The following is a 45,324-nucleotide window of genomic DNA, read 5'->3' on the forward strand; positions in this document are numbered from 1 at the left end:
GAGTGATTATTACAAGCTTCATAAGATAGATGCCAAAAACGCGTATTTTGTAGTCGGCTCAAATGTCTTTGGCCCTATGGGTGATGAGTTAATCCCATTTGCAAGTCAAAACGAGGCCATAAATTTTGCAAAAGATCATGCAGGCAAGCAGATCTTAAAATTTGAAGATATAACGGAAGAAATGTTAAAAGGGTTATGAAATTTTTAGGTATTTTAACTGTAGTTTTTAGTGTTGTTTATGCTTTTATCGGATTGCATTATATAAATTTTGATGATAAAACTAGAAGTGATGAGCTGGAAAATATCTCTAAAAAAGTCAAAGACGTAAGAGCTTCGATAGTTTTTAAAAGTCCAAAATACAAGGAATTTGTCTATGGTAAGTAAAAATTTTATCGACTACGCCATAAAACTACTTTATAAAGATAGAGCCGATCATGCTTTTAGCTTTATTATTTTTACCTTTATAGTTTTTATTTTAAGTTCGGTTTTGTTTATATCAAGTTCTATTCAAAACGACCTAAGTCTTAGTATACAAAACTCTCCAAGTGTTGTCGTGGAGGCAGTAAGAGCCGGTAAAAAGGACACCATGCATGACGGTTATATCTATGACATAAAGCGCATAAACGGCGTAAGTGATGCGTGGGGCGTTGTGGATGGGTATTACTACTTTGGACAAAAAAGAATTTGGTTTCATATAATTGGCTTAGATGAGCTTGATGAAAACGAGATGATAATAGGCGAGGGTGTAAAAAGGGAGATGGCAGAGCTTTACTATGAAGATGTATTTAACTTTTTAACAGAACACGCTTTAATTCCTATCAAGATAAACAAAACCGCTTCGCATAGTAGTAATATCATCACAAACGATGTCATCTATCTAAATCCCACAACCGCACGAGCGGTGTTGAGCCTGGAAGAGGGCGAATACACAAAAATTTATGTCGATGTTCCAAACGAGAACGAGATAAGTCAAGTAGCACTTAGTATCTCAAATTTATACCCAAACACACAAGCACTTAGCATGGAGGATAGAATTTCTGATATAAGACATCTTTATTATTATAAGGGTGGAATTTTTATGGTGATTTATTCGGCGGCTATGATCTCGTTTTTCATACTACTTAAAAACCAAATTTCATTAGCATACGGCTCAAAAAAGCGAGAGATCGCCATCTTGCGAAGTATCGGATATGCGATCAAAGACATAATTGCATTAAAATTTATACAAAATTTTACAGTGGCAACGAGTGCCTTTTTGCTAGGTGTGGCACTTGCTTATATTTATATTTTTATCTTTAACGCTCCATTATTGCGTAATGTTTTTTTGGGACTTGAGATTGAAAATTCAGTTACGTTTACGCCTATTGTTGACTTTAATATGCTGTTTCTTATATTTTTGTTTAGTGTGATACCGTTTTTAGCATTTGTTATCATACCATCGTGGCGTATAGCTATAGCAGATATGAGTGAGGCAGTAAAATGAACGCAGTAGAAGTATCTAATCTAAATAAAATTTACCACGAGGGTGAAACAAATGAATTTTATGCTTTAAAAAATATAAATTTAAGCATAAAGAGCGGTGATCTGGTGATATTAAAAGGAGTGAGCGGAAGTGGTAAAAGCACGTTGCTTTCACTTATTGGGGGGCTATCAAAGCCAAGTAGCGGCGAAATTTTAATAAACAGACAAAATGTTTCAAAGCTTCCTGATATCATGGCTTCAAATATCCGTCATACACAGATAGGATTTGTCTTTCAAAGTTTTAATTTACTTGAGGGACTAAGTGTTAAAGATAACGTAAAAGCCCCGCTAAGTATATTAAGTCTTAGCAAGTCACAAACTGAAGAGATGGTGCAAAAAGCTATGCAAATAGCAAATATAGCTCACAAAAAAGATCAAAATATATCAAGCCTAAGCGGAGGCGAAAAGCAAAGATGCGCTATAGCAAGAGCACTTGTTATGGAGCCAAGCATTATACTAGCCGATGAGCCGACCGCAAATTTGGATAAACAAAATTCTCTTGTTTTTATCCAGATGCTTAAGAAATTTAAAGAGTTAAAAAAGACGGTTATAGTAGCAACTCATGATATTTTATTTGATGATTTGGACTTTGTAGATGAGATCGTTGATGTTAAAAACGGTGAAATTTTATGAGTGTATTTTTATCAAATGATGTAATTGCGTTTTTGTTTGCCGAGCTTATAGTTATCGTTTTGATGGCTATCTCACAGTTTTATATCGTGCGCATTTTACGCTACTGGGACTTTAATGCAACTACAAATTTACAATACACTCTTGAAAAGCATAATTATCTTGTAAATACGATCTTGTTTTTTACTATATTTTGCAAGATTATCTTGTTTGTTTTCTTTGCTCTTTCGTTAAATAAACTCTCTTCCGTAGTGCCTGGCGCTATGTGCTCGGCAGGAGTTATCGGCTCAAACGAATACGGCAATATACTGTTTTTACTAAAACTCTTGCTTATATTTGGACTTGGACTTTGGCTTGTTGTAAACTATCTTGACTTAAAAGCGATAAATTTTCCGTTTTTAAAGCGAAAATACATCATCTTTAGCATACTGTTTTGTGCTATTTTGGGTGAATTTGTGCTTGAAATTTTGTTTTTTACAAACATACCTTTAAGTGTTCCTGTTTTTTGTTGTTCTGTTGTTTTTCAAGCTCCTAAACTACCTTTTGGCTACACTCAAGCGATGTTAGCGATGTTTTTTTATGTTATATTTGCCTCTATCGCGGTTTTAAATTTTTTAAAGCAGTCAATGGCTAGTTTTGCCTTAAATTTATTGTTTTTATTTATCGCTTATTATGCTATAACTTACTTTTTTGGGCTTTATGTCTATGAACAGCCTAATCACAAATGCCCGTATTGTATGTTAATGGGCGAGTATTATTACATTGGTTATCTTATCTGGGGTTCGCTGTTTTTGGGAATTTTTTACGGTATTACTCCTTTTTTGGTCGAGCTTATCACGGGATATGACTACACTCATTTACTTCGCCTTTCGTCGTTTTGGCTACTTATAAATGTGGCTATATGCTCGTTTTATGTTGCAAAATACTACTTTACGATCGGAGTGTTGCTATGATAAAGAAAATTTTTGCGCTCACTCTTCTTTTTTGTGTTTTTACCTTGCTTTATGTTAGTATTGACGTAAAGGAGGGTAGTGTTGTAGTCAGGCATGGAAATCTTGAGAAAAAACCACTTGAGATCGAGCTTGGAAAATACCTTTGCACAGAAAGCAAGACGCTTATCGCCGATCTTTATAATACGGCTCAAGCTGTAATGCCAAACGGTGATACTTACTTTTTTAACGATATCGGCAATTCATTTATCTGGCTTATGCGTCAGAAAAATAAAGATGACATTATGCTTTGGGTTTATTCGCAAGATAGCGAGAAGTATATCGATGCAAGAAGGGCTTGGTATTCTAGGGTTGAGATGACGCCGATGATGTTTGGATTTGGTGCGTATGAATTTAGAAGCTATGGCACGAGTGATTATTTTTTTGAAGATGTTGTGTTGTGCGCCGCACGTGGCGAAACTACGATGAACCCACTCATCTACATTCTGCTTAAAGAAAATAAAATTTAACCCCGTAATAAACTAAATTCGCCCTAGCTTATATTACAGTATGGCAAATTTAAAAGAGCTAGACTTTAAATTTATTTAAGTCCATTTTAAAGCTTTGGGATATGGCGTCAAGTGAGTTTGCGACCTCTAAAAGGCGTTGTGCTGTGTGCTCGTTAAGTTCGGCTAATTGGACTGATTTTTTACTTTGAGCTAAAAGTTCGGTTATGTTTTCTTTACTGTGATCCGTTCTTTCTTCTATGCTTTTTGCCATCTCGATCGAGTTAGTATTTGCATTTTGAGCTTGTGCTGCGATTGCTCTTAGTTCGCTTGCATTGTTGCTTAATTTTTTAATACTTCTTGAATTCTCTTTTAAGGAGTCGTTTAGCTCATTTACTCTTGAGATAATACTTCTTGAATTTTTTGAGATGTCATCTATTTGCTGGTTTGTCTGCTCGGCAAGAGTTCGCACTTCTTCAGCAACTACAGCAAATCCTCTGCCATACTCTCCGGCTCTTGCGGCTTCGATAGCTGCGTTTAGCGCAAGAAGGTTTGTCCTGTCTGAAATTTCATTTATGATACCTAAAATTTGATCTATATTTTTACTTTCTGTAGCTACTTGCGTTGTTTTATCGGCTAGGATTTGCTCGTTTTTACTAGCGGCATTAATGTCGTCTACTACATGCTCTAGCAAATCTATAACAGTATCTAGCTTTTTATTAGAGTCGTTACTTAGCAAAACTGCGTTTTCGGTCATCTGCTTTGTTTGCACGAAATCATCATCTATGTCTTTTGTAAAGTTATGTGAACGCATAGCTTGCTCTCTTCCGTCTTGAGAGCTTTTATCAAGGTCTAGCGAGCTGTTTCTTAGTGTTAAGATTTGCGATTTTATCTCATCTGCACCATCTTGTATGCGTTTTACTATATCGGCTATTTGTTTGATAAAGATATTTATGTTGTTACTAACTTCACCTATCTCGTCGTTACTTGAGATGGGTATCCTGCTTTTTAGATCACCCTCTCCGTTTGTTAGATCTTTTGTTCTATAGGAAAGCAGCTTTAACGGGTTTATAACAACTTTTTTTATGATAAATAGCATAAAAAGTAGGGTAGCGATCAAAATAACGGTAAAAATACTTAAAAAGACCCATGTTTTATTTTGGATATATCCGTTAAATTCCTCCATCGAGTAAGACATATCAAGAACACCAAGGACATCATTTTCTTTTGAGGTAGCATGACAGGCAAGGCAGTCGTTAGTTGCTTTTAGAGGTCTTATAAGTCTTAGGTAGTGCTCATCTTTTGTTTGAACGTTTATATTTTTATCGTTTGGTGATGTAAACTGCTCGTTTATCTCCTTTTCGGTGCTAACTACTTTTTCAAGACCAAACATTTCACTAACTTCTTGTGCTCTAAAAACTCTTATATTTCTTATATTTTCTATTTTTGAGTTTGTTTCAAGAGCCTCTCTCATGGCGTCTCTATCGCCTGTGTTCATTGCTGAGCGTAATGAGAAAAACACCGATTCGCTAATCATCTTAAGGCTTTTTAGAGCCTGTTCCTGGGTGGTTTGTTTAAATTCTTGTATGATTATCGCCTGAAGAACAACAAAACTGACCACAAGAATGGCAAGAACGCTTAATGTTAGCTTTTTAGCTATACTTAAATTTCTCATTTTAACACCTTATAATTTAATATTTAAAAATAATTGTAACTAAATTAACTTAAAATAAAACATAAAACTCATTGAGTTTAATCAATGCTTAACAAAATAAATCAGAGTATAATTATCGTAAATTTAATAAGGAGCTAAGATGGATTATTTTAAGGATTGGCAAAAATTTTCACCTAAAGGTGCTACGGTGGATTTTTTTAAAACCCAAAAAGATGATGAAAAATATATAGGTTTTGATACACGTGCTTGCGTGCCGCCAGAGCCCATGTTAAACGCGATGTTGGCTTTAAAATTTGCAGATAAAAACACTAAAATCGTAATGATAAATCACAAATTTCCAGCAGGTCTTATACCAAAGATTGAGAAAAATTTTTATGTGATTAGTGAAAATTTAGAAGGAGAGCAAGTAAAGCTTACTTTTAGTTTAAAAGATGGAGCTTCGCTTGAGGGCTTTGATTTTAACCAAACATGCCATGGATAAGAGATGCTTTTAAATACATTTGCACCACCTTTTAAGCTAGTTGGTGGTTACTTTATCGTTGGAATTTTATTTTTGATCGTTAGTATCTTTGCTTTTTTGATGGCAAATTTTGATACGCCAACAGCTTTTACTACGGCTGGATTTGTGCATATTTATTTGGTAGGTTTTGTTATGAGCATAATTATCGGTTCACTTTATCAATTAACTTCCGTGATACTTGAAAAACCGTTTTTTACCATAAATGGAGCTATTTTAAATTTAACTATTTATGTCATAGCCACGCTTTGTTTTGGTTTTGGGCTAGTGTTTGATGAAAATTCGATCACATATGTTGGCGCTTTTTTGCTATTTGCCTCGCTTATGTTTTTTTGCGTGACTTATTTTTTAAGTTTTATAAAAAACCAAAAGCGAAATTTTGCCGCAACGGCACTTTTATGTTCGTCGGTATTTTTGTTTATGGGTATCTGTCTTGGTACATGTTTGTTTTTAAGTATGTTTGGGTTTTTGAATTTTGATTTCGAACTGCTACTTAGATATCATGTTTATTTTGTGCTTGGATTTATATTTTTTATAATAGTAGGCGTAGCAAGCGTGCTTTTACCTATGTTTGCGCTTGTGCATGATTTAAAATTTATACTAAGTAGGACTTCGTTGATATTTTACGTAATGAGTGGAGTGTTGCTTTGTTTTGATATGAAATTTGCGCTTTTGTCGTTTGTTGTTGCGGCACTTTGTTTTATACTAGAGGCTCTTTTGATACTTAAAAAGCGTGTAAGAAAGGCATTTGATTATTGGAATATTAATGTTTTTATATCGCTTGTAGCATTTGTGTTCTTTTGCGCTTTCATAAATTCTACGCGGATTGATATTGCGGTATTTTTTCTATTTTTTGGATTTTTGTATGCTTTTATAGTTGCGCATTTATATAAGATCGCTCCATTTTTGATCTGGTATCATTATATAGCACCGTTTGTCGGTAAAACAAAAGTCCCTTTATTGGACGATATGGTGGTTAAAAAACCTGCATATATTGCGATATTTTTTAATGTAGCAGCTTTGGTGGCATATGTGTTTGATATCAAATATATCGCACTTGTTTGTTTGCTAATTAGTACTACTTTGGTTGCGTTTAATGTAGTGCATATTTTTAAATTTATAAAATTTGGAGTAAACCATGAAAGATAAAATTTATAAAGAGCTTTCGACGATAGTTGATCCTGAGGTCGGGTTTAACATAGTTTCTTTGGGGTTGATATACGATGTTGTGGTGGATGAGGATAAAGCAAAAGTTATAATGACGCTTTCAACTCGCTCTTGTCCTCTTCATGAGCTTATACTTGGCTGGGTAAATGACGCAGTTCTTAGAGTAGATGGTATAAAAGAGTGCGACATAGATCTTGTATGGGAGCCCGTGTGGACGATACAGATGGCTAGCGACGAGGTCAAAAAGGCTTTAGGAGCTTAAGTTATTTACGAGTGTTTACTTCTATAGGCAAACAAGTTGGCAGTTGAAAATAAAATTAACTCCCAACTTTTCAATGCAAACCTTGTGTCTAGTTAGTATTTATTTTTATAAATTTCACTGATTTTGTATATTAATAAACTGCTTTGCGTGGTTGTCGAATATCTTAATAAATATAAGTTTAAATAAAACTAACCCTAGTTACTTGCTATAAGTTTTGGCTATAACTACAAACGATGATCTAAGCATAAAAACAATATAAAATAGAATGAAGCGATATAAAATGCGATTTTAAAAAATGGCGCTTGCTTGAGTGGGCTATATGAAATTTAAAAGGAGATAAACCCCTTTTAAATTTATTAAGAAGAATTTTATGTGTTTTTTAGTCCATTTGATGACGCATATATGATGGAACGTCAAGTTGCGCCATGTAGTCTTCGCTATTGTATCCGCCGCTTACTTTTTGAAGTCTTAGGATCCTCTCCTTTTTTATGGCTTCATTTAGGCTTTCGACTTCCTTTTTTTCTTCTATCTCTTCTTTGGCTGACTGAAAGCCTGTTGCAACTATTGTAACTTGGACTTTATTGTTTGCCGCATCTTCGTCAGTTGTAGTACCAAATACGATATCGGCATCTTCATCAGCCGCATCTTGTATGATAGCCATAGCTTCATGAATGTCGCTTAGAGGGCAAGTAGGATTGATCCTAAAGTGCACTAGAACACCCATGGCGCCGTTTATACTCATATTGTCAAGAAGAGGTGATTGGATAGCGTTTTTCATAGCCTCTTGAGCAGCATCTTCGCCCTCTGCCTCGCCTACGCCCATTAGCGCCATACCTCTATGGCTCATAACAGTTCTAACATCGGCAAAGTCAAGGTTGATATCGCTTTTGCCTGAGTCTAGGACTATGGTACTCATGCCACTAACGGCACGTGCTAACACGTTATCAACTATTTCAAAGCTTTCTTTTATGCCAGCTTTTTTATCTATCAAAGTTAGAAGTTTATCATTAGGTATAACAACTATCGAGTCGCTTTCTTTACGAAGTTCACTTAGTCCTATTTCGGCTAGTTTGCGACGCTTTTTGCCCTCAAACATAAAAGGTATAGTGACCACTGCTACCGTTAGAGCACCAACTTCTTTTGCGGCCTGTGCTACAATAGGAGCGGCTCCGGTTCCTGTACCGCCACCAAGACCAGAAGCAATAAAGACGATATCTGAAGTTTCAAGTGCGCTTTTTATCTCATCGTAGCTTTCTTGAGCGGCTTCTTTGCCAACCTCAGGTCTCATGCCGGCTCCTAGCCCTTTTGTTTTTTTCTCGCCAAGCTGGATTGTAGTGTGTGCAGGAGAATTTTCAAGTGCTTGAGCGTCCGTATTTGCCACTATCAAATCAATATTTAAAGCGCTATTTTCTCTTATCATATGATTTATCATATTTCCGCCGCCGCCGCCTACGCCTATAACTTTTATCTTAGCGCCATATATACTTTTATTTTCTTCTACTGTAAAGCTGCTCATTTTAGAAATTCTCCTTAAAATAATTGTGTAAGTCGTTGCCAAAATTTGGTAAAGATATTTGGCTGTTTATCTTGTTTGCTTATATCGGCAATATTAGCAAGTTCGTTTTTAACAACTCTTTGCTCCAAATCCTTTTGTTCATTGCCGATTATTTCCACACCTTCATCTTCAAACGGATTAAAAGTTTTATTTCTTAAATTTATATCTTCTTTTACGTTTTCTTCTTCAAAAATTTTATTAAAGCTATTTTTTGGTTTTGAGATAATTTCCCCGTGGTATCTCATGCGCTTTTCAGAGTCTATCTCGTATGATGTAAATTCGCCAGCTCCATACATACAAAGACCTATAGCGCAAGAGTTGGCAGGCTCTCTAAGTATCTCATAGAGTCCTTCAGTCTCTTTTGGTTTTGCTATGCGAACAGGCATTTTGTCAAATATAGCAGACGCAAGATCTCTTAATCCTTCAAGTTTTGTCATACCGCCGGTGATAACTACTCCAGCGCCTATAAGATCTTTATAGCCACTATCCTCTAAAATTTTAGCAAGTATCATAAGTGTTTCTTCGGCTCTTGCGTAAATTACGTTTGATATGATATCAAGTGAAACCTCGTGAGTTTTACTTTCATCTCCAAGAATGGGAAGCTCAATAAGATCTACGGATTTATTTATCAATGCACCGTAATTTATCTTTATCTCCTCGGCTTTTGGTAAAGGAGTATGTAGCGCCATAGATAGATCGTTTGTTATGTTTGCTGATCCTACACCTAAAAATTCATTATATCTAATAGAATTTCCAGAGTGGATAACCATGTTGCAAGTGGCACCGCCCATGTCGATAAGCACTACCCCGAGCTCTTTTTCATCTTCGGTAAGTGTTGCAATGGCTGAAGCGTATCCTGACAAGACGATATTATCTATTTGAATTCCTACAGAGCTGATCGCTTTTCTTAGGTTGCTTAGTGCTGATTTTTGCACGGTTACGATATGTGTTTGAACTTCAAGTCTAGTTCCGTTCATACCTATTGGGTCTTCAATATGCTCTTGTCCGTCTACTTTAAAATTATAAGGCAAGACATGGAGTTTTTCGTATTCACTAGGTATATTTGCCGTATGGTCAGCCATTTGCATGGATCTTTCTATCTCTCGTATGCCTATTTCATGATTTGGTACATTTACCACACCGCTACTATCTACGCTTTTAGTGTATGCACCAGATAGTGAAACTATAACTTTTTCATACTGTGTGCCGGCTACTCTTTGTGCTTCTTGAAGTGCATTTTTTATTGATTTTGATGCAAGTTCTATATTTGTAATGACGCCTTTTTTGATACCTTGTGTCTTTTCTGTGCCTATGCCTATAACCCGAATTCCGTTTTCATCATGCTGAGCTATAACAGCACATATCTGAAACGAGCCGACATCTATACCTAAAATTCTAGTACTCAAAACAATTACCTTTTGATGTATTCTTTAACTACATAACGCTTTTGCAGTTCGTTTGTCAAATCTTGCATAAGCTCACTATTTTTAAGATTCGCAATATTTTGTTCAACAAGCTGTTTGTAGTTGTTATTTATATTGTTAGTAAGCAACTTTTGTTCCAAAATCTCGTAAATAACAGCTTTATCATCTAATACAATGTAACCTTTTTTGTTTGGCGACTCTAACAGTTGACTAACAAAAGCTTGTGCTTCATGTATCTCTAAACCATCTATAGTTTGGTTTAAATCTCTGCTAATAAAGCCAATATCTTTGCCTTTGAAATTTGCTAATGCTGCTTTTGTTTTGCTCTCAAGTATCTCTTTTGATTTGTCAAATTTATAAATTTCTAGCACCTGCTCTCTAGCTGCTTCAAAGCTCATAGGCTGAGGAGGCGTGATGCTTTTGATCTTTGTTATAAGGTAGCCGTTTTGATAGATAAAAGGCTTGATTGTCTCGCCAAGATTTGCCTCTTTGATCTCTTGCATATCAAAAGTTGCGTTATTTTCAGTTATATATATCTCGCTGTCTGTTGAAATTTCACCTTTTTTTACGGCAATGTATTTTTCTAGCGCTTGTGTTTTGTTTTTTTCTAGGCTGTAGTCTTTCAAAACTTGCTCTTTTGCATTTTCAAAAGCGATGATTTTGTCGTCACTATCTTTGTATTTATCTTTGTTATCGTTATAGTAAGCTGTTAGTTCTGTTGCATTTACATCAATGTCATTTGACTCGATATATAGAGTTTGTAAGCCGTAAAGAGTGTCGGTCATATAGTTGTTTTTGTTATTTTCCCACAGTTGTTTTAGCTCATCTTCGTTGATTGTGATTTCATTTTTGTCAGATTTGATTATCTCAACGGCAACTCTGTCTTGCATAAAAAACGCTGCATTCATAAGTTCGATATCTTTTTGTGTTGCTGTTGTTTTTAGTATGAAATTTATCTTATCCATAAGTATTTGGCGTTTTAAATTCTTTTCATAGTCGTTTGGATTAATCCTTGCACGCCTTAATACATCGTAGTATAAATTTTTATTAAATGCTCCGTCTGTTTGAAAAGATGGATCAGCAACGATGTATTTTAAAACATCTTCATCACTAACGCTAAGACCAATATCATCGGCAAAATTTAGTAGCAAGTTATCTTGTATGACAGCTTGCATAGCTATATTTTCAAGACCTATCTCTTCGGCTTTTTCTTGAGTAAATTGACCGTCAAATATGTTGCTGTAATAGTCATAAATTTGATTATACTTTTGTTGAAGTTCTTGAACGCTAATGTTTCTATGACCAACGGTTGCCACTGATGTCGCTCTGTTGTTGTTTAGGTCGTAAGCACCCCATCCTACAAAGCCTGCTCCGACAAAAGCGATAACGCTTATCCATATTGTTACAACTAAATATTTTTTATTTTTTTGCATCCAAGTTATCATGAATTTTAATCCTTTTTAATCACTAACGAAAATTATGTGCTATTTTACTAAAAATAGTCTTAAGTAACCTTAAAAACGAGCTTTTAATGCGGTTTATATTGCCAAAAATTACTAACATTTTTCAAAGAGTGTTAGTATAATTCGTTTGAAAATTTTTCGTAATAATTTGACAAATATAAAAGTTTGCAACTATTTTCTAGTATCGCTATTTCCTTTGCTAGCTGCTGTGGTGTGCGACTAAAAGCGTAAATTCCATATCCTTTTATAACTACGATGTTTGTATTTTTTTCAAGCATGTAACGATAAATTTCGGTTTCTGCTCGTTCATACCAGTCTTCAAATTGCTTTGGCGCATAAACATGAATTTGATGAAATTTCATATACCCAAAATAGTCTTTTGGCTCGATTTTGTCATGTTTCATGGCATAGGCTGTTGTGTAAGGAGGCATGGCGTAGCATATAAATTTTGCTTCGTTTATGTTTTTGTATATGTTTAGGTGTATATATGCATCCATGCTTGCTTCATTCCAACGATAGTCCTTCTTTGAAAATAGTAGCGTCAAATCACTATCTTTAATGTCGTCAAATATTGCATTTTGTTTATTGATAAGAAATTGATTTCTCTCTACTCTTGCCGAGATAGAGCCATGAAAAACGCCTAGGAAATTTTTTCTAAACATCGAAAGTGAAATCTTTTTTAGCTCATTTATGGAGTGCTGGAGTTCCATTTTTATCCTTTTTTGGCTTAATTATAATAAAACTACATAAAATTTTACATAAAATTACTTTTTAAGTAAAGATTAGATAAATTTATAATTAAATTTAAAGGAAGAAAATATTTTGCAAAGCCCACATGTTAGCGTTTTACTAGAAGAAGTTTTGGATGTTTTTAAGGATACTAAAGGTAATTTTATAGATTGCACTTTAGGATATGGAGGACATTCGTCGGCACTACTAAAAGCAAATTCAAATTTAAACCTTATAGCTTGCGATAGAGATGATGAGGCGATAGAATTTTCCAAAAAAAAACTATCTGAATTTGGTGAGCGAGTTAGAATTTATAAGAGTAAATTTTCTGAATTAATTCAAATTCTTGATCAAAATGACAAAAAAAATGTTAAAGGACTGCTTGCTGATATAGGAGTTAGCTCTCTTCAGCTTGATAAAAACGATCGAGGCTTTAGTATAAATTCCGACACTCTTGATATGCGCATGAATCAATCTGACGGACTAAGTGCATATGATGTTATAAATAGTTATAATAAAGAAAAACTAGCTGAAATTTTATACAAATACGCAGAGCTTACAAATGCAAATTTTATAGCCCAAAAAATCATTGAAGCTAGAAAAACAAAAGCCATAACAAGCGCAAAAGAGTTGGCCAGTATAGTTGGCACAAGACCGATAAAAGGAAGAAGCGTAAGCCCTGCTATACTTGTTTGTCAAGCAATTAGGATAGAGGTAAATAACGAGCTAGGTGAGCTTGAAATGCTTCTTGAAAGCATTAAAAACGCTAAGTTTAATGGTTGCAAAGTGGCGATAATTAGCTTTCATTCTCTTGAAGATAGGATTGTAAAAAATACATTTAAAGAGTGGGCAAAGGAGTGCATATGTCCATCTTTTGCTATAAGATGTGAGTGCGGGGGCAACCATGCTTTGGGTAAAATTTTAACCAAAAAAGCCATAACGCCAAGCAAGGAAGAGATAGCTGTTAATTCTCGTAGTAGTTGTGCTAAAATGCGTGTTTTTGAGTTTAAAGGGTAGATAATGGATGAAAAAGTAGAACTACTTGAGCTTCATGACGAAGAGCAAAAGCACGAACAAAATTTAAGCTTTAAAACACTAGTAATGGTCTATCTTGCGATGTTTGTTGCACTTGGATTGTTGTTACCTAAAATTTATATAGCAAATCAAATTTATTATTTGAGTCGCGATATAGCCGAGATAAGCGGAAAACGCGATGTTTTATTAGAAGAGTATAAGGCTTTAAATACCAGGCTTGAAAACCTTCGCTACAAAAATCAAATTCTAAACCCACTGCAAGATCCGCAATGGAAGTAGTTATTCGGCGCTTTCCTTTTGTAAGATAAGTTTTTCAAGAACGTATTGCTCAAGCTCTTTTTTAGGTATGTCATTTTTTATCGCTTCGTTATAAATTTCTTCTACTTTTGTTGAGTATTTCTCATAAGTAAAGTATGGAAAATGCACCGCCCAAGCTTTTTTGATAAGTTCGCGGCTTTTTTCTTTTCTCGCCCAAACCTTAAACATATCAAAACCTATAAAAACAACGGATGTAACCGCAACGGTAACTAAAATAGAAATATGCGCATCGATATTTGATAAAAAATGATGGGTTAACACAAGTAATGGGAAAAGAAACAATATGCATATGAGTGCATAAATTTTATATGTTTTAGAGTGTCTGAATTTGAAATTTAGTTTTGCGCCGTCTACTAACATGCCTTCGTTAAAAAGGCAGTTTGCTTCAAGTAAATCCCTAAAAAGAACTGGTTGTTTTGATACGACAAAGATGCTATCTAGTATGTATTTTTTTAAATTTTCTTTCATTTTGTTCCAATATTTTATTAAAATTTAACGCAATTATATCAAAAAACCCTAAAATAGAGTAAAATTTGCTACAATTTTACTAAAATTTAAAGGAGCAAAGATGGCGGGAAGTAACATGGAAATAGTTTTTTTAAATGGAGAATTTTGCAAAGCATCGGAAGCTAAAGTAAGTGCTTTTGACAGAGGTTTTGTCTTTGGAGACGGGATTTACGAGGTAGTTCCTGTTATAAATTCTCGTCTTGTTGATAGAGAGGATTTCTGGCTTAGGTTCGAACGAAGCCTTAAAGAGATAGAGCTAAAACTTCCTTATAATAAGGAAAAATTTGAAGAAATTTTATATGAAATAATCACAAAAAACAACCTAAAAGAGGGCGGTGTATATATGCAGATTACGCGTGGCGCCGCTCCTAGGGATTTTTATTTTATAGAGAATTTAACTCCAAGTGTGTTTGTTTTTTGCTATGAAGCAGAAATTTTAAGTAATCCGCTAGCAACAACAGGCATAGAAGTAGCAAGTGTAGATGACATACGTTGGAAACGACGCGACATCAAGTCTATATCGCTTTTGGCTCAGTGCTATGCGAAAAATGAAGCCCATAAAAAGGGCGCACATGAGGGATTTATGGTTGAAGATGGCTTCGTGACAGAGGGTTGTAGTTCAAGTGCATTTATCATAAAAGATGGTGTTTTAATAACAAAACCACTTTCAAATGAAATTTTGCCAGGAATTCGCCGTAAGCGTCTTTTGAGATTAGCCGATCAGGCAGGATTAAAAGTTGAGCAGAGAAAATTTAGCATGAGTGAAGTTTATGAGGCGGACGAGGTGTTTATATCGGCTGCTACGCTTATATTACTTCCTGTGATAAAGGCTGACGGAAGAGCTATAAACGGCGGAAAGATAGGTAAATTTTCAATGGCTTTAAGAGAACTTTATGTGCAGGAATTTTTAAAAGAGGCGCTTAAATAAAGTGGAAAAAATCCTAATCAGCGCTTGCCTGCTTGGGCAAAATTGCAAATACGACGGCACAAATAATAGTAGTGATGCTTTAAATTTAAAATTAGCAAAACTTGCACAAAAATACGAGCTTATAAAAATTTGTCCCGAAGAGCTTGGAGGACTTAAAACTCCGCGTGAGGCGGCTGAAATTTTAAACGATAGAGTTGTGACTAAATTTTCTGGCTTAGATGTTACGGATGAGTTTATTTTTGGTGCTAGAGTTTGTTTAGACTTGGCTAGGTTAAACGAATGTAAGATCGCCGTATTAAAAGCAAGAATCCCAAGTTGTGGGAGTGATGAAATTTATGATGGAAATTTTACAAAAACCTTGATAAAAGGCGATGGCGTATGCGCAAAAGAGCTTAAAAGTAGCGGTATCAAAATATATAGCGAAGAAAATTTTGATCAGCTTTTAGATGATTAGATCGTTTAAAATCTGCTATAAAATCAGGTGGAATTTTTATAATTTTTGTTAAAATCTCGGCTCAATCTATAATGTAAGGAAAATTTTTGAAAAATAAAATTTTATCGGTTTTTTTTCTTTTGTTTTTACTTGGTTGTTCTCAAAAAGTGCCTCAAGTTAGTTTAGACCAAACTTTTAAAGGTCGTATCACGCTTTTGGATTTTGAATTACCTCAAGATGCAAATTTTCTTCCACAGAGCATGCTTAGCGCTAGTTTTAGTGGTGACGATCTTTTGAAAAATCTCTTTAGTGTCTATGATATAAATGTTAAAAATGTAAAACAGGATGAGGCGTTTTGGGCATTTAACACATATAAATTTTCAGAGAAAAAAAGCTATTTTGGATCAAATTTTAGACCGGTAAAAAAGGCTTGGTTTGACAAGCAAAGACAAAATGCAAATTTTAATGAATTTGGCAAATTATCAGCACATGCCATAACTACCGCAAATACTGCTCTAAGAAATTTCCCAAGCAGCGACCCTCTTTTTTACAACCCACAACTTCCGGGAGAAGGTTATCCCTTTGACTATGCTCAGTCTTCTACCTTAAGCATAGCTCATCCACTTTTTGTATCGCATTTTTCACTTGATAAAGCTTGGGTATTCGTTAAGGATGATACGGTTTGGGGCTGGATAAAGTCAGAAGATATAAAAATTTTAACCAAACAAGAAAGCAGTAAGTATAAAAAGCAAAATTTCTTAGCTGTAAAGATAGATAATACGCCTGTTTATGACCTAGAGGGCGGGTTTTTATTTTATGCAAGAGTAGGGGTGCTGCTTGGTTTCAACGCCGAGGATAAAGAGAATTTTTATGGAGAAGTGATAACAAGAGCAGGGGTTAGAAAATATAAAATTTCAAAGCATGTTTCCGGTAAATTTCCCCTTGCTTTTGATGATGAAAATATAAGAATTTTATCCCAGTCTCTACTAAATCAGCCTTATGGCTGGGGTGGGGTAAATAACCTTCGCGACTGCTCATTATTTTTAAAAGATCTCATGAGTAGCTTTGGCTTTTGGCTTCCTAGAAATTCTGGCGCGCAGGCTAAAATGGGAAAAAAGATAGAGCTGCAAAATTTAAATGCTAAAGAAAAGATCAAGCTCATAAAAGAGCAGGGCGTGCCGTATATGACACTTTTTCATCTTCCAGGTCACATTATGCTTTATGTGGGAACTAGCAACGAAGGAGTGCTTGCTTTGCATGATGCGTGGGGTGTTAGGACAAAAGATAACGGACGTGCTCTTATGGGCGGCGTGGTGCTAACAACGCTTGAGATAGGCAAAGGTAGAGGTGATATAGATGATAAGAATTTGCTACTTTCAAAGGTGATTTCTATGAATATCTTGCAAACCCCAAGTGGCAAAAAACCTGAAATTTTGCCTTTAAATTCCAAAATAGATATGAAAGAAAAGATATCAAAACTACAAGATGCTTATGGGGTTAGGATCGAGGATAATTTAGTTTATTTTAGCGATGAAAGTCATATAGTGTTTAATGATTTTATAAAAAAAGACTCCGAGTGTAGTGTTGGCGCTGATGTGCAAGATATGAACGCTTTGCCGTATGCTGCTCTTATGCCCTTAAATGCGCCCTTAAACGATAGTGGACGATGTAGGAACTACGAGCTTTTGGGTAAAATTTACGGAGATAACAAAGAGGCTGTAAGAGAAAATTTAACAGACGTTGTGTGGCTTAAGGATTTTTTAGGTTTAAAGCTAAAATTTAACTCAAAAAACGGTGCAGCTAAGGCTTTAAATGCCGTTAGTCAGGAGCTAAACGAGCTTGTTAAACAAGACCCGTCTTTGCTTGAGTTTCTAAAAGATCCCGCTGGGACTTTTAATTGGCGTGTTATAGCCGGCACAAATAGACCGAGTGCACATAGTTACGGTATCGCAATAGATGTAAATGTTAAACAAAGCCACTACTGGCGCTGGCATAAAGTGTATAAAAATCAAATTCCAGAAGCTATAGTTCATACCTTTGAGAAGCATAAATTTATCTGGGGCGGTAGATGGGAACATTTTGATACTATGCACTTTGAGTATCGTCCGGAGATGTTTTGATAGATGTTAGAGCAAATTTTAAAACTGCTTGAAAACTCAAATATCTTTTTAACAGGAGGCGGAGGGGTTGGCAAGAGCTACCTTACACAAGCTGTTATCAAGCACTACCGAAGCAACCTTAAAAATGTCGTCATACTAGGCTCAACGGGCATAAGCGCCGTCGGGATCGGTGGTGTGAGTGTGCATAGTTTTTTTAAATTTGGAATTTGTAAAAACTATGAAGAGTTAAGGCTTCTTGATAGGCGTCAAAAGAGTAAATTAAACTCATTAAGAGCCATGCTTGATAGTTGTGATTTGCTTGTGATCGATGAAATTTCAATGATAAGCTCTGATCTTATGGAGATGATAAGGTATCGCTTGCAAGCTTCTAAATTTAACGGGAGGTTACTTTTTGTTGGTGACTTTTACCAACTTCCACCTGTGCAAAAAGAGCAAGGCAAAAATGCCCTTTTTAGCTTTACATACGCTTTTAGTTCGCATGCATGGAGTGAATTTAAACTAAAAAACATTGAGCTTCTCATTTCAAAACGCACACAGGATTTACAATTTTACAAAATTTTATCTCATCTTAGAGTTGGCGAGCTAAATGATGAAGTTATAGACTATATAAATTCGCTTAGAAGCGATAAATTTGAGATAAATGACGATATGAGTGTGCTTTACGGCACTAACCGCGAAGCTGATGTCTTAAATGAAAGATGCTTAAAAGAGCTACAAACTCCGCTTGAAGTTTGCACGGCGGATATTAAAATTTTTGATGAAAAGCTACATGAAAAAACTCTTGAAAGTTGGATAAACGCACTAAATTCTCCATTAAATTTAAACATGAAAATCGGAGCAAAGATAATATTTACCGCAAATAAATGGGGCGAGTATTATAACGGAGAACAGGGCAAAATCGTTCAGATTTTAAAAGAAAACGGCGAATACTCCGGTGTTATTGTCCAAAAAAACGACGGCGAGATAATAGAAGTAGTCAAAAATTCCTTTGAGCTTAGTGAATTTGTTTCAGAAGACGGCGAGATAGCACAAAAAAGCATGGCTAGTTTTTTACAGTTTCCATTTAAGCTAGCTTATGCGCTAACGATACACAAATCACAAGGCATGAGCATAAATTTTTTAATGTGCAACCTTAATCAAATTTTTGCTAACGGTCAGCTTTATGTTGCGCTTTCTCGTGCTAAAAATCCAAAAAATTTAAAGCTTTTTTATGATAGAGGGGTTGATTTTAGGCAGTATTTAAGAAAAGTCGTTAAAATTGACAATGAAGTTAAAAAATTTTATAGTGAAAATATTTTTGAGAACATTAAGGAGATAGAGATATGAAGAAGCTGTTTTTGATTATGATTTTTTCGGCATTTGCCTTTTGTGATGTTTTAAGGGTAAGCGACTTTCAAACTGACATTTACTCAAAATCCGGAGCAAATATAACTAAAAAAATAAACTTAAATTTAGAAGTGGTTGGGCGCGATATGAATGACAATGAGTCTTATGTGCTTGACGCTTTAAATATCATAATCGGAAGCTTTTATGTTGAAGATATCTTAACTTCAATGGGAAAAGAAAAATTTAAAGAGACTTTTATCAAATACGCCGCTAAAAAACATACTCTTGATATTGATGATGTGCTTATTTTAAATATCAAAGTTATAAACAACCTAGAACTTAACGAGATCATAAACGCTATAAAATCACAAAATTTATGTCAAAGTCCACTGCCTCAAGATGCCCTTGAGAATAGACGAAAGAAAACAAACGAGATCGTTATAGCGCCTGACTCAAATACAATAAACCAACGACCGATCGACTTAAATAGTATTCAAGGTTTTGGCAAGGATTTTGAGTAATTTTATTAAATTTATTGGTTGATTATATCGTATCCTTGCGGTATAACCGGTGTTAAAATTTCCTCTGAAATTTGTTTGTTTGCGACTTGATTTTTTAATGTGATTTTTATTTTATTATCAAGCCTGTCTTTATAGTCAATCATCGTTGGAAGATCGTTTTTAACGGTGATAAAATACTCCACACCGTCATAAATGGCCTTATAAAGTGTTGGTTGGATTTGCATTGCATGGGTTAAAATTTGAGTTAAATTCGGAGTTTCGTCAAGTCTTGAAATGATGGCTTGTTCTAACTCGTCCTCTACGATAACAACTCGTTGCTTGTCAAAATATATCTTTTTTGGTGTGGGTGACTCATATATCCAAAGCGCGACATTATCATTTCTCGCATAAAATTTACCGCTATAAGATATGCTTTGGTTTTGACTGTTTACCATTTGCGTAAAGTCGCTTTGTAGACTTTTGAAATTTAACCCCGCACAAAAACCAGGCAATGCTAGTAAAAAAACAATTAGAATTTTTCTCATCTACTCCCCTTTTTTTACGCTATTCTAGCCCAGTTTAAATAAATAAATAGTAAAACTATGATAGAATGAGAACTTTTAAAATTTAAGGAAGGCACAAGTATGGTTTCAGCGGTATTTAGAAAAATTTTTGGAACAAAAAATGACCGAGAGATAAAACAATACGCAAAAAGAGTAAAATTTATAAATGCGCTTGAAGACAAATATCAGGCAATGAGCGACGACGAGCTTAAGGCTGCTTTTGAAGCTTTAAGAGTGCAAGTCAAGGAGCAAAAAGTAAGTCTTGACGATATTTTAAACGATGTCTTTGCCATCGTTAGGGAGGCTAGTAAGAGAACGCTTGGCATGCGTCATTTTGATGTTCAGCTTATCGGCGGCATGGTGCTTCATGAGGGCAGGATCGCCGAGATGAAAACAGGTGAAGGTAAAACATTGGTTGCTACTCTTCCTGTTGTTTTAAACGCGATGAGTGGTAAAGGCGTGCATGTAGTTACAGTCAATGACTATTTGGCAAAACGTGACGCAACTCAGATGGGCGAGCTTTATAAATTTTTAGGCTTTAGCGTAGACGTTATACTAAGTGGAGTTTATGATGATAGTGTAAGACAGGCTGCATATAATGCCGATATAACTTACGGAACAAACTCTGAATTTGGCTTTGACTATCTTAGGGACAATATGAAATTTGACGCAAAAGATAAAGTTCAAAGAGAGCACAACTTTGTTATAGTAGACGAAGTAGACAGTATTTTGATAGACGAGGCAAGAACCCCGCTTATCATCTCAGGACCTACTAATCGCACTCTTGACGGCTACATAAAGGCAAATGAAGTAGCTCAAAAGTTAACTCGCGGAGAAGCTGCAGACCCTAATATTCCAAATTCAAAGCCTAGCGGCGACTTTGTCGTAGATGAGAAAAACCGCACGATAATGATAACTGAAGAGGGTATAAATAAAGCAGAAAAGTTATTTGGTGTTGAGAATTTATACAACCTAGAAAACGCCATCCTTAGCCATCATTTGGATCAGGCATTAAAGGCACATAACCTTTTTGAGAAAGATGTTCATTATGTGGTGCGAGATAACGAGATAGTTATCGTTGATGAATTTACGGGCAGACTAAGTGAAGGCAGACGCTTTAGCGAAGGGCTTCATCAAGCTCTTGAAGCTAAAGAGAAGGTAAAAATTCAAGAAGAGAGTCAAACTCTAGCCGATACAACCTATCAAAACTACTTTAGGATGTATGACAAACTAGCAGGCATGACGGGAACTGCGCAAACAGAAGCTACGGAGTTTTCTCAAATTTATAAGCTAGATGTTATTAGTATACCTACAAATGTTGCGGTTAAAAGAATTGACGGCAACGACCTGATCTATAAAACTCAAGAAGAAAAATTTAAGGCAGTTATTGAAGAGATAAAAAAGGCTCACGACAAAGGTCAGCCGGTACTTGTCGGTACTGCAAGTATCGAGCGTAGCGAAAAGCTACACGAGATGCTTGTAAAGGCTAAAATTCCTCACTCTGTGTTAAATGCTAAAAATCACGAAAAAGAGGCGCAGATTATCGCTGAAGCCGGCGCAAAAGGTGCAGTAACTATAGCTACAAATATGGCTGGTCGTGGTGTTGATATAAGAATAAATGATGAAGTTAGAAGTCTTGGTGGACTTTATATAATCGGCACTGAAAGACATGAAAGCCGCAGGATAGACAACCAATTGCGCGGGCGTGCAGGACGTCAAGGTGACCCTGGTCAGAGTAGGTTTTACTTAAGCCTTGAAGATAACTTGCTTAGAATTTTTGGCTCTGATAGGATAAAGGCGATAATGGATCGTCTTGGTATAGAAGAGGGCGAAAGCATAGAGAGCCGAATGGTAACAAGAGCCGTAGAAAACGCACAAAAAAAGGTTGAAAGTCTACACTTTGAAGCTAGAAAGCATCTTCTTGAGTATGACGATGTGGCAAATGAGCAAAGAAAGACGATATATAACTACCGTAATGAGCTACTTGATAAAGAATTTGACATGAGCGAGAAGATACTGCAAAACAGACAAGAGTATGTTGCAAGCATGCTTGAAAATGCGGAAATCTTCCATGGTGGTCTTAAAGATGATTATGATATCGCAAATTTATGCAAGATCATAGCAAACGACTGTGGTGAGCTGATAGATGAAAGCGACCTTGCTGGACTTGAATATGATGAAATTTTGCAAAAAGCAACTCAAATTTTAACCGATAGATACGAAGAGCGCATGAGCGTGCTTCAAAGCGAGCAAAAGCATGATATAGAAAAGGTTCTTTACTTGCAAGTGCTTGATAATGCGTGGAGAGAGCATTTGTATCAAATGGATATATTAAAAACAGGTATCGGACTTCGCGGATATAACCAAAAAGACCCTCTAACTGAGTATAAAAAAGAGAGTTACAATCTTTTCATGGAGCTTGTTGTTCGTTTAAAGACCGAAAGTATAAAAATGCTTCAGAGCTTGCGCCTAAGAAATCGTGACGAAGAAGAAGAGCAGGCTGCAGCTATGCGTGAACGTATGCAGCAAGATCAAGATAGAAGCTTAAATTTCAACCAAGATCAAGCTCAAACATCTACTAAAAAAATACCTCGCAACTTACCGTGCCCTTGCGGAAGCGGTAAAAAATACAAAGAGTGTTGCGGCAAAAGCGGTCCTAAAAAGGGCATTTTCGCTTAAATTTATCCTCAAAATAAGCCTTGTGGTTTATCCATAAGGCTTTGCTAATACTAAAAGGAAATCAATGACAAGTCTTCCTAAATACTTGCTTTTTAAATACCTTAGATTTGACAAATCACAGCCATTTATAACCCTAAGTGCGGTTCTTGCCTTCTTGGGAGTTAGTATCGGACTTATGGTACTTATAGTTGCCATGGCGATAATGAACGGTTTTGATAAAGAATTTGAGCGTAAGCTTTTTACTATGAACTATCCAATAACGATAATGAGTGCTTTTAAAGCTGATATAGACGACACTTTAACTTCACAGCTTAAAGAAAAATTTCCGGAGCTAAAATTTAGTCCGTTTATAAGCTCTCAAGTCATCTATCGCGGGTCAAATTCTTTAGAGGGCGGCATACTTTTTGGGGTAAATTCAGCTGATGAAAAGCAAATTAATTCGATTGTAAATGAAGGACTGAAAGAAAAAGAGCTTAATGGATATGATATCTTGATCGGCAAAGGGATAAAAGACCAGTTTAGGCTAAATGAAAACGACAAGATAACGCTCATATTTACAAAGGCGGATCCCGGAGGATTTTCGCTTATACCAAAAATGAAAAGGTTTGATGTTGCTTCTAGTTTTGAGTCAGGACTTGTAGCTTACGATAAAGCTTATGCATACACGTCAGCCGAGGCTTTGCGTAAAATTTTAGAGTATCCTGACGGCGTTTATGATGGGGTGCATGTGTATTCTTTGAAGCCATTTGATGATATAAAGCGCATACAAGAGGCACTTCCTGTTGGGCTAAAAGCGATAGGCTGGTGGCAACAAAACGGAAATTTCTTCTCTGCTTTGGCGCTTGAAAAACGTGCTCTTTTTATAGTCTTGATGCTTATTATACTTGTTGCTTCACTAAACATCGTAAGCTCTCTTTTAATGACTGTTATGAATCGTCGCCAAGAGATAGCGCTTTTGTTGGCGCTTGGAGCTAGTAAAAATGAGATAAAAAAGAGTTTTTTTTACCAAGGTTTGGTTATCGGTGGTGGTGGGATAGTTTTTGGTCTTATTTTGGGGCTTTTTGGAATTTGGCTACTTGGAAATTTCAACATTATAAATTTACCGGCAGATGTTTATGGTAGCTCAAAACTTCCTATGGAGCTTTCGCTTTTTGATTTTGGTATGATTATCGTTGGAGCGATCATTATAGTAGCGATCTCATCGTATTATCCGGCTAAAAAAGCCACCCAGATAGACGTTTTACAAACTCTTAGAAACGAGTAAATTTAAGATAGCCATGCTTGTGCTATCTTAAATTCTTGCCGCATCTTTATCTATCTTGCACAAAAGAGCCTCATGCACTAAAGTCCTAGCAACGGCTCTTTCTTCTCTTACTAAATGAAAGTTGTTACCAAGGTCCGAAAATAGATCCTTTTCGTCATGTCCGTTAAATCTTATGACGGTTTGTATGGTTGGATTATAGTTTTTGATATTTTGCGCGATAAGCTCAAGTCGTTGTTCGTTGCTAACAGTTATGATAACCGCAGCCGCACTGCTGATACAAGCGTTGTCATAAGTTTGCTTTTTTAAGACGTTTCCTAAAAATACATTTTCACCGCGACTTCTACCAAGCTCAACCAAGCTTAGATCGCTCTCAAGCGCAAGGTAGAGAATTTTTTGCTCTTTTAAGCGCAAAACAACCTCTTGTCCAAGTCTTCCATATCCAAAGATAACTATATGGTTTTTGATCTTTTGTGGTTTTATCATCTCGTTTGGCTCTACTGCAACCTCTTTTTGCACTAAATTTGCTAGGCGATTTAAATTTTTAAGGATAAAAGGCGTGACAAACATCGAAACCACGGCAACGGCTATGAAAATTTGAGCTGTTTGGTTTGAGATCAAACCTCTTGAACTCATAAGTCCAAAGACAGCGAGTGCAAATTCGCCTATCTGACATAAGCTAAGGGCTGTTTTTATAGCAACTCTTCGCTTTGCATAAAGTAAGAGCATGCCAAAAACGACAAGGGCTTTTATGAACATGGTTGCTATAATTAAGAATGCTATAATAAATATATTATCAAATACAATACTAAAATTTATCTGCATACCGACAGTTATAAAAAACAGTCCAAGAAGTAGGTCTCTAAATGGTATGAGGTCTGATTCTATCTGGTGCTTATACTGCGTTTCAGCCATCATCATGCCAGCTAAAAATGCTCCAAGCGAGTAAGAAAATCCAAACGAATAAGCAAGCTCGCTAGAGCCGATAACTAAAAGCAGTATCATGGCGATAAAAATTTCTTGCGAATTTGTTTGCACGACTTTATAAAATATCCAGTTTATAGTGTATTTGCCTATTAAATAGATCGTTATGATAAGTATTATCGCACTAATAAATGTTTGAATTAAAAGCTCGTCAATAGAGCTGTTTGCCGAGCTAAATATATCAATCATAAGCAAGATAGGGATAACTGCTATATCTTGAAATAGTAAAATTCCAAGAGTTTTTCTTCCGTAAATTTGAGATATATCGCCAGTGTCATTTAGGGTTTTTAATACTATCGCAGTTGATGAAAGTGCAAGGGCTAGACCGATGATGATAGCGCTCTTATCAACCACATCCATGGTGTAAAGAACTAAAATTCCAAGTATAAACCCCGAGATGCTAACCTGAAAAGTTCCGTTTAAAAATACCTCTCTTTTCATTGTCATGAGGTGTTTAAAGCTAAATTCAAGCCCTATGGTAAACATCAAAAACACAATGCCAAATTCGGCTAGGTGCATTATCTCTTCGTTGCTTTTTATGTTCATAAATCCGGATATTATCGTGCCTGTGACGATATATCCGATGATTGTAGGTATGGCAAATTTTTTAAAAACAACATTTAAGACTATGGAGAGTGCGGTTGCTAGTAGGAATGCTAAGAGAATTTTTTCCATTTATTTTAATTTTTCATCATAAAATATAATATCAAAACTATTTTTGCGTTTAACTAGGGATTTTTTGGCCGGTATGCCACCTTTTTTGAATTCATCAAGCTCATCTCGTAGCTGGTCGATAGTTGTTTCAAATTCGTCCATTTTTTCTTTAAGTTGCAAGATAACATCAACTCCTGCTAAATTTACTCCAAGATCTCTGGTTAGTCTAAGTATCATTTTGACCTTATCAACATCACGTTGCGAGTAAAGTCTCATCCTTCCATCAGTTCTTGAAGGCTCTATAAGACCTTCGCGTTCGTATTGGCGAAGCGTTTGAGGATGTATGCTAAGCACTTTTGCCACAACGCTAATTAAAAATAGCGGTTCATCATAATCTTTCATGTCTTACTCCGGTAAATTTTCTTTTAAAGTTTTAACAAATTTCGCATCAAGGCTGTTTATATCAGGAAGTTTCACTCTTGCTCTTAGGTATAAATCGCCGTAAATTCCGCTTTTTCTGTTTTGAACACCATAGCCTTTTAGACGAATTTTAGTTCCTGTTTTTGAGTTTTCGGCGATCTTTATCGTAACGTCTTTTTTAAATGTGCTAACCTCTATCTTGCCGCCAAACATCATTGTTTTTAAAGGGATTTCGATATCTTTATAAAGATCATCACCGTCTCTTTCGTATTCGCTACTTGGCTCGATATTTACGGTTAATATAAGGTCGCCAACCTGTCTTGATGCACTTTTTCCTTTGCCTTTTATACGCAACTTTTCGCCGTTATTTATGCCGCTTGGAATTTTTATCTTAAGGCTATCACCGTTAAGGTTTATCCTATGCTCTCCTCCGATAACGGCTACTTCAAACGGGATATTGACTTTTGCGTTTATATCAAGATCTAAGCCACCAAATCCGCCAAATCCATCACTTGAAAATCCGCCAAATCCACCACTAAAGCTAGATCCGCCAAATCCTCCGGAGAAGATATTCTTTAAAATTTCGTTTAGATCCGCACTATTTGCCGAACCTCTAGCAAAGTCGTGGAAATTTTGTCCGCCAAACATACTGTCGCCGTATTGGTCGTATTGAGCGCGTTTTTTATCATCACTTAAAATTTCATAAGCAGCATTTATCTCTTTAAATTTATCTTCTGCACCAGGATCTTTGTTTATGTCCGGGTGGTATTTTCTAGCTAGTCTTCTGTATGATTTTTTAATTTCATCACTAGATGCATTTTTAGAAACCCCTAGTGTCTCGTATAAGCTCTCACTCATTGCATTACCTCTTTATTTTTTGATAGATATTGTAGCATAAAACTTTAGTCTAAGTCAATCAAGTTTCGTCTCATTTACTTATATCTTGGAAGTATTAAAATTTTATTATTAAGTAGAATTTATAATACTCAAAATTAATCATAAGGAGTATTGATGAAAAAAATGATATTTATTTCCCTTGTGGCAGCGACTTCTATCTTTGCAAGCAATATTGCATTTAATGAAGCACAGACAGAGGTTAGCAGAATTTCGCCATTGCAAGATGGTAAAAATATAATACTTTCATACCATGACTCGATATCAGGTGCTAAAAAATCAGTCGTAAATATCTCTACAACAAAGATTATAACAGTGCAAAATGGCGTTGAGCAGATGTTTAATGATCCGTTTTTTAAAGAATTTTTTGGTTTTAACTTTGGTATCCCAAAAGATCGCGAAAAAAGCACATCTTTAGGCTCCGGAGTTATCATCTCTCAAGATGGTTACATAGTGACAAACAACCACGTCATAGAAGATAGTGATCAGATCGTAGTCACCATGACAAAAGGCGGAAAAGAGTATAAAGCAAAAGTCGTAGGCAGCGATCCTAAGACTGACCTTGCTGTTATAAAGATAGAGGCAACCGATCTTGATGCGATATATTTTGCAGACTCCTCAAAACTGCTTGACGGGGATATCGTCTTTGCTATAGGTAATCCCTTTGGTGTTGGAGAGAGTGTGACAAAGGGTATAATTTCCGCTTTAAATAAAGACAATATCGGCTTAAATCAATACGAGAATTTTATCCAAACAGACGCTTCGATAAATCCAGGCAACTCAGGTGGTGCGTTGGTTGATAGTAGAGGCGCGCTTGTCGGCATCAACTCAGCCATACTTTCACGTGGTGGAGATAGCAGTGGTATAGGGTTTGCGATACCTTCAAATATGGTAAAAGAGATAGCTAAAAAGCTAATTACCGACGGTAAAATAGAACGTGGATACATCGGCGTGATGATAGCAAATTTAACTGATGATCAAAAAGAAATTTATAAAAATAAATCAGGCGCATTAATCAGCAGTGTAGAAAAAGGACTACCGGCTGACGAGGCTGGGCTAAAGCGAGGCGACTTAGTTATAGAAGCCGATGGGAAACCTATAACTAATGCAAATGATCTTAAAAATTTCATCGGTTCGCTCGCTCCAAACAGCACATTAAAATTAACTTACGAGCGCTCAGGTAAACTATCAAGCGTTCAGATCAAGCTTACAAATATGGACATAAGCGTAAAAGCCCATAATGATAATTCTGTGATTGAAGGGCTTGGGGTTACAAATTTAACTGATGATGCAAGATATAAATTTAAACTCGGTGCAGATAGCATGGGAGTTTTGGTAAGTAGTGTAAAGCAAGGCTCAAAGGCTGAAGAATTTGGCTTTGAAAGAGGCGATATCATAGTGCAAGTCGGCGAAGAGATAATTAAAGACGTCGCGTCGTTTGTGCAGATAATGAAACAAAATAGCGGCAAAAAGACGCTTGTGTGGGTTAATAGAAGAGGTATCATGCAGGGATTGGTTGTAAAATAATAAGGCTTTAGCCCGTATTTACGGGCTTTATCGTTTTAAATTTTAAAATTTTTGATATAATGAATATCACAAAGATTTAAAAAAGGGCTTTTTATGATACGAATTCTTATGATTGAAGATGATTTTGAATTAGCTGAAATTTTAAGCGAATATTTACATAATTACGACATGGAAGTTACGATAGCCGAAGAGCCTTATATCGGACTTTCCACTCTTAATACAAATTCCTTTGACCTTGTTATACTTGATCTTACTCTGCCCGGACTTGACGGACTTGAAGTTTGCAAAGAGATAAGAAAACAACATAATATCCCGATCATAATCTCAAGCGCTCGCCATGATATAACAGATAAAGTCAATGCGCTAGATAACGGAGCGGATGATTATTTGCCAAAGCCTTATGATCCGCAAGAGCTACTTGCCCGCATAAAAAGTCATCTTAGAAGACAAAATGCTAGTTTAAATGAAGAAAACAACAAAGAGACACCAAAAGATCTTGTTCTAAAAGAGTATGAGCATGAGATATTATTTAAGGGAAGTGTTGTAAATTTAACAGCTGCCGAGTATGATATCTTGAGATATTTGATGTTAAAAGAGGGTGGTGCGGTTACTAGAGAAGAGCTGATTTATAACTGTGAAAGCATCAATGAAGATAGCACTAACAAAAGTATAGACGTTATAATCGGACGCATACGTGCAAAAATTGGCGAAAATCCAAAAGAGCCAAGATATATACATGCTATACGTGGCGTCGGATACAAGTTAATTTTATGATGCCTCGTTCTTCTGTTTTTATCACGATTACTTTTATATTTGCTCTTGCGCTTAGTTCGATATTTCTTGCTTTTTTATGGTTGATGGAATATGACAAGCAAAACTATACAAGAGAGCTAAATACTAAATACTCAAATGTGGCTAGAACAAATTTATTTTACATGAGTGGTATTATCGACAAGGATGAATTTGATAGACAACTTAGTAATGTTGATATGCCTGAGATAGTAAATGAAAATTTAAAGTCGCAAATTTTATCTCAAGCAAGTGTGATTGAAGAAATTTCTGATGACATTGGCTCGAGTGCGATCTTGCTTTATGAAAAACACCACTATCTTATGATGCGACATCTTGATGAAACCAAACTTTTGATGGACAAGGAATTTCAGCCATATAGATATCAGGTTATAAAGGCTGTTTTTATCGTTGTTGCTATGATTTTGCTTGGCGCTTATATATTTGTTATTTACAAGATAAAACCGTTAAGAAAGCTAAAACGACAAATAACAAAATTTGCCGCCGGAGATCTCAGTGCTGTGCAAAATGTTAGTAGCGGAAATGATGAAATTTCAGAAGTTTCAGAAGCATTTTATAATGCAGTTAGTCAGATAAAAGCTCTAAATGACTCAAGGCATTTGTTTTTAAGAAATATCATGCACGAGCTAAAAACCCCTATAACCAAAGGTTTAATCGCTGCTCAAATGATAGAAAAAGGTAAAAATCAAGATCGCTTGATCTCGGTTTTTCATAAGCTAGAAAGTCTTATAAACGAACTAGCCGCGATCGAACAGACGACCTCTAAAATAGCACTTGCAAATAAAAATGTCTGCTTGATGCAAGATCTTATCGACGAGGCTTTAGATATAGCGATGGTTGAAAAAGATAGCGTTAGTATAAATTTTATTGATGATGTAAGGCTTATGGTTGACTTTAAGCTTTTTTCGGTTGCCATAAAAAATATGGTCGATAACGGACTTAAATACTCTCCCGAAAAGCACGTAAATATCGTTGTCAGTAAAGAGCATATCAAATTTGTCACAAAAGGTGAAGCTTTAAAAAATGATCTAAATTTTTATATTCAGCCTTTTATAAAAGGCGAAAATGCTCAAAAAAGTTTTGGTCTTGGACTTTATATAGTTAGCAATATTCTTGAAGCGCATGGGTTAAAACTACACTACGAACATAAAAATGGATTAAATATCTTCTCATTTGAGAATTTAAAAGACATAATTAACTAAAATAAAATAAATTTTAAAGGACACGGTATGGCGGCTAAAGAATTCGCCTCTATAGATATACTTTCGCTTGTTGATCTTGAGATCGCCATTATAGAAAGATATAACGACACTATGAATGGGTCAAATCAACTTTCCATTATATATTTTTGCATACCAAACGGTTATGAATACGGTGAAATTTTTGAAAAAATTTTAAGAAGAACAGATGTTGTTATAAAAGAGGGTGATCACTATATCGCAGTGCTTTATCATACTGATAAAAATGGTGCAGCTGTGGTTTTAAGCGGTATACAAGAATTTTTAAACTCAGAGCCAATTGATGTGATAATCACTTATCCAAAAGATGGCAAGACTGGCAAAGAGTTGATCGCTAAGCTTCAAGATGAGATAAAAGATAACTACGGGGTTATTTTAAAATGCCTAAATACCGAAGAGGCATTTGATATATTTGAAGAGAGATTATAAAATTTAAAGTCGGAGCTTAAATGGAAAATTTATTGTTATTTTTTGCGATCTTGCTGCTAGCAAGTATACTTATAAGTAAAATTTCTGATAAATTTGGCATACCCGCTCTTTTGGTTTTTTTAGGTGTCGGCATGCTTGCAGGTTCCGAAGGCTTGCTTGGTGTGCATTTTGATAATCAAATCATAGCCCAAAACGTAGGCATGCTCGCTCTTATATTTATACTTTATGCAGGAGGGCTTGATACAAATTTTTCCTCTATAAAGCCGGTATTTTCAAGAGGACTTACTCTTGCTACGATTGGTGTCATACTTACTGCTTTTGCAGTAGCGCCGATGGCTAAAATTCTGCTCGGATTTAGTTGGCTTGAGTCTCTTTTACTAGGAGCCGTCATATCATCAACTGACGCAGCTGCGGTGTTTGCTATACTTCGTGCAAAGAAAATTTCACTTAAAAATAACCTGGCCCCTCTTATAGAATTTGAGTCTGGCTCAAACGATCCAATGGCGATATTTTTAACGATGAATATCATTCAGATAATATCCATTTCACAAATTCCTTCTCCGGTTGATTGGTTGAGTGTTTTGGGTATGCAGTTTGGTATAGGTATAGCTCTTGGGTATTTGTTCGGACTAGCGTTACCTTCGATATTTAACAGACTGAGACTAAGCAACTGGGGTATGTATCCGGTATTTTCGATGGCTTGGATACTGCTTTTGTATACGCTTTGCTTTAAGATAGGCGGCAATGGTTACTTGGCAGTTTATATTGCGGGTATTTTTATAAACAAAAGGGATTTTGTCCATAAGAAAAATTTGATCGGCTTTCATGATGGTATAGCGTGGGCTATGCAGATAGTGGTATTTTTAACACTAGGTCTTCTTGTATTTCCTTCGCAGCTTCCAGAAATAGCGCTTATGGCATTTGTGCTATCTTTATGGCTGACTTTTATAGCTCGTCCGGTAGGTGTTTTTGTATCGCTTATCGGCTCTAAATTTAACTTTAATGAAAAGCTTTTTGTTTCATGGGTGGGGCTTAGAGGAGTTGTGCCTATCATCCTTGCTACATACACATATGTAGAAAATATCCCTAATGCAAACATTATATTTAACATCGTCTTTTTTATGGTGCTTACTTCTATTTGTATGCAAGGTATGTCCATAGGCTACGCTGCGACTAAATTTAATGTTAGGCTAGATGAGGCTCAAGAAGAAAACGCCAAAGTAGAAAACTCGCCTATCTTAACTTACGCACTTCGTCAATACACTATAAATTTAGGGGCAAAAGTTATAGGTAAAAACTTGGCGGAGGTTAGTTTGCCAAGTGAATTTTTGATCATCCTTGTTAAGCGTAAAAATGAGTATTTAAAGCCTACTGGTTCTTATATATTTAACGAGGGGGATTTGTTGTTGGTTCAGTGTGAAAATCACGCTTTATATCAAGACACCATAAAGGCTCTTGTCGGATAAGGGTCAAAAAGACCCTTTGAAATTTATGCGTTACCTAAGGCCTGCTTTATATCTTCTATTAAGTCATTGGCATCTTCTATGCCTATGCTTAGGCGTATACTTCCTGCTCCTACACCTACTTTTTCAAGCTCTTCCTCGCTAAGTTGCGAGTGTGTAGTGCTTGCTGGGTGGGTGATTAGTGATTTGGTATCGCCGATATTTACGACTATACTAAAAATTTTGGTGCTGTTTATAACGCGAGTGGCAGCTTCTTTACTGCTAAGGTCAAAGCTTATAAGACCGCTTGCAAGCCCGTCTTTTAGATATCTTTGTGCTTTATCGTAAAACGGATCATTTTTAAGACCAGGGTAATTTACTGACTTTACTTTTGGATGTGTATTTAAAAATTCTGCGATCTTTTGTGCATTTTGACAGTGTTTTTGCATTCTTATGCTTAACGTTTCAAGACCTTGTATAAGCCCGTAAGCGCTACTTGGTGAAAGTGTTGCTCCGATATCTCTCATCAATGAAAGCCTAATACGTAATGTAAAAATATCAAAATTTGCAGCCAATGTGCCATAAACAAGACCATGATAGCTTTCGTCCGGTTCGTTAAAGTGCGGGTATCTTGGATTGTTTACAAGTAGGCTATTTAGCTCTTTTGAACTAACTATCATGCCGCCCATTACATTTCCTTGACCACCTATGTATTTTGTGGCGCTATAAAGTGTCACGTCTACGCCATGCTTGAAAGCTTCAAATAAAACCGGAGTGGCAACCGTATTATCGGCAATGGTTACGATTTTGTGTTTTTTTGCGATTTTTGTTATTTTCTCGATATCTGGTATGGCTATTTGCGGGTTTGAAAGACTTTCAAAAAATATAGCTCTAGTATTTTCGTCTATTAAACTTTCAAGTTCGTCTGCGTTGTCAGAGTCAAAAGGTCTAGCGTTTATACCAAAGCGTTTCATCGTATGAGTGATAAGTGTGCTTGAGCCACCATAGATCTTTTTTGCTACTATGACGTTATCTCCAACTTGTGCTAAATTTGCTAATGCAAAAAAAGTAGCCGCTTGTCCGCTTGAGGTGCTAATGGCAGCCGCTCCCTTATCAAGAGTAGCAAAACGTGTCTCTAGTATATCAAGAGTAGGGTTTGTAAGACGCGAATAAATGGGTCCAAACTCCGCTAGACAAAAACGATTTGCCGCGATTTGAGCTGTGCCAAAGTCAAATGCCGTAGCTGAATATATCGGTACTGACATAGCTCCAACGCCTGTTTTTGTATCATATCCCGCATGTGTAGCAATGGTTTCTTGATTCATTGACTCTCCTTTTTGATTGAATTTTGTCGATTTTATAAGACAATAATAAATAAAATAGTAATAAAGTAAACATTGCATAAATTTTATAAAATTTTTGCAAAAACCTTGCTATAATCACACAAATTTAAAGAGGAAATATGAATTTTATAGATGAAAAAGCAAAGCGTGTAAAATATCTGCGAGCATTGGAGAAATTTGCTAAATTTGCAACATCTTCATTAAAAAGAGATGATTTTGATGAAGAAGCCTTTCGTGCTAGAGTGGCTAAAAATGCCGAGATTATCTCAAAAGTTGAGAGTGTTTATCTTGATCAGCCATACACAAAAGCGCTTGAAGAATTTATAAATTTACTTATAACAAATGCAAAAAAAGACGAACTTCTAAAAAGTGCAAATGCTCTTGATAGGCTTAGAAAGTCAAAAACATATAAAAAAGATAAACATAAAAATAAATTTAAGGATGAGGATTGAAGACGATAATATTTGATATGGACGGCACGATAATAGACAGCTCTATCGCCATAGAAAAAACAGTAAACGAAGTAAGAGAGCAGATGAATTTGGCGCCTCTTGAAGCAGACTTTATTATAAAAGTCATAAATGAACCAGGTAGAAATTTAGGACTTGATTTTTACGGCATAGATAGACCAAGTGCGAGTTTAAAAGAGGGATTTGAGGAGAAATTTAAAAAGTATTACGACCTTTATGCGGTTTGTTACAATGGCATAGACGAGCTTTTAAATTTATGTAAGAATGAAAATTTTAAAGTTGTTCTAGCGTCTAATGCACCTCAAAATACTCTTGAAGCCATCCTTAAAAAATGTGAAATTTATGAAATTTTTGATGAAATTATAGGGGCTAGTGAGTATATACCGCAAAAGCCTGACCCTACTATGCTTCTTCTTGCTTGCGAGCGCGTTGGTGCTAGTCGTGCGATGTTTGTCGGCGATAGCATGAAAGATGAACTTGCCGCAAAAAACGCTAAAATGCCATACATGCAAGTTAGCTGGGGATTTGGTAAAAAAAGTCAAAGCGCAGAATTTAATGCTTCAAGCATAAAAGAGGCATGGGCGCTTATATCGGAGTTTTAAGCGTATTAATCAAATTTTTTTTAGCTTTATTTGGCTATAATTAAATATTTTAAATAGAAAGAAGTGTATGCAAGATATATTTGATGGTTCTTTGAGAGATAAATTTTTTGAAATTTTATTTTATGCTGATAAAAATATCGTTTCAAATGAACTTGATAAAATTTTTGAAGAGTTGATCGCTATGCGTGAAATTTGCGAACAAAAAGGTATCTCAAACACTGAAATTCTATCTTTCAAATCAACAAATCCACAAGGCTTGCAAGATGGATTAAATGACCTTTATATCGGGTTAAGTGGAGAAATTTTAAGTCAAAATGAATAAAATTTTTCTTGGATTGTTTGTTTTTATAAATTTTGCTTTTGCCGGTGCTGCGAATTTTAACCCAACTTATGAATTTGAACTCAAAAAAGATCAGTGGGCACGTGTTTTTATAACAGAAAAAGCCACTCAAAAAAGAGATAGTTTTGACTTTCGTTGGACTCTTTTTGATAGCACAAATATCATCGTGCAAAGCTTTTTTCGAAGATATCCGCGTCATATGACGATGTCGCTTAGGCTCGGACATGATACATATATGCAGCGCATTATACCTGACTTTACAAGACCGACGAATGATAGTGTAAAGCTGTATCTTTCGTTTATAAAATTTGAAAATAAAAAAGCAACGTTTAAAGTAAACATACTTGATGAAGAGAAGCGCATAGATGTCGAATTTATCGACCCTTTGCAATCACAACAATAAGGCGAATAATGGATAAAATAGATAAAATAATGGCAGAATTTATACAAGAGCTGGGATACGAAAAGGCTATGGAGATGTTTAAATGTGTCAGCTCTGGCAAAAAACTCCGCTCCAAGTTACTTTTAAAGATAGCAAACGAAGATGAAAATGTCTTAAAACTTTGTGCAATAATTGAACTTATTCATCTTGCTAGTTTACTACATGATGACGTTATAGACGATGCGGATACAAGACGCGGTAAACCAAGTATAAATTCGCTTTTTGGAGTTAAAAATTCAATAATGCTAGGCGATATATTTTACTCAAAAGGCTTTTACGAGCTTAGCAATTTTAGTCCCAACATTGCCAAAGAAGTTTCATTTGCTGTAAGCAGACTAAGTATAGGTGAGCTTATGGATGTTGAACTTGGCGGTAAATTTAACTTTGAAAAACAAAAATACATGGATATGATTTACTATAAAACCGCTGTTTTGATAGAAGCGACTGCAGCTTGCGGGGCGATGATGGCTGGTCTTAATGTGGATAAATTTAGAATTTACGGCAAAAATTTAGGTCTTGCCTTTCAGATAATAGACGACGTGCTTGATATAACACAAGATAGCGCCACACTCGGCAAGCCCGCTATGAATGACTATAAAGAGGGTAAAACTACGCTACCTTATATTTATCTTTACGAAAATTTAAATAGCCAAGATAAAGAGTATCTAAAGTCGCTTCACGGCAAGGATTTGAATGAAAAAGAAAATTCTTGGATAAAAGATAAATTTAACGAATTTGGCTGTATAAAACGTGCCATAGATGAGGCTAAAACACTCTGTCAAGAGGCACTCGAAGCGATCAGTGAGTATAAAAATTTCGAGCTTGAAGGTATTATAAAAAGTATGATAGATAGGGAATTTTGATGCATTATTTAAGTATAAGCTTTACACATAAAAATACCGATATCGAAGTTAGAGAGAAGTTAGCCTTTGATAATGACGAGAAAAAAGAGCAAATTTTAAGACTTATAAAATCAAGCAAAGATATCGATGAGTGCATGGTCTTAAGCACATGTAATAGGGTTGAGGCGCTAACTTATGTAACTGATACAAAAACCGCAACAAACCACATCATAAGATGTATAGCCGTATTTTCGGGTGTTTTTGAAGATGAGCTTTTTGAAAGAGCCGATATTCATGAAGATAGTGGCGCGATACATCATCTTTTTTCAGTTGCTAGTTCGCTTGACAGCCTGGTTGTTGGCGAAACGCAGATAGTAGGTCAGCTAAAAGCCGCCTTTAAATTCGCCGTTGATAAACAAATGTGCTCAAACGGTATAAGCAAGGCGATACATTATGCTTGTAAATGCGCGGCAAAAGTTAGAAATGAAACACAAATTTCTAAAAATCCAATATCAGTTTCATCGGTCGCCGTCGCTAAAGCAAAGGAAATTTTTACAACGCTAGAAGGCAAAACCGCTATAGTCGTTGGTGCAGGAGAGATGGGAGAGCTTGCCGCAAAACATCTTATAGCAAATGGTGCAAATGTTATAATCATAAACCGCAGTACCGAGCGTGTAGAGGAGCTTGTTGATGAGCTTGGTGATAAGGCTAGTTGGGATAGCATACTAAAACTAAAAGAGTATATAAACAAATACGACCTGATCTTTTCAAGCACTTCGGCGCCGCATGCAGTCATAACAGGTGCTCTTATCGAGCCTTGTGAATTTAGAAGATATTTCTTTGATATAGCCGTTCCCAGAGATATAGATCTGGTAAATACCGACAAGATAAATGTCTACACGGTTGATAACCTAGAAGAGATCGTGATGAAAAATTTAGCTCTTCGTGAAGAGCAAGCGCAACTTGCTTACTCTATCGTTGGGCAAAGCACAAATGAATTTTTAAAATTTCTAAAAGATAACATAAGCATACCTGTTATCAAAGCTGTGCGCGAGCAAGCAAAAAATTGTGCTAAAAACGAGCTTGAAAAGGCGATAAAAAAAGGCTATTTGAAAAATAGCGATCACGATGAAGCACAACGCCTTATACATCAAGTATTTAAGGCGTTTTTGCATCTGCCTACAGTAAATTTAAAAACGATTTCAACCAGAAAAGACGCTCAAGATATTGCCGATGCTATGAAATTTGTCTTTGGTATCACTTCTGACGAGAACGAAAGTTTAAAAATAGATATGGAGAAAAATAATGAGATTTTCTAAATTTTATGCACCAACTACCAAAGAAGCGCCAAAAGACGCCAGCTTGCCAAGCCATGTATTTTTAGTTCGCGGTGGATTTGTCGAGCAAAATGGAGCAGGGCTTTACAACTATCTTCCTTTGGCACAACGTGTACTTAAGAAGATCGAATATGTAGTAAGAGAAGAGATGGATGCGGCAGGTGCATTAGAGATGACTTTTAGTGCAGTTACTAATGCCGAGCTTTGGAAGCAAAGCGGAAGATATGCAGTTTATGGCAAAGAGCTTTTGCGTTTTAAAGACAGAAAGGACAATGACTTTGTTATAAGTCCTACAAACGAAGAATCAGCCGTAGCAACAATGCGTGGAAAGCTAAACAGCTATAAAGACATGCCAAAAAATATCTATCAGATAAATACCAAATTTCGCGATGAAGCACGTCCTAGATTTGGAATTTTAAGAGGACGCGAATTTATAATGAAAGATGCGTATAGTTTTCATGCCGATACGCAAGATCTAAAGCGCGAATTTGACCTGATGGAGCGCACTTATTCTAAAATTTTTACCAGACTTAGTTTAAATTTCCGTGCAGTAGATGCCGATAGTGGCGCGATAGGCGGTAGCGGCAGTAAAGAATTTATGGTGCTTGCAAAAAACGGCGAAGATGATATACTTTGTTGCAAAGAGTGCTCTTATGCCGCAAACGTTGAGGCTGCGACTCGTGCACCAAAAACAACAAAAACACACTTACCGCAAGCCGATGCCAATAAATTTTATACTCCTGATACAAAAACCATAAAAGATATAGCGGAATTTTTTAAAGTAGATGAGTTTTATACGATAAAAGCAGTCATAAAAAAGGCTGTATATGAAGATAACTCAAAAATTGTCGTGTTTTTTATACGTGGCAATGACGAACTTCAGGATGTAAAGGCTCAAAATGCTTGTGGCGCACTTGAGATAGTTGACGCAAATGAAGACGAGATAGCCAATGCGGGTATTGTAGCTGGCTTTTGCGGACCTGTTGGCCTAAAAAATGTAGACTTTTACATAGATAATGAGCTTAGAGATAACACGCAGATGATTTGTGGTGCAAACGAAAAAGACTACCATTTTATAGGTGTTAGTGTTAGTAGCTTTAACGAAGATAGATTTAAAGACCTAGCAAGTGTTAGTGCAGGAGATAGATGTCCTCATTGTGGTGGTGAGCTTGAGCTTAGCAAAGGCATAGAGGTAGGACATATATTTCAACTAGGGGATAAGTACTCAAGCGCTATGAATGCTACATTTTTAGATCCTAATGGTAAAGCAAAGCCTTATGTTATGGGTTGCTATGGTATAGGCGTATCAAGACTCATGGCTGTAATGATAGAGCAAAGCCATGATGATAGGGGTTGTGTTTGGAAGAAAGAATGCGCTCCTTTTGATGCTGTTATAGTGCTTTCAAATTTTAAAGACGAAAGAGCTAGCCAGTATGCGAATGAGCTTTATGAAAGCGCTAAAAATGCAGGTATAGACGTTCTTTTTGATGATAGAAATGAGCGTTTTGGTGTTAAAATGAACGATTATGAGCTTATAGGTTGCCCGTTTGCGATAGTTGTTGGTAAAGGGCTTGAAAACGGAAAAGTAGAATTTATAGAGCGTAATGAACTTATTAAAACAGAGATAGAAGCCAAAGACGCGCTTGGGATGTTAAAAGAAAGATTATGCTAAGGATTACTTTTTTACCGTATTTGATAATAGAGCTTATTTTGGCTTATCTTTTTATCATTGCTTATGGTTTCTTTGCATTTTTTAGCGAGGTTATGATAAGTGGATTTATCGGGATATTGCTGATGTTTAGACTAGGCTTTGGCAATATCTTTTCTCAAAACAATATGCAAGATATGTTTGGCGGGTTAAAAATTTTTAACGCCATTAGTTTGGGGCTTGGCGGACTTTTGCTGTTTTTGCCGGGTCTTTTGACAGACGCGATAGGAATTTGTGTTATTATAGCCTCCTTTTTCTTTAAACCAAAGGTAGATAATACACAAAATTTTACGCATAATTATACGTATTATGAATTTAGTACCAAAAGCGAAGATAAAAATAACAGTGAAATAATTGATGTTGAAGTTGTTGACGAGCCTAAGTCTGTTCGCTAATCTTGCATTTGCAAGTGAAGCTTTGGAATTTATAAAGGCAAACTATCAGGCAAATGATAAAATTTTCGTAAAGTCAGTAAAAACGGCAAAGATTATAGAGCTTAGGGGTGGTTTTGAGGCTCATGTTTTTAATGTAAAATTCGAGTTTATACCGCTTAAAAAAGAGATGGAAAAAAGAGAAATTTTATTTATAAAAGATGGAATTTTTACGACAGATATTATAAATTTAAATACAAAAACAAGTATGAGAGACGAACTTTTGGGAGAAAAAGTAAGCATAACATACGAAAGGTTAAAAGATGAAAACACTCAAGATTGCAACTAGAAAAAGCATCCTTGCGATGTGGCAAAGCGAGCATATCAAAGACAGGTTAACTACGCAACATAAAGACTTAAACGTAGAGCTTGTCGGAATGAAAACAAAAGGTGACGTGATACTTGATACCCCGCTTGCTAAGATAGGCGGCAAAGGGCTTTTTACAAAAGAGCTTGAGGAGAGCATGTTACGTGGCGAGAGTGATATAGCTGTTCATAGCCTAAAAGATGTTCCGGTTGAATTTCCACAAGGTCTTGTTTTGGCGGCGATTTGTTCGCGTGAAGACGTAAGAGATGCGATGATAAGTGAAAAATACGCTACTTTCGATGAGCTTCCAAAAGGTGCAAAAGTCGGTACGACAAGCCTTCGCCGTCGCATGCAACTTCTTATAATGCGTCCTGATTTAGAGATCATTTCGCTTCGCGGAAACGTGCAAACAAGACTTAGAAAGCTAAAAGAGGGCGAATTTGATGCGATTATTTTGGCGATGGCGGGGATAAATCGCCTAAATATAAAAGACGAAGTAAAACATATCTATCCGTTTAGTTTATCTCAAATGATACCTGCCATGGGTCAAGGTGCACTAGGTATCGAGAGTGTGGAGAAAGATGAAATTTTAAAAGAGATAGAATTTTTAAACGATGAAAATTCTGTAATAGAAACAACTATCGAGCGTGCTTTTGTAGCTAGACTAAATGGTGGTTGTCAAGCTCCTATAGGCATTAGCGCAAAACTAAAAAATGATGAAATTTTTATAGAAGCTATCGTTGGAATGCCTGATGGAAGCGAGTTTTTAAGAGAAAAAACAGTCGTTAATAAAGATGAATACAAAAGCGCAGGAGAAAATTTTGCAAACGAATTTATAAAGCGTGGCGCAAAAGAGCTTCTAATGCGTGCTGAGGCTATGGCAAACGCCTTATAAATTTAAGTAAAGGGCTATCATGGAGAGTAATTACATTGAAATTTTAAGAAAAAACGACCTTTTAAGAGAGATAAGTGATTCTGTGGATATTGATCTTGAGATAGCGCATATTAGCTATATAGAGGTTAAAAAGCCAGACAGTAAAGCACTTCTTTTTACAAATGTAACTGATAAAAATGGCAAAAAATACCCACCGGTGCTTACAAATATCTTTGGCTCAAAGCGTGCGGTAGAGCTTATCTTAAAAGCACATCCGGATGCGATAGCAGATGAAATTTCAGCCCTTTTAAAACCCAAAAAACCAAAGAATTTTATGGAGAAGATTGACTTCATGAGTTATCTTTTTGGTTTAAGAAATGTCTTTACTAAAAGACTAAAAGAGCGCGGAGAGTGTCAAGATGTAGCGTATTTTGACGATGCGGTAAATTTAAATGATCTACCGGCTTTAAAGACTTGGGAGCTTGATGGCGGTGCTTTTATAACCATGGGACAGGTTTATACTCAAAGCTTAGACGGAGAGCTTCAAAATTTGGGTATGTATCGCTTGCAAGTTTATGATAAAAATCGTCTTGGTATGCACTGGCAGATACATAAAGACGGTGCAAATTTTTTTAATGAGTATAAGCGTGCCGGACGCAAAATGCCTGTATCTGTAGCGATCGGAGGCGATCCTCTTTATATATGGTGCGGTCAGGCGCCGCTTCCAAAGGGGATCTTTGAGCTACTTCTTTACGGTTTTATCCGTAAAAGTCCCGCAAGACTAGTCAAAAGCCTGACAAATGAAATTTATGTCCCACACGATGCAGATTTTGTGATCGAAGGGTTTGTGGATACGGATAAATTTGAGCTTGAAGGGCCTTTTGGCGACCATACGGGTTTTTACACACCGATCGAGCCATTTCCGGTGATGGATGTAACAGCGATAACGCACAAAAAAGAGCCTGTATTTCACGCAACGGTTGTTGGTAAGCCACCTTTGGAAGATAAGTATATGGGCTGGGCGACCGAGCGTATATTTTTACCGCTTTTGCGCACGACAGTTCCTGAGCTCATAGACTATAACATGCCTGAAAATGGTGTTTTTCATAATCTTATCTTAGCAAAACTTAATGCGATATATCCAGGACATGCCAAACAAGCTATGCACGCTTTTTGGGGAGTGGGACAGATGAGCTTTGTAAAGCATGCTATTTTTGTGGATCAAAACGCGCCCGGACTTGGAGATTATGAAGCGATTAGTGATCTTGTGTTAAACCGTTTTGGAGTAAAAAGCATTCTTATAAGCGAGGGAGTTTGCGACCAGCTTGATCACGCCTCACCAAATTCGTGCTATGGTGGAAAGCTTGGCATAGATGCGACAGTTGATTGTAGTGCTAACGCTCCAGTACTTTTAAGCGATAAAGAACTTTTGGATAAATTTCAAAGCGTGAGTAAGAAAATTTTAGAGCTAAAACAGTATAAAACAAACACTAAAAATCCGATCTGCGTTATAAAATTTGGTAAAAACGAGAACGTTTCGTCTATTTTCGAAAAGCTGCTTAAATTTAAAGAAAACTTTAGAATCCTTATCTTTGTTGGGGTTGAAAATCGCATAGAAAATGCCTATATGTTACTTTGGCGCGTTGTTAACAATATCGATGCCATGCGTGATATTTATATCAAAGATGGTGTTTTTTGTGTTGATGCAACAAGTAAAAATGAGCTTGAAGGCTATACAAGAGAGTGGCCAAAGCAGACGGATTGCACCAAAGATATTGTTTATGATCTTATAAAACGTGGCGTGATCAAGGATGAGCCGGAGTTATTTGAGAAATTTGAAATTTTTGGCTAAATTCTTTAAGTATGAATAAAGAGCAAGCGATAATCGATAAATTTACCAATTCCTATCTTGGTGATGACGGCGCTGTGGTCGGCAAATGGGTGTATAGTAAGGATTTGTTCGTAGAGGGCTCGCATTTTAAACGTGGTTGGCTAGAACTTGACGAAATAGCCTATAAAGCAATGATCGCAAATATCTCGGACGCTGTTGTCATGAATGCCGTGCCAAAGTTTGCACTTATCGGACTTGGTGTCCCAAAGAGCCTAAAAATGGAGCAAATTTCGCTTTTAAGGGACGGCTTTAAAAGAGCGTGCGATGAGTTTGGCGTAACGATAATCGGCGGCGATACGATAAGCTCGGATAAGATCATCATAAGCGTTACGATTATCTCGGAGTTAAACCCTCGGGCAGTACTGCGAAGCGGCGCTAAAGCGGGCGATCTGCTTGCATTTACAGGCAAGCTCGGAGATAGCCTAAATGGGTTAAAAGCCTTACTAAGAGGCGGGAGCATGGCTAGAAATTCGCGCTTTAAAAAGCCTGTTTTAAGGGATAGGTTTTTTTATCGCTCGGCTAAGCTGGTAAGCGCCGCGATGGATATCTCAGACGGGCTTGGTGCGGATCTAGCAAAGCTTTGCAAAGCAAGTGGGCTTGGCGTGAAATTTAGCAAAAAGCTAAGCAAAAGCGAGCTAAAAAGCGGGGAAGAGTATGAGATTTTATTTGCATTTGCCGCTAAAAATCGCAAAAAGATAGAAAATCTAGCCAAAAAGAGTCGGACTAAGATAACGATTTTTGCAAAAACAACAAAAGGAAGATATAAAAACAATGCAAGAGAACACCATTTTTAAGCCACTTTATGCGCTTACACATACGCCGATAAATGCCTATTTTAGCAAGAATTCAGATGATTTTGTTGTGCGTGAAATTCCGCTTTACGACTTTAGCGGCGAGGGCGAACACCTAGTCATCGAAATCTCTAAAAAAGATATGACGACACAAGAAGCCTTACGCGCGCTTAGCGACTTTTCGGGTGTAAAAATCAGGGAATTTGGCTATGCGGGGCTAAAGGATAAACAAGGAATGACTACGCAGTTTATCAGCCTACCACGTAAATTTGAGGAAAAAATCTCAAATTTTAGCCATGAAAAGATGAAAATTTTAAGCGCAAACGCACATAATAATAAGCTTAGAATTGGGCATTTAAAAGGCAATAGTTTTTTCATAAGGCTTAAAAAAGTTATGCCAAGTGAGGCGTCTAAGCTTGCTCAAGTGATAGATGCGATAGATAAAATGGGCTATGCGAACTACTTTGGCTATCAGCGTTTTGGCAAATTTGGCGATAATGCGGCGGGTGGGCTTGAGCTACTAAAGCACGGCACACTGGAGGGTAAGAAGTTAAAAAATCCAAAGATGAGCGATTTTTTGATCTCAGCTTTTCAAAGTGATCTTTTTAACCGCTGGCTTAGCAAACGTGTTGAAATTTCAAGGTTTGTGCAGGATTTTAGTCTAAAGGAGCTGGCTGAAATATATAAATTTATGAACGTGGATGAGTTAAAAAGTCTAAAAGAGCAAAAGCAATTTTTTAAGCTAATAAAGGGTGAGGTTTTAGGACGTTATCCATTTGGCAAGTGCTTTTTGTGTGAGGATTTAGAGGCTGAGACGGTTAGGTTTAACGCAAGAGATATTACAAGCTGCGGGCTGATAATCGGGCAAAAAGCCTATAAAAGCGAAGGCATGGCTAAAACTATCGAAGATGAAATCTTTGGCGAAGCGATGGAATTTGAAAACAAAATGAGCGGATCAAGGCGCTTTGCGTGGAGTTATTTAGAAAATGTAAGCCATAGATATAATGAAGAGAAGGCGCACTATACGATAGATTTTACCTTGCAAAAAGGGTCGTATGCGACAGTGGTGTTAGAAGAAATTCTTCATAAAAATATCTTTGAGTGATAATGGCTTGTTTTGTGAGTATTTTTCTTGTTTTTCAGACTCTGTAAAAAATGAGTTTGAATTTTTTGCTCTGTAACAGGCTACTTGCCTAGTCTTGATATAAAAATTTTTGCATTTCTGCTTTTGGTCATGAGTGTAGCAAAGCGGAGCATTTAAAGCTATCTCACGATACTTTATCGTTTATTTTTTTATTCATGCCTGCTAAATTTATGTCAACCATACGCGATCCATCTTAAAAGGTTGCTGTAGATATATGTTTATAAAATTTGCCAAGCCTTATTGCTGGCTTTTATCTAGTGTTTTAAATTTATCAACATTAAAATCATGCTTTAACTCTTGTTGGCTACATATGTATCCACGCGTTAAAACTGACAGTAACTTGCATTTAAAATGAT

47 protein-coding genes (1 of these 47 cut by a window edge) are annotated in these 45,324 nt (G+C 36.3%); 36 read left to right on the top strand and 11 right to left on the bottom strand.

Features of this window, described 5'->3' with window-relative positions:
* The 6 genes in view from CCAL5182_RS04585 to CCAL5182_RS04610 are tightly spaced (each overlapping or abutting the next) and all read left to right on the top strand, a layout consistent with a single transcriptional unit that may run on beyond the window.
* Window positions 1–199, top strand: the 3' end of a protein-coding gene (locus CCAL5182_RS04585; RefSeq protein ID WP_228026724.1) for a nitrous oxide reductase accessory protein NosL. It extends 845 nt beyond the left edge of the window; the window shows 199 of its 1,044 coding nt (coding positions 846–1,044); its start codon lies beyond the left edge, outside the window; its stop codon occupies window positions 197–199.
* A complete protein-coding gene (locus tag CCAL5182_RS04590; protein ID WP_169935618.1) occupies window positions 196–384 on the top strand; it encodes a hypothetical protein in 189 nt (62 codons plus the stop codon). Before CCAL5182_RS04585 ends, CCAL5182_RS04590 begins: the two co-directional genes overlap by 4 nt.
* Window positions 374–1,483 carry an ABC transporter permease gene (locus CCAL5182_RS04595; protein ID WP_169935620.1) on the top strand — a complete coding sequence of 370 codons (1,110 nt, stop codon included), beginning with the start codon at window positions 374–376 and terminating at the stop codon, window positions 1,481–1,483. The genes CCAL5182_RS04590 and CCAL5182_RS04595 overlap by 11 nt, the downstream gene beginning before the upstream one ends.
* Entirely contained in the window at window positions 1,480–2,154 is a 675-nt protein-coding gene (locus CCAL5182_RS04600; RefSeq protein WP_169935622.1) for an ABC transporter ATP-binding protein, read from the top strand. Before CCAL5182_RS04595 ends, CCAL5182_RS04600 begins: the two co-directional genes overlap by 4 nt.
* Window positions 2,151–3,104, top strand: coding sequence for a hypothetical protein (locus CCAL5182_RS04605; RefSeq protein WP_169935624.1), 954 nt, complete (start codon window positions 2,151–2,153; stop codon window positions 3,102–3,104). Before CCAL5182_RS04600 ends, CCAL5182_RS04605 begins: the two co-directional genes overlap by 4 nt.
* Window positions 3,101–3,610 carry a hypothetical protein gene (locus tag CCAL5182_RS04610; RefSeq protein ID WP_169935626.1) on the top strand — a complete coding sequence of 170 codons (510 nt, stop codon included), beginning with the start codon at window positions 3,101–3,103 and terminating at the stop codon, window positions 3,608–3,610. The genes CCAL5182_RS04605 and CCAL5182_RS04610 overlap by 4 nt, the downstream gene beginning before the upstream one ends.
* 58 nt (window positions 3,611–3,668) lie before the next feature.
* Here CCAL5182_RS04610 and CCAL5182_RS04615 read toward each other — a convergent pair whose 3' ends face one another.
* Window positions 3,669–5,261, bottom strand: a complete 1,593-nt coding sequence (locus CCAL5182_RS04615) for a methyl-accepting chemotaxis protein (protein ID WP_336610382.1) — start codon at window positions 5,259–5,261, stop codon at window positions 3,669–3,671.
* Between the two features lie 139 nt (window positions 5,262–5,400).
* On the opposite strand from CCAL5182_RS04615, the gene CCAL5182_RS04620 reads away from it, so the two are divergent.
* The 3 genes from CCAL5182_RS04620 to CCAL5182_RS04630 are packed head-to-tail and all read left to right on the top strand — an operon-like array spanning window position 5,401 to window position 7,207.
* Window positions 5,401–5,742 carry a hypothetical protein gene (locus CCAL5182_RS04620; protein ID WP_169935630.1) on the top strand — a complete coding sequence of 114 codons (342 nt, stop codon included), beginning with the start codon at window positions 5,401–5,403 and terminating at the stop codon, window positions 5,740–5,742.
* Between the two features lie 3 nt (window positions 5,743–5,745).
* The gene (locus CCAL5182_RS04625; RefSeq protein ID WP_169971633.1) at window positions 5,746–6,927 is read left to right on the top strand and encodes a peptidase M50; all 1,182 of its coding nucleotides are present in this window, start codon (window positions 5,746–5,748) and stop codon (window positions 6,925–6,927) included.
* Window positions 6,917–7,207 carry a metal-sulfur cluster assembly factor gene (locus CCAL5182_RS04630; protein ID WP_170000038.1) on the top strand — a complete coding sequence of 97 codons (291 nt, stop codon included), beginning with the start codon at window positions 6,917–6,919 and terminating at the stop codon, window positions 7,205–7,207. The genes CCAL5182_RS04625 and CCAL5182_RS04630 overlap by 11 nt, the downstream gene beginning before the upstream one ends.
* A 379-nt stretch (window positions 7,208–7,586) precedes the next feature.
* Here the strand turns inward: CCAL5182_RS04630 and ftsZ are convergent, their stop codons facing one another.
* The 4 genes from ftsZ to CCAL5182_RS04650 all read right to left on the bottom strand — a co-directional run bounded on the left by ftsZ (window position 7,587) and on the right by CCAL5182_RS04650 (window position 12,359).
* Window positions 7,587–8,723, bottom strand: coding sequence for a cell division protein FtsZ (gene ftsZ, locus CCAL5182_RS04635; RefSeq protein ID WP_169971635.1), 1,137 nt, complete (start codon window positions 8,721–8,723; stop codon window positions 7,587–7,589).
* Window positions 8,724–8,737: 14 nt separating this feature from the next.
* On the bottom strand, window positions 8,738–10,168 hold the full coding sequence (gene ftsA, locus CCAL5182_RS04640) for a cell division protein FtsA (protein ID WP_336610383.1): 1,431 nt from the start codon (window positions 10,166–10,168) through the stop codon (window positions 8,738–8,740).
* Between the two features lie 5 nt (window positions 10,169–10,173).
* Window positions 10,174–11,631 carry a peptidylprolyl isomerase gene (locus CCAL5182_RS04645; RefSeq protein WP_336610384.1) on the bottom strand — a complete coding sequence of 486 codons (1,458 nt, stop codon included), beginning with the start codon at window positions 11,629–11,631 and terminating at the stop codon, window positions 10,174–10,176.
* Window positions 11,632–11,762: 131 nt separating this feature from the next.
* Complete coding sequence (locus CCAL5182_RS04650; RefSeq protein WP_169935642.1) at window positions 11,763–12,359, bottom strand: class II aldolase and adducin N-terminal domain-containing protein; 597 nt, start codon at window positions 12,357–12,359, stop codon at window positions 11,763–11,765.
* A gap of 112 nt (window positions 12,360–12,471) precedes the next feature.
* Here CCAL5182_RS04650 and rsmH point away from each other — a divergent pair, with 112 nt between their 5' ends.
* Both rsmH and CCAL5182_RS04660 read left to right on the top strand, forming a co-directional pair.
* Window positions 12,472–13,395, top strand: coding sequence for a 16S rRNA (cytosine(1402)-N(4))-methyltransferase RsmH (rsmH, locus tag CCAL5182_RS04655; RefSeq protein WP_336610385.1), 924 nt, complete (start codon window positions 12,472–12,474; stop codon window positions 13,393–13,395).
* A gap of 3 nt (window positions 13,396–13,398) precedes the next feature.
* Window positions 13,399–13,692 carry a hypothetical protein gene (locus CCAL5182_RS04660; RefSeq protein ID WP_169935646.1) on the top strand — a complete coding sequence of 98 codons (294 nt, stop codon included), beginning with the start codon at window positions 13,399–13,401 and terminating at the stop codon, window positions 13,690–13,692.
* On the opposite strand, the gene CCAL5182_RS04665 is transcribed toward CCAL5182_RS04660, so the two are convergent.
* The gene (locus tag CCAL5182_RS04665; RefSeq protein WP_169971638.1) at window positions 13,693–14,199 is read right to left on the bottom strand and encodes a hypothetical protein; all 507 of its coding nucleotides are present in this window, start codon (window positions 14,197–14,199) and stop codon (window positions 13,693–13,695) included.
* Window positions 14,200–14,299: 100 nt separating this feature from the next.
* Between CCAL5182_RS04665 and CCAL5182_RS04670 the strand changes: the two genes are divergently transcribed.
* The 5 genes from CCAL5182_RS04670 to CCAL5182_RS04690 all read left to right on the top strand — a co-directional run bounded on the left by CCAL5182_RS04670 (window position 14,300) and on the right by CCAL5182_RS04690 (window position 19,566).
* Window positions 14,300–15,166 carry a D-amino acid aminotransferase gene (locus CCAL5182_RS04670; RefSeq protein ID WP_169935650.1) on the top strand — a complete coding sequence of 289 codons (867 nt, stop codon included), beginning with the start codon at window positions 14,300–14,302 and terminating at the stop codon, window positions 15,164–15,166.
* A gap of 1 nt (window position 15,167) precedes the next feature.
* Window positions 15,168–15,620: a DUF523 domain-containing protein gene (locus CCAL5182_RS04675; protein WP_336610386.1), complete on the top strand. Its 453-nt coding sequence runs from the start codon at window positions 15,168–15,170 to the stop codon at window positions 15,618–15,620.
* 86 nt (window positions 15,621–15,706) lie between these two features.
* On the top strand, window positions 15,707–17,719 hold the full coding sequence (locus CCAL5182_RS04680; RefSeq protein ID WP_336610387.1) for an SH3 domain-containing protein: 2,013 nt from the start codon (window positions 15,707–15,709) through the stop codon (window positions 17,717–17,719).
* Window positions 17,720–17,722: 3 nt separating this feature from the next.
* Window positions 17,723–19,045 carry an ATP-dependent DNA helicase gene (locus CCAL5182_RS04685; protein ID WP_336610388.1) on the top strand — a complete coding sequence of 441 codons (1,323 nt, stop codon included), beginning with the start codon at window positions 17,723–17,725 and terminating at the stop codon, window positions 19,043–19,045.
* Window positions 19,042–19,566 carry a hypothetical protein gene (locus tag CCAL5182_RS04690; protein ID WP_170015477.1) on the top strand — a complete coding sequence of 175 codons (525 nt, stop codon included), beginning with the start codon at window positions 19,042–19,044 and terminating at the stop codon, window positions 19,564–19,566. The genes CCAL5182_RS04685 and CCAL5182_RS04690 overlap by 4 nt, the downstream gene beginning before the upstream one ends.
* A gap of 11 nt (window positions 19,567–19,577) precedes the next feature.
* Here CCAL5182_RS04690 and lolA read toward each other — a convergent pair whose 3' ends face one another.
* Window positions 19,578–20,090 (bottom strand): LolA-like outer membrane lipoprotein chaperone, encoded by a 513-nt coding sequence (lolA, locus tag CCAL5182_RS04695; protein WP_336610389.1) that lies wholly within the window; start codon window positions 20,088–20,090, stop codon window positions 19,578–19,580.
* A gap of 99 nt (window positions 20,091–20,189) precedes the next feature.
* Here lolA and secA point away from each other — a divergent pair, with 99 nt between their 5' ends.
* Window positions 20,190–22,787 (top strand): preprotein translocase subunit SecA, encoded by a 2,598-nt coding sequence (gene secA, locus CCAL5182_RS04700; protein WP_336610390.1) that lies wholly within the window; start codon window positions 20,190–20,192, stop codon window positions 22,785–22,787.
* A gap of 64 nt (window positions 22,788–22,851) precedes the next feature.
* Window positions 22,852–24,051 carry an ABC transporter permease gene (locus CCAL5182_RS04705; protein WP_169971643.1) on the top strand — a complete coding sequence of 400 codons (1,200 nt, stop codon included), beginning with the start codon at window positions 22,852–22,854 and terminating at the stop codon, window positions 24,049–24,051.
* A 27-nt stretch (window positions 24,052–24,078) separates the two neighbouring features.
* Here CCAL5182_RS04705 and CCAL5182_RS04710 read toward each other — a convergent pair whose 3' ends face one another.
* The 3 genes from CCAL5182_RS04710 to CCAL5182_RS04720 are packed head-to-tail and all read right to left on the bottom strand — an operon-like array spanning window position 24,079 to window position 26,964.
* Window positions 24,079–25,707 (bottom strand): cation:proton antiporter, encoded by a 1,629-nt coding sequence (locus CCAL5182_RS04710; protein WP_336610391.1) that lies wholly within the window; start codon window positions 25,705–25,707, stop codon window positions 24,079–24,081.
* On the bottom strand, window positions 25,708–26,088 hold the full coding sequence (locus tag CCAL5182_RS04715) for a heat shock protein transcriptional repressor HspR (protein WP_169935668.1): 381 nt from the start codon (window positions 26,086–26,088) through the stop codon (window positions 25,708–25,710).
* A gap of 3 nt (window positions 26,089–26,091) precedes the next feature.
* Complete coding sequence (locus tag CCAL5182_RS04720) at window positions 26,092–26,964, bottom strand: DnaJ C-terminal domain-containing protein (protein ID WP_170000048.1); 873 nt, start codon at window positions 26,962–26,964, stop codon at window positions 26,092–26,094.
* 153 nt (window positions 26,965–27,117) lie between these two features.
* On the opposite strand from CCAL5182_RS04720, the gene CCAL5182_RS04725 reads away from it, so the two are divergent.
* The 5 genes from CCAL5182_RS04725 (at window position 27,118) to CCAL5182_RS04745 (ending at window position 32,470) form a co-directional block, all read left to right on the top strand.
* Window positions 27,118–28,527, top strand: coding sequence for a Do family serine endopeptidase (locus tag CCAL5182_RS04725; RefSeq protein WP_336610392.1), 1,410 nt, complete (start codon window positions 27,118–27,120; stop codon window positions 28,525–28,527).
* A gap of 93 nt (window positions 28,528–28,620) precedes the next feature.
* Complete coding sequence (locus CCAL5182_RS04730) at window positions 28,621–29,301, top strand: response regulator transcription factor (protein WP_336610393.1); 681 nt, start codon at window positions 28,621–28,623, stop codon at window positions 29,299–29,301.
* Window positions 29,301–30,539, top strand: a complete 1,239-nt coding sequence (locus CCAL5182_RS04735) for an ArsS family sensor histidine kinase (RefSeq protein ID WP_336610403.1) — start codon at window positions 29,301–29,303, stop codon at window positions 30,537–30,539. The genes CCAL5182_RS04730 and CCAL5182_RS04735 overlap by 1 nt, the downstream gene beginning before the upstream one ends.
* Before the next feature lie 27 nt (window positions 30,540–30,566).
* Entirely contained in the window at window positions 30,567–31,004 is a 438-nt protein-coding gene (locus CCAL5182_RS04740) for a pyridoxal-5'-phosphate-dependent protein (protein WP_169935677.1), read from the top strand.
* 20 nt (window positions 31,005–31,024) lie between these two features.
* Window positions 31,025–32,470, top strand: a complete 1,446-nt coding sequence (locus tag CCAL5182_RS04745) for a potassium/proton antiporter (protein ID WP_169971649.1) — start codon at window positions 31,025–31,027, stop codon at window positions 32,468–32,470.
* Between the two features lie 23 nt (window positions 32,471–32,493).
* Here the strand turns inward: CCAL5182_RS04745 and CCAL5182_RS04750 are convergent, their stop codons facing one another.
* Window positions 32,494–33,771 carry an O-acetylhomoserine aminocarboxypropyltransferase/cysteine synthase family protein gene (locus CCAL5182_RS04750; protein WP_336610394.1) on the bottom strand — a complete coding sequence of 426 codons (1,278 nt, stop codon included), beginning with the start codon at window positions 33,769–33,771 and terminating at the stop codon, window positions 32,494–32,496.
* Window positions 33,772–33,908: 137 nt separating this feature from the next.
* Between CCAL5182_RS04750 and CCAL5182_RS04755 the strand changes: the two genes are divergently transcribed.
* The 13 genes from CCAL5182_RS04755 (at window position 33,909) to truD (ending at window position 44,929) form a co-directional block, all read left to right on the top strand.
* Window positions 33,909–34,241, top strand: coding sequence for a hypothetical protein (locus tag CCAL5182_RS04755; RefSeq protein ID WP_169935683.1), 333 nt, complete (start codon window positions 33,909–33,911; stop codon window positions 34,239–34,241).
* Window positions 34,238–34,861, top strand: a complete 624-nt coding sequence (locus CCAL5182_RS04760) for an HAD family hydrolase (protein WP_336610395.1) — start codon at window positions 34,238–34,240, stop codon at window positions 34,859–34,861. Before CCAL5182_RS04755 ends, CCAL5182_RS04760 begins: the two co-directional genes overlap by 4 nt.
* Before the next feature lie 67 nt (window positions 34,862–34,928).
* Window positions 34,929–35,183, top strand: coding sequence for a DUF2018 family protein (locus CCAL5182_RS04765; RefSeq protein WP_169935687.1), 255 nt, complete (start codon window positions 34,929–34,931; stop codon window positions 35,181–35,183).
* Window positions 35,176–35,604 (top strand): hypothetical protein, encoded by a 429-nt coding sequence (locus tag CCAL5182_RS04770; RefSeq protein WP_336610396.1) that lies wholly within the window; start codon window positions 35,176–35,178, stop codon window positions 35,602–35,604. The genes CCAL5182_RS04765 and CCAL5182_RS04770 overlap by 8 nt, the downstream gene beginning before the upstream one ends.
* An 8-nt stretch (window positions 35,605–35,612) precedes the next feature.
* Window positions 35,613–36,506, top strand: a complete 894-nt coding sequence (locus CCAL5182_RS04775; protein ID WP_169935691.1) for a polyprenyl synthetase family protein — start codon at window positions 35,613–35,615, stop codon at window positions 36,504–36,506.
* On the top strand, window positions 36,506–37,804 hold the full coding sequence (gene hemA, locus CCAL5182_RS04780; RefSeq protein WP_336610397.1) for a glutamyl-tRNA reductase: 1,299 nt from the start codon (window positions 36,506–36,508) through the stop codon (window positions 37,802–37,804). The genes CCAL5182_RS04775 and hemA overlap by 1 nt, the downstream gene beginning before the upstream one ends.
* The gene (locus tag CCAL5182_RS04785) at window positions 37,791–39,494 is read left to right on the top strand and encodes a proline--tRNA ligase (protein ID WP_336610398.1); all 1,704 of its coding nucleotides are present in this window, start codon (window positions 37,791–37,793) and stop codon (window positions 39,492–39,494) included. The genes hemA and CCAL5182_RS04785 overlap by 14 nt, the downstream gene beginning before the upstream one ends.
* Window positions 39,488–39,925 carry an FxsA family protein gene (locus tag CCAL5182_RS04790; protein WP_169935697.1) on the top strand — a complete coding sequence of 146 codons (438 nt, stop codon included), beginning with the start codon at window positions 39,488–39,490 and terminating at the stop codon, window positions 39,923–39,925. Before CCAL5182_RS04785 ends, CCAL5182_RS04790 begins: the two co-directional genes overlap by 7 nt.
* A gap of 22 nt (window positions 39,926–39,947) precedes the next feature.
* Window positions 39,948–40,250 carry a hypothetical protein gene (locus tag CCAL5182_RS04795; protein WP_336610399.1) on the top strand — a complete coding sequence of 101 codons (303 nt, stop codon included), beginning with the start codon at window positions 39,948–39,950 and terminating at the stop codon, window positions 40,248–40,250.
* Window positions 40,225–41,163 carry a hydroxymethylbilane synthase gene (gene hemC / locus CCAL5182_RS04800; protein WP_336610400.1) on the top strand — a complete coding sequence of 313 codons (939 nt, stop codon included), beginning with the start codon at window positions 40,225–40,227 and terminating at the stop codon, window positions 41,161–41,163. The genes CCAL5182_RS04795 and hemC overlap by 26 nt, the downstream gene beginning before the upstream one ends.
* Before the next feature lie 19 nt (window positions 41,164–41,182).
* Complete coding sequence (locus tag CCAL5182_RS04805; protein ID WP_336610401.1) at window positions 41,183–42,994, top strand: menaquinone biosynthesis decarboxylase; 1,812 nt, start codon at window positions 41,183–41,185, stop codon at window positions 42,992–42,994.
* A gap of 11 nt (window positions 42,995–43,005) precedes the next feature.
* On the top strand, window positions 43,006–43,827 hold the full coding sequence (locus CCAL5182_RS04810; RefSeq protein ID WP_336610402.1) for a thiamine-phosphate kinase: 822 nt from the start codon (window positions 43,006–43,008) through the stop codon (window positions 43,825–43,827).
* Window positions 43,805–44,929, top strand: a complete 1,125-nt coding sequence (gene truD / locus CCAL5182_RS04815) for a tRNA pseudouridine(13) synthase TruD (protein ID WP_442862140.1) — start codon at window positions 43,805–43,807, stop codon at window positions 44,927–44,929. The genes CCAL5182_RS04810 and truD overlap by 23 nt, the downstream gene beginning before the upstream one ends.
* The last annotated feature ends 395 nt before the right edge of the window (window positions 44,930–45,324 follow it).

This window comes from Campylobacter sp. 7477a (assembly GCF_014892335.1).
Lineage (GTDB): Bacteria > Campylobacterota > Campylobacteria > Campylobacterales > Campylobacteraceae > Campylobacter_A > Campylobacter_A californiensis.

Excerpts from the sequence above, each read along its gene's own strand:
- CCAL5182_RS04590 (WP_169935618.1), top strand. The coding sequence starts at position 196 with ATGAAATTTTTAGGTATTTTAACTGTAGTTTTTAGTGTTGTTTATGCT.
- CCAL5182_RS04595 (WP_169935620.1), top strand. The coding sequence starts at position 374 with ATGGTAAGTAAAAATTTTATCGACTACGCCATAAAACTACTTTATAAA.
- CCAL5182_RS04600 (WP_169935622.1), top strand. The coding sequence starts at position 1,480 with ATGAACGCAGTAGAAGTATCTAATCTAAATAAAATTTACCACGAGGGT.
- CCAL5182_RS04605 (WP_169935624.1), top strand. The coding sequence starts at position 2,151 with ATGAGTGTATTTTTATCAAATGATGTAATTGCGTTTTTGTTTGCCGAG.
- CCAL5182_RS04610 (WP_169935626.1), top strand. The coding sequence starts at position 3,101 with ATGATAAAGAAAATTTTTGCGCTCACTCTTCTTTTTTGTGTTTTTACC.
- CCAL5182_RS04615 (WP_336610382.1), bottom strand. The coding sequence starts at position 5,261 with ATGAGAAATTTAAGTATAGCTAAAAAGCTAACATTAAGCGTTCTTGCC.
- CCAL5182_RS04620 (WP_169935630.1), top strand. The coding sequence starts at position 5,401 with ATGGATTATTTTAAGGATTGGCAAAAATTTTCACCTAAAGGTGCTACG.
- CCAL5182_RS04625 (WP_169971633.1), top strand. The coding sequence starts at position 5,746 with ATGCTTTTAAATACATTTGCACCACCTTTTAAGCTAGTTGGTGGTTAC.
- CCAL5182_RS04630 (WP_170000038.1), top strand. The coding sequence starts at position 6,917 with ATGAAAGATAAAATTTATAAAGAGCTTTCGACGATAGTTGATCCTGAG.
- ftsZ (WP_169971635.1), bottom strand. The coding sequence starts at position 8,723 with ATGAGCAGCTTTACAGTAGAAGAAAATAAAAGTATATATGGCGCTAAG.
- CCAL5182_RS04645 (WP_336610384.1), bottom strand. The coding sequence starts at position 11,631 with ATGATAACTTGGATGCAAAAAAATAAAAAATATTTAGTTGTAACAATA.
- CCAL5182_RS04650 (WP_169935642.1), bottom strand. The coding sequence starts at position 12,359 with ATGGAACTCCAGCACTCCATAAATGAGCTAAAAAAGATTTCACTTTCG.
- CCAL5182_RS04660 (WP_169935646.1), top strand. The coding sequence starts at position 13,399 with ATGGATGAAAAAGTAGAACTACTTGAGCTTCATGACGAAGAGCAAAAG.
- CCAL5182_RS04665 (WP_169971638.1), bottom strand. The coding sequence starts at position 14,199 with ATGAAAGAAAATTTAAAAAAATACATACTAGATAGCATCTTTGTCGTA.
- CCAL5182_RS04670 (WP_169935650.1), top strand. The coding sequence starts at position 14,300 with ATGGCGGGAAGTAACATGGAAATAGTTTTTTTAAATGGAGAATTTTGC.
- CCAL5182_RS04685 (WP_336610388.1), top strand. The coding sequence starts at position 17,723 with ATGTTAGAGCAAATTTTAAAACTGCTTGAAAACTCAAATATCTTTTTA.
- CCAL5182_RS04690 (WP_170015477.1), top strand. The coding sequence starts at position 19,042 with ATGAAGAAGCTGTTTTTGATTATGATTTTTTCGGCATTTGCCTTTTGT.
- lolA (WP_336610389.1), bottom strand. The coding sequence starts at position 20,090 with ATGAGAAAAATTCTAATTGTTTTTTTACTAGCATTGCCTGGTTTTTGT.
- secA (WP_336610390.1), top strand. The coding sequence starts at position 20,190 with ATGGTTTCAGCGGTATTTAGAAAAATTTTTGGAACAAAAAATGACCGA.
- CCAL5182_RS04705 (WP_169971643.1), top strand. The coding sequence starts at position 22,852 with ATGACAAGTCTTCCTAAATACTTGCTTTTTAAATACCTTAGATTTGAC.
- CCAL5182_RS04710 (WP_336610391.1), bottom strand. The coding sequence starts at position 25,707 with ATGGAAAAAATTCTCTTAGCATTCCTACTAGCAACCGCACTCTCCATA.
- CCAL5182_RS04715 (WP_169935668.1), bottom strand. The coding sequence starts at position 26,088 with ATGAAAGATTATGATGAACCGCTATTTTTAATTAGCGTTGTGGCAAAA.
- CCAL5182_RS04720 (WP_170000048.1), bottom strand. The coding sequence starts at position 26,964 with ATGAGTGAGAGCTTATACGAGACACTAGGGGTTTCTAAAAATGCATCT.
- CCAL5182_RS04725 (WP_336610392.1), top strand. The coding sequence starts at position 27,118 with ATGAAAAAAATGATATTTATTTCCCTTGTGGCAGCGACTTCTATCTTT.
- CCAL5182_RS04730 (WP_336610393.1), top strand. The coding sequence starts at position 28,621 with ATGATACGAATTCTTATGATTGAAGATGATTTTGAATTAGCTGAAATT.
- CCAL5182_RS04735 (WP_336610403.1), top strand. The coding sequence starts at position 29,301 with ATGCCTCGTTCTTCTGTTTTTATCACGATTACTTTTATATTTGCTCTT.
- CCAL5182_RS04740 (WP_169935677.1), top strand. The coding sequence starts at position 30,567 with ATGGCGGCTAAAGAATTCGCCTCTATAGATATACTTTCGCTTGTTGAT.
- CCAL5182_RS04745 (WP_169971649.1), top strand. The coding sequence starts at position 31,025 with ATGGAAAATTTATTGTTATTTTTTGCGATCTTGCTGCTAGCAAGTATA.
- CCAL5182_RS04750 (WP_336610394.1), bottom strand. The coding sequence starts at position 33,771 with ATGAATCAAGAAACCATTGCTACACATGCGGGATATGATACAAAAACA.
- CCAL5182_RS04755 (WP_169935683.1), top strand. The coding sequence starts at position 33,909 with ATGAATTTTATAGATGAAAAAGCAAAGCGTGTAAAATATCTGCGAGCA.
- CCAL5182_RS04765 (WP_169935687.1), top strand. The coding sequence starts at position 34,929 with ATGCAAGATATATTTGATGGTTCTTTGAGAGATAAATTTTTTGAAATT.
- CCAL5182_RS04770 (WP_336610396.1), top strand. The coding sequence starts at position 35,176 with ATGAATAAAATTTTTCTTGGATTGTTTGTTTTTATAAATTTTGCTTTT.
- CCAL5182_RS04775 (WP_169935691.1), top strand. The coding sequence starts at position 35,613 with ATGGATAAAATAGATAAAATAATGGCAGAATTTATACAAGAGCTGGGA.
- hemA (WP_336610397.1), top strand. The coding sequence starts at position 36,506 with ATGCATTATTTAAGTATAAGCTTTACACATAAAAATACCGATATCGAA.
- CCAL5182_RS04785 (WP_336610398.1), top strand. The coding sequence starts at position 37,791 with ATGAGATTTTCTAAATTTTATGCACCAACTACCAAAGAAGCGCCAAAA.
- CCAL5182_RS04790 (WP_169935697.1), top strand. The coding sequence starts at position 39,488 with ATGCTAAGGATTACTTTTTTACCGTATTTGATAATAGAGCTTATTTTG.
- hemC (WP_336610400.1), top strand. The coding sequence starts at position 40,225 with ATGAAAACACTCAAGATTGCAACTAGAAAAAGCATCCTTGCGATGTGG.
- CCAL5182_RS04805 (WP_336610401.1), top strand. The coding sequence starts at position 41,183 with ATGGAGAGTAATTACATTGAAATTTTAAGAAAAAACGACCTTTTAAGA.
- CCAL5182_RS04810 (WP_336610402.1), top strand. The coding sequence starts at position 43,006 with ATGAATAAAGAGCAAGCGATAATCGATAAATTTACCAATTCCTATCTT.
- truD (WP_442862140.1), top strand. The coding sequence starts at position 43,805 with ATGCAAGAGAACACCATTTTTAAGCCACTTTATGCGCTTACACATACG.